The sequence below is a fragment of the Ruminococcus sp. OA3 genome (assembly GCF_022440845.1).
In the GTDB taxonomy this organism is placed as follows: Bacteria; Bacillota; Clostridia; order Lachnospirales; family Lachnospiraceae; genus Ruminococcus_G.
The window spans coordinates 3,803,071-3,859,926 of sequence record NZ_JAKNTO010000001.1 but is presented as its reverse complement, the minus strand read 5'-3'; the positions used below and the strand labels follow the sequence as shown (position 1 = coordinate 3,859,926).

The following is a 56,856-nucleotide window of genomic DNA, read 5'->3' as shown; positions in this document are numbered from 1 at the left end:
GCCGATGGTACTGCACTGGTGACGGTGTGGGAGAGTAGGTGGCTGCCAGACCATAAAAAAGTTAATGAATCCGAGCGAGAGCGAAGGATGAATTTAGTTTTTTGGGTCGTTCGCAAAACGAAGTGAAGCGAACTTCCGAAAAGAGGGCTTATAGCTCAGCTGGTTAGAGCGCACGCCTGATAAGCGTGAGGTCGGTGGTTCGAGTCCACTTAAGCCCATTAAGTGGAAACTTCTCAGTAGAGGAGGAAAGGCCCACTTAAGCCCATTAAGTGGAAACTTCTCAGTAGAGGAGGAAAGGCCCACTTAAGCCCGTTAAGTGGAAACTTCTCGGTAGAGGAGGAAAGGCCCACTTAAGCCCATTAGGTGAAACTTCCTAAAACGGGAAAATCCATTTGAAAAAGCAATAATAAATAAGACCCATGGGGGTGTAGCTCAGTTGGGAGAGCACCTGCCTTGCAAGCAGGGGGTCAAGGGTTCGAATCCCTCCATCTCCATTCGGTATGGAAACATACCGGAATACAATCAAATACGAAGAAGCAGATGGAAGCAAGCTTCCAGCGTCTCTTAGCATCTGATTGTGCAGATGTACCTTGAAAACCGCATATACGAAAATATCTATATTGATAACATCTCTTATCAGCGAAGCTGATAAGCAAGAAACGTTAGAGATAGGAAAAGACATCCGAGGAACCACAGGCAGAGATGCATGTGGTGAATCAAACATTGTAAACGCAATGAAACGAAACGCTCGATGCGAAAGCATCGCAAGTACCGACTGTTCCAAACGCTATTGGAGCAGGAAGGTCAAACAAGAAAGAGCGCAGGGTGGATGCCTTGGCACTAAGAGCCGATGAAAGACGTGATAAGCTGCGAAAAGCTTCGGGGAGGAGCAAATATCCTACGATCCGGAGATCTCTGAATGGGGAAACCTGCATACCCAAACGGTATGTATCCATACGCCAATTCATAACGTATGGAGGGGAACCCGGGGAACTGAAACATCTAAGTACCCGGAGGAAAAGAAAGAAACATCGATTTCCAAAGTAGCGGCGAGCGAAATGGAAGGAGCCTAAACCAGCATGCGTGCATGCTGGGGTTACGGACTGCAGAAAGTGACTTCAATGCTAGTAGAATGGTTTTGGGAAAGCCAGCCAGAGAGGGTGAAAGCCCCGTATACGAAAGCAGGCGAGAGCGAGCAGGATCCAAAGTACCGCGAGACACGAGAAACCTTGCGGGAAGTCGGGGGGACCACCCCCCAAGGCTAAATACTCCTTAGTGACCGATAGCGCATAGTACTGTGAAGGAAAGGTGAAAAGGACCCCGGGAGGGGAGTGAAAGAGAACCTGAAACCCTGTGTTTACAAACTGTGGAACCACTTTACAGGTGGAACCGCGTACTTTTTGTAGAACGGTCCGGCGAGTTACGCTGGCTGGCAAGGTTAAGCACTTCAAGGTGTGGAGCCGAAGGGAAACCAAGTCTTAATAGGGCGATTAAGTCAGTCAGAGTAGACCCGAAACCGGGTGATCTATCCATGTCCAGGTTGAAGTTGCCGTAAAAGGCAATGGAGGACCGAACGCACATCCGTTGAAAAGGGTGGCGATGAGGTGTGGATAGGGGAGAAATTCCAATCGAACCCGGAGATAGCTGGTTCTCCTCGAAATAGCTTTAGGGCTAGCCTCATGAGAGTCTTTTGGAGGTAGAGCACTGAATTTCCTAGGGGGCGTCAAAGCTTACCGAAGAATATCAAACTCCGAATGCCAGTAAGATGATTCATGGGAGTCAGACTATACGAGATAAGTTGGATAGTCAAAAGGGAAAGAGCCCAGACCACCGGCTAAGGTCCCAAAGTGTGTGTTAAGTGGAAAAGGATGTGGGATTTCGAAGACAACTAGGATGTTGGCTCAGAAGCAGCCATACATTCAAAGAGTGCGTAATAGCTCACTAGTCGAGAGGTCCTGCGCCGAAAATGTCCGGGGCTGAAACACAACACCGAAGCCGTGGGATGGTAGCAATACCATCGGTAGAGGAGCATTGAAGACGCGAAGAAGCGGTACCGTAAGGAGCCGTGGAGAGTCTTGAAGAGAGAATGCCGGAATGAGTAGCGAGAGAGAGGTGAGAATCCTCTCGGCCGAATATCCAAGGTTTCCAGAGTAAAGCTGATCTGCTCTGGGTAAGTCGGGGCCTAAGGCGAGGGCGAAAGCCGTAGTCGATGGACAACAGGTTGAGATTCCTGTACTGCAAGGTAACAGAACTGTGGGGACATATGTGGAAAGTGCAACCCTGGAATGGAATCCAGGGGCAAGCGAGGTAGGAGTAAGGCAGGCAAATCCGCCTTACAATCCGAAGGCGTGATGCGGACCGAAATAAAGTAGGGAAGTGCATGAGCCATGTATCAAGAAAAGCCGCTATTGTTTACCGTGTACCCGTACCGTAAACCGACACAGGTGGATGAGGAGAGAATCCTAAGGCCGACGGAAGAAGCATTGTTAAGGAACTCGGCAAAATGACCCCGTAACTTCGGGAGAAGGGGTGCCATCGAAAGATGGCCGCAGAGAATAGGCTCAAGCAACTGTTTAGCAAAAACACAGGTCTATGCAAAACCGAAAGGTGAGGTATATGGGCTGACGCCTGCCCGGTGCTGGAAGGTTAAGAGGAGAGGTTAGCCGCAAGGCGAAGCTTTGAATTTAAGCCCCAGTAAACGGCGGCCGTAACTATAACGGTCCTAAGGTAGCGAAATTCCTTGTCGGGTAAGTTCCGACCCGCACGAAAGGCGTAATGATTTGAGCACTGTCTCGACAATGCATCCGGTGAAATTGAAGTACCAGTGAAGATGCTGGTTACCTGCGCCAGGACGGAAAGACCCCATGGAGCTTTACTCCAGCTTGATACTGGGATTCGGTATTGCATGTACAGGATAGGTGGGAGACGAAGAAACACGAACGCCAGTTTGTGTGGAGTCAATGTTGGGATACCACCCTTGCAGTATTGGATTTCTAACCAACAGCCGTGACCCGGCTGGGGGACAATGTCAGGTGGGGAGTTTGACTGGGGCGGTCGCCTCCGAAAGGGTATCGGAGGCGCTCAAAGGTTCCCTCAGAATGGTTGGAAACCATTCGCAGAGTGCAAAGGCAGAAGGGAGCTTGACTGCGACACCGACGGGTGGAGCAGGTACGAAAGTAGGACTTAGTGATCCGGTGGTTTTAAGTGGGAATGCCATCGCTCAACGGATAAAAGCTACCCTGGGGATAACAGGCTTATCACTCCCAAGAGTTCACATCGACGGAGTGGTTTGGCACCTCGATGTCGGCTCATCGCATCCTGGGGCTGTAGTAGGTCCCAAGGGTTGGGCTGTTCGCCCATTAAAGCGGTACGCGAGCTGGGTTCAGAACGTCGTGAGACAGTTCGGTCCCTATCCGGCGTGGGCGTAGGATATTTGAGAGGAGCTGACCTTAGTACGAGAGGACCGGGTTGGACTGACCACTGGTGTACCGGTTGTTCCGCCAGGAGCATGGCCGGGTAGCCAAGTCGGGAAGGGATAAACGCTGAAGGCATCTAAGCGTGAAGCCCCCCTCAAGATGAGATATCCCATACGTAAAGTAGTAAGACCCCTTGAAGACGACGAGGTAGATAGGGCAGAGGTGGAAGTGCAGCAATGTATGGAGCTGACTGCTACTAATCGGTCGAGGGTTTGACCTGAACACTTAGAGAGTGCAAGACGAAGTCGAAGCAGGAACTTAGTGTGAAGGTCGTTCGATAGAACAAAGCGAGATCGAACTTCCCCTGTATAAGCAGAAGGAAGCAAGAGAAGCGAGATCGGACTTCCCCTGCATAAGCAGAAGGAAGGAAGAGAAGCGAGATCGGATGACCCGAAAGAAGACGGTAGAAGCGTGGATGGATGTAATAGTGTATGCGGTTTTGAAGGTATCTCCTTCTAACATAAAAAAGACCTGCTGAAAAGCAGGATAAAAGATGTTCCTCGATAGCTCAATGGTAGAGCATTCGGCTGTTAACCGAAGGGTTGTTGGTTCGAGCCCAACTCGGGGAGCTTTTTTCGGCTCCATGGTCAAGCGGTTAAGACACCGCCCTTTCACGGCGGTAACAGGGGTTCAAATCCCCTTGGAGTCATTGGTATTGTTTAACACTATGCCGATGTGGCTCAATTGGCAGAGCAGCTGATTTGTAATCAGCAGGTTATCGGTTCGAGTCCGATCATCGGCTTTGTGGACCTTTAGCTCAGTTGGTTAGAGCAACCGGCTCATAACCGGTCGGTCCTGGGTTCGAGTCCCCGAAGGTCCATTTGGTTTTAAAGAGGTCACAACAGAAGAAAAAGAATATGGCCCAGTGGCTCAGTTGGTTAGAGCGTCGCCCTGTCACGGCGAAGGTCGAGGGTTCGAGTCCCTTCTGGGTCGTTATAACTTAATAGTTATATTTATGGGATCTTAGCTCAGCTGGGAGAGCATCTGCCTTACAAGCAGAGGGTCATAGGTTCGAGCCCTATAGGTCCCATTTGTATGTTCAGACATACATGATGTATGCCGCAGTGGCGGAACTGGCAGACGCACAGGACTTAAAATCCTGCGAGGGTTAAACTTCGTACCGGTTCGATTCCGGTCTGCGGCATCATAAAAAGGTTTTAACCGAAAGGTTAAAACCTTTTTAATTTTGCAGGTTATAATAAAATTGGGAATATGGAAAGGATTTGAAATGAATGATTTCATAGAGAAAAAAGTTCATGAGCTGTATTGGGAAAGAAATATAAACTGTGCCCGGACAATGCTGTTATGCCTAAGCGAATTATTTCATATGGAATGTGAGCCTCAGATCCTGCATTCGGCTATTGGTTTACACGGTGCCGGGGGCTACAGGGCTCAGTGCGGGCTGGTAGAAGGAGGCTTGATGTTTATTGGGATTTACAGCAGTAAACGGGGGAAAAGCGAAGATGTGATTGCTGGTGAATGCTATACATATGCGGATAAATTTACTGATAAATGGGGTTCGCTCAGATGCCGTGAACTGCGCCCCGATGGATTCACTCCTGCTGACGAGCCTCATAAGTGCGAAAAGCTAACATGTGAGGCGGTCAGATTTACTTATGAATTTATTCAAAAAATCTCTATGACTTAAATATGACAGCTCCAGATACTGTACTGACAGTACCTGGAGCATTTATCTTTACGTTTAGCTTACCGCGTATCTTTGCAAAATGCTATAAATTGGTTAATTTTAGCTAAAAGCTATTTTTTTATACCGTGCCACAATGGCTGGGATATCTATTTTCTTTTTGCTATGTGCTTTGATTTAAAAGAGCAACTTCTTAAGAACGGTCTGTAAAAGAGAATTTTTAATAAAACAACTGCATCCTGCGGATGAAGGGGCAATAGTTTCTGAATAGTGCCTTATATCGGGCAGGGAACGGATAAAGTAGCGGGAAATTTAACACCTCGTCAACGGACTCCGATTCCACTGTATTATATATCCCTGAAAGTTATCTCAGATAAACAGTATCCATACACCCTGCGCGAATCGTGCTGGAAAGATTATCATGATGGGCAGGGGCATAAGTTATTGTCAGAATTTATAAAGCAAATATTTGCGAACAAACCTAAAGCAATTCAGGTCTTGATATCACATCTTTTGAGAATCTGAATGCCGGTTCCAATGGAAAACAGAGAATATATCAGGATACTCAGTATGAATAACCAAACCCCACCCGCCAGCGTATCAATGTTTTTATTTGAGTTCATACCGATCAACATCAGCGAGTATGGCCAGTAAATACCCTTTCCCATATTATTAATGAGCAATCCCAGAAAACTGCCCACCAGGGCAATTCCAATCGGAAGGGAGAAACTTCGAATCAGCATGGAAAGCAGGAGCTGCAAAGCACCGATTGCTATCCCGGCAAGAGTTCCGCGCAGCAGCCAGAGAATGATTTCCGGAGGGATAAAACCCGGAAGTCCACAGAATTTGCCGCATAAAAAGAACAATATACACAGCCACATCTGAGTGATCAGCGTAGTTTTTAATATGACAGTAAGTTTGGACAGGAATGTGCAGGAGACAGGAACCGGAGCGGTCATGAGTACATTCCAGTTGTTGTTCAGGTGTTCCAGCCGCCATAGATAAGAACAGTATAGCCCGATCAATGGGGCGTAGAAAAAACTGGCGTAAAATAAAGATAACTGCGACCATAGCGAATACCAGCCGCTTTTCAGCAATTCCAGGTTTTGAAGATAATTGAATACACCCATCACGGCCGGAATACATGGAATAAGGAAACAAGCCAGCCAGATGCAGGAGTGTTTTATTTTCAGATTTTCAGCTTTTATACAATGAAAGAGCATTTTAAACATCCTTTCTCAAAAACAGTGTGATGCCTGCCAGGTAAATGATAATTCCAGCGATTAAAAATATAATAAAATCAGTTGTTGGAAATGGAATATCAAAATAAGTAATGATACGTGTCTTGGGATCCCAGTCCATTCCGAGTGGTGTAAACATCCCAAAGTAACCCCACAGTACAAAACGCGACACTGCCCGTGGAAAGTACATGGAGAACAATCCCAGAAACGAACCGCAAAGTCCCACAATCAGAGGCATAAGCTGATTTTCAGACAGCAGTGAAAGAGTTTGCTGTACAATCAGGACCACGGTACCAACAAGTAATGTTGAGATGAAATTAAGTAATATCAGGCCTGGCCGCAGCGGTTCTGTAAAATGAAAAATCTGGCCGCATCCAAGAATCAACAGTATTTCACCCAGTGTAAAAATAAAAAGATATTTAATACCGTATAATAATTTACAATTATAGAATGAAGAGCGGCGCTGGAGCGTAAACAATAATTTTAATGTGGCTCCCTTAATTTCCATATCACACAGGCGGCTGGCGATCACAGCCAACATGACAGGCATAAAAATAGCGTTCATCATCGGAAGCTGATAGAGCAGTGAAGTATAGCCCTGGGCAAGTTGTGAGGGTGTGGCAGTTTTGTTGCCCCACAGACTCCAAAGGAACAGAATCAGGAGAACACCTGCAGGAAATATCAGTACATGGCGATGTCTGGCCTTCTTTTGCTCGGCAGCTATTTGTTGTATGAGGTATGTGCCGTTGGAAGTCATAGACTCACTCTCCTTCCAGTCAGACTTAAGAAAATCTCTTCAAGACTCATCTGATGTTCTTCCAGCCGGAGGACTCCGATACCCTCTGTGACAACACAGCGTACAGCCTGAGTGATACTGCGGTCATCCGTGCGGAACAGGCAGAGCTGGTCTTCTTTCAGCGCAGCGGGAAGTCCCGCATTCTTCAGACATTGCAAGGATGCGTTGTCATCTGTAGTCTGCAGATACATACGACATTGACTGTGTTCATGCAGGGTGATGAGGCTGTCCTGGAATATCAGTTCTCCTTTGTCAATGATCCCAACATGAGTGGCAAGCTGGTCGATCTCTCCAAGGAGATGACTGGATACGAGTATTGTCATTCCGTAGCGTGCGGGCAGCGAGATGATCAACTCCCGCATCTCATGAATACCGGCCGGGTCGAGACCATTTGTAGGCTCGTCAAGAAGCAAAAGCTTGGGACGGCCAAGCAGGGCTGCAGCAAGGGCAAGACGCTGTTTCATTCCGAGCGAATATTGACGCACTTTCTTATGCTGTTGTTTTTCCATTCTCACAACTTTTAATACCTCATCGATATATGTCTCCGGTATGTTTTTTAAAGTACAGATAATTTGCAGGTTTTCGCGTCCAGACAAATGCCCATAGTAGGCGGGGGATTCAATCAGAGAACCTGTGCTCTTTAAAATCTCCAGCCGATTCTGTTTTGTGACCGGTTTGTCAAGGATGGTGATATGGCCCTGGGTGGGCTTTACAAGACCCAGCACCATTTTTAGGGTGGTGGACTTGCCAGCACCGTTTGGTCCGAGAAAACCGTAAATACTGCCTTCAGGAACTTTGAGATCCAACTCTTTTACAACATCTTTATTACCATACCGTTTCGTGAGGGCATCCGTTGTAATTACTGTATTCATATAAACCTCCTCCTTAAGCGTCTGTACACAGACACTGTTTCATGATTTATTAACAGCTTACAGTAATCTCCTTATTTCATCCTGAACTGTGCCTTACTTTTTCCTTAAATATTTTGGAAAGGTAATGCGGGAATCACAAAAATATCTTATAATTCTAAATATCGGACTGGAGTGTTAATATAAGATTTTTATGGAGGATGTTATGGATTTGTATGACTGCAGGATACTGCTGGTAGATGACAATAAGGAATTGTTAAAAATGATAGAAGAGATTCTGGAAAAAGGAGGATATCGGAATATATCTGCCGCTGCGTCCTGTGCACAGGCGCGGCAGATGTTCGAACGGGTACAGCCTGACATGGCCATTCTGGATATTATGCTGCCCGACGGAGATGGATTTACACTGTTTCGGGAATTTCGTGAAAAGAGAAATATGCCGATTCTATTTTTATCTGCTAAAGACGAAGATAATGACAGGCTGTTCGGCCTGGGACTTGGAGCGGATGACTATATTACAAAGCCATTTTTACCGCGTGAGCTGCTGCTCAGAATTGGAGCAATTCTGAAAAGGACATATTTTTATCAGAATGAAATGCATGCCGAACAGGAAGCTTTGCTCCTGGGAAAACGGGAAGTAAATTTTGAAAATGCGACTGTATGTTTTGGTACAGAGACGATTAGCCTGACAGCAAAAGAATTGTTGCTATTGAAGAAGCTGAATGACAACAGAGGGAATATAGTCACATTTGATGCCCTGTGTCAGACGGCCTGGGGAGATCATTACTATGGATATGAGAATACACTGATGGTGCATATCCGTCATCTGAGAGAAAAAATTGAGGAAGATCCGTCTCATCCGAGATGGCTGTTGACTGCCCGGGGTCTCGGATATCGTCTGGCAAAGTAGAAAGGAGATAAGAAAGTGTGAGCAGTTTGGCTAAGATTATCAGAAAATATATATTCACGGCTGTTCTGATTGCTGTCGTGGTGCTGGTGATGAACAGCAGCGTGCTGATCTTTTTAGGCAGTCAGGTATCAAAAGATGATAAGACAGCTGGTTTGACGAGGGATCAGATGGAAGCTGTCACACAAGAGCTGAAGTATGACGACGGGACATATGTAATGTCAGAACAGGGTTACGAAATTCTTGAAAATGCCTCCTTTGTATGGGCAATGCTCATTGACCCAAATGGCCGGGCAGTGTGGAGCTGGCGTCTACCGGAGGAAATACCGGAATATTATACAGTGGCAGATATTTCTGTACTGAGCAAATGGTACCTTAAAGATTATCCTGTAAGAACCTGGAAATATGGCGATGGAATCATGGTATATGGCTGTGATAAAGACAGTATCATGCGCATTAATGGAACGTACTCCCTGCGGTTTCTGGATTCTGTGCCGTACAATGCTGTATGGGTTATCGTGATCAATCTGTCGCTGATTCTGGTACTTGCACTACTGTTTGGATATCGTTTTTTCCGGGCGCTGAAGCCGATAACTGATGGTATCGAAAGCCTCTCAAGGAAAGAAAATATATCGCTGGCAGAGAAAGGAATTGCAGACGGACTTGCCAAAAAGCTGAACCAGACCTCGCGGATCCTGGAAGAGCAGAATAAGCAGCTTGCCAAGAGGGATAATGCGCGTACCAACTGGATTTCAGGAGTCTCACATGACATCCGCACACCGCTCTCACTGATCATGGGATATGCAGATGCTTTGGTGCGGGATCATACAATGGGAGAGGAGCAGAAAAAAAAGGCGGCTTCCATTCAACGTCAGAGTCTGATGATTAAGAAACTGATCGATGATCTGAATCTGACTTCCAAGCTGGAATATGATGCGCAGCCGCTCCGTCTTCAGAGATACTCACCATCTGAACTCCTGAGAGAGATTGTTACTTCCTATTACAATGATGGGTTGTCTGATAATTATTTCATTGAACTGGATGTAAGACGCGAAGTGGAATCTGTAATGCTCAATGGTGATACAGCGCTGCTTAACCGTGGGTTTCAAAATCTGATTGGAAACAGTATTCGGCATAACCCCGGGGGATGCAGTATTCATATCGAGATGAGACTGTGTTCTCAGGGAGTGGAAATACTGTTCAAAGATACCGGTATCGGTATACCGGCAGCCGTAATCAAAACACTTTACACGCAGAAACCAGATCCCGAAAAACATCCGCATGTCATGGGACTCAGAGTGGTGAAACAAATTATCGCGGCGCATAACGGTCTGATGGAGTTTATCAGAAAACCATCCGGTAATTATGATGTCAGTATTATACTTCCGGAGCGGTTATAAAGAAGCAATTAACTGACATAACCAAAACTTCTGAGAAACAGGATCAGCAGGAAGATACTGATGATGCAGCCGGCGGAGGTTGTTGCTATGATTTCACCGGCAAGCTGCCCATTTCCTCCCATAGCCTGTGCCATGGGACCTGATGCCACTGCGGTGGGGGAGGCAAAAACAGCAAGCAGGCCTACAAGTTCAACATCACGGTATCCAAGGAGGATTCCGATTGCGAGCCCTATGACAGGTATGATGAACAGACGCCCGGCAATGACCACACTTAACTTTTTCCTGTGATGCTTCATACTTCTGAATGATAACATGCCGCCCAGGCAGATCAGCGCAAGGGGGGAAGCCATTTCCCCCATCTGGACCAGAGTACTTTCAAAAACTGAGGGTATCTGTATACCGGAGAGGGAGAACAGGATTCCCAGTATTCCGCCGACAACAAGGGGGTTTGTTACAATTCCCTTCAGGGCATGCCTGAAACTGGCTTTTTGTCCCTGAAAAGATTCAAACAGTATCACGGACAGTACATTATATAGCGGGACAACAAATGCAGACAGCGCCGCAATGATGCCGATATCGCGGTTCGGATAGATATTGGTACCGACGGTTATTCCGAAAAGAACGAGATTGCTCCGGTAAATACCCTGTATCATGACAGCGGCGTCTGGTCTGGTCTTAACAAACCTGGGTACTATGATACACAGCAGAAGATAGAAGATAATCACAGCCAGCATCGCGTAAAGAAGAAGCGGCATATCCAGCGAAGAAGTGAAGTCGGATTCATAGATATTGATGAAAAGCATGACAGGAATAAAAATTTTAAAGATCATGTTGTTCAGGGACCGGAAGTTTTCCGTATCCAGGATACCCAGTTTTCGAATGATAAATCCGGTCAGCATATAAAGAAATAGTGGAAACACCACAGTAAATGATAAAATTAAATGGTTCAAAGGTCAGCCCCCTTATATGATTCTGTAGCAAAAAATATTTTATGGTAAATGCCTGCAGGAAATATTATATATGATATGGAAATGAAAAACAATGAGATACGAAAGGAATATTAATACCAGAAGGAGGGCCGGTACAACAGTACCGGCCGTATGAAAAAACTATCTATAATAAATGAAAATTGTTGTTAGGCGAGGACGAACAACTATTCATCGGGGAATAACCGCTGCCCTCTTTTTAGGATAGATTCAGTATACCGGATAAGTGTGTGCAGATTGTGACCAGAAGTTAAAGGATTTATAAAGAGTTGATGAAGAAAGTCTGATCTTCCAGAATGGAAGAATCAGACTTTTTTGGACATTTTAAGTAATTCAGAGCAGCTGATCGTCTTCGGATGGAACGTAACGCGCGATGTCGCTGATATTACAATGCAGGATCCGGCACAGGTCATTGACTGTCTTCATAGATATGTCTTTGTTGTGTTTCAGGCGGTGAAGTGTACTGTGCGAGAGATGATGCTTATTTGTTAAAGTATACCAGTTTTCTTTGGAATTTTTCAAAGTTTCCCAGAAAGGGGAGTAATCTATCATGGGCATCCCACCTGACCTTTCTAAAAATAGCATAGAAGATATACAAATACTTGAATATCTTCGTAATAACGAATATAATCAGTATAGGAATAAATAGTAGGATTAATACTGGATTTGGGGAATCGGTAGAATTATGAATGATAAAGAACAGATGAAATTGTATGGCGTATGGACAGAATGTCTGAAGATTATGAGCAGCGGTGCGATGGCTGAGGAAGTGATGCCGGAAATACTGCGGCTTCTGGCAGAATACTGCGCCTGTAAATGCGCGTCTATCTATGAGATTGATGAAAATGAGACAAATCTGAATCTACTGTGTGGTTGGAAAGATGACATGACAGGAAATATCGCAAGTCCATTAAAGGTCAGACTGGCTGATATACTTGAGAACGCACAGGATGGACTTATTTTTTGCCGTGATAAGAATAATTCCGTGAATTTTATGGGCTGTCTTCTGGAGGCGGATAACAGGCTGATAGGACTTCTGGGGATTGAAAAACCACGTGTGGTGTCGGAGACTTTTTTCTTAAAACATATGTCATATCTTATAGCTGAGTCACTGCACAAGAAAAGGATAATGCAAAAGCTGGAGACGGCGGGGAGCCGGGATGCATTGACGCGGCTTAATAACCGCAGTAAATATGATCAGACGCTTTTAGAGATTGAGCGTAAGCCTCCGGGTAGTCTGGGAACTATTTTTTTGGATATTAACGGGTTGAAACGGGCAAATGATGAACAAGGTCATTACTTTGGCGATCAGCTGCTGATGAGTGTGGGAAGAATTTTGAAAGGTATTTTTAAAGAGAATGCATATCGCATCGGTGGGGATGAATTTGTAGTGATTCTGCCGGATGTGCAAAAAGAAGAGTTCGATGCAATGATCATTATGCTTCAGGAGAAGATAGCTGATGAGAATATCAGTGTCTCGATCGGCTGCTGTTACCGCTCTGGAAATGTAGATGCAAAAGAGCAGCTGAAAAAGGCTGATCATCTGATGTACCAGAATAAATCATTGCATTATGAGAAAATGTAACGAGGGTATCCCTCAAGTCATTCATGACTTTTGGGACACCCTCGTTCTTTACTTGATCCTGTGAATAATATTTTTGTTAATGCGCAGAAGAAATACTGTACACAGGGTTAAAGAAGCCAGTTCCGCAATCGGAAAAGCGAACCATACGGTAGACAGTGTTCCAATTTTTGAAAATAAGTAAGCCACGGGAAGCAGTATCACAATCTGCCGGACGATTGAGATGATCATACTGTATACGCCGTTTCCAAGCGCCTGAAAAACGGAGGAAGTGATAATACAGTATCCGGCAAAAACGAAGCTTAAGCTGATGATGCGGAGCGCAGGTACCCCAATTTCCAACATCTGTGGTGAAGCATTAAACATGCTCAGCAGTGCACCTGGAATAAGCTGGATCGTAATAAGCCCGAACAGCATGATTCCAACAGCATACATGACGCTCAGCTTTATTGTTTTTATCAGGCGCTCACGTTTACCGGCGCCATAGTTATACGCAATAATAGGTACCATACCATTATTCAGCCCGAAAACCGGCATAAACACAAAACTCTGCAGTTTGAAATATGCACCAAATACTGCGACCGCTGTGGACGAGAAGCGAAATAATATTTTATTCATCCCGAAGGTCATTACAGAACTGATCGCCTGCATTATAATGGAAGGAATGCCGACTGCCAGAATTTCTTTCAGGATACGTGCATGCGGGCGAAAGCCGCGGAAAGATATCAAAATGTCGGTGTTCTTTCTTAAATTAAAATATACTGCAAGCAGAAATGCGACAAACTGCCCAAAAACAGTGGCAATTGCAGCCCCTGCAACCCCCATCTTCGGAAAACCAAGGTAACCAAAAATCAAGATAGGATCCAGGATAATGTTAATAATTGCACCGGTTCCCTGAGTGACCATTGTATACATGGTACGTCCGGTTGACTGCAGCAGCCTTTCAAAAGTCATTTGGCCGAAAAGTGCAAAGGACAGAGAACTGCAGATCGTGAGGTATATGGTCCCGCTCTCTAATATTTCAGAGATATCTGTCTGCGAGTGCATGAAGGCAGAAGAACCGAAGATACCGAAGATCAGGAACAACAGAAAACTTATGGCAACCAGAAAGATTCCCTGTACTGCAGTCTGATTTGCTTTTTCCTGATTTTTTTCACCGAGACTTCTTGACAGCAAGGCGTTAATTCCGACACCCAGACCTGCGCCGACTGAAATCATCAGATTCTGTATCGGGAAAGCCATGGATACTGCGGTCAGGGCATTTTCACTGATAAATGAAACAAATATACTGTCAACGACATTGTAAAGAGCCTGTACGATCATCGAAATGATCATCGGCAGTGACATAGAAAGGAGAAGCCGGTTGACCGGCATGGTTCCCATTTTATTTTCGTGTGTTTGTAATTCTTTCATAAATTCCTCCCCGCGCTGCGGTTGTTTAGGTCCGTCCATCAAAGGCTTTGCTTTACAGCGCACTAAAGATAATTATACTGAATGGAATTTATAAGTCAATATGGTATTTAAACGTCAATAGAAATGATTTGTAGGATTACAATACATATGTTACAACTGAATAATTAAAATGCAGGGATCTCTCCTTTGTGTTATATTTTAGTCACCACAACCACAACACAAACAAAGGAGTTCCCTGCTATGGCTAGTATAACACAAGATATGAGATACCGTCTATCCCTGATCCGTTACGCTGAGAAGTATGGCGTTACCAAAGCTGCCGTTAAATATAAAACCAATCGGCAGTATATCTATCGCTGGAAACGTCGCTTTGACGGCTCTATGGAGTCCCTCCGTGAACGCTCCAGACGCCCACACAGCCATCCTAATCAGCATACGCCTCAGGAGATCAAAATGATTACCGATATGCGCAGACGTAATCCTGAGGCTGGTTTAGTCATCTTTTGGGTAAAACTTATGCAGCGCGGTTATTCCCGTTCTATTCCCGGGCTTTACCGTTTCCTTAGAAAACAGGGGATTATGGCTGTTCATCCTCCTAATCCCAAGTACATCCCTAAGCCTTATGAGCAGATGGTCTATCCCGGACAGCGGATTCAGATTGACGTGAAATTTGTCCCTTCTGCCTGCCTCATGAATGAAGCCAAAGACCAACGGTTTTATCAGTACACCGCCATTGATGAGTACTCCAGATGGCGGTTTGTGGAAGCATTTGAAGAACACAGCTCCTATTCCGCTGCCTTGTTCCTTGAGCATCTTATCAAAGCGTTTCCCTGCCCTGTCGAATGTGTCCAGACTGATAATGGTCAGGAATTTACCAAACGCTTCAGCTCTTACGGCGGTTCGGATAAACCTACCATCTTTCAAGTCCGGCTTAAGGAATACGGCATCAGGCACAAGCTGATACGTCCATTTACTCCAAGGCATAATGGCAAAGTGGAGCGAAGCCACAGGAAAGACAATGAGCGTTTCTATGCTGTCCACAGTTTTTACTCTTTTGAAGACTTCAGCAAACAGTTAAAACTCTATAACCGCAGAGATTATAATAACTTTCCTATGCGCCCACTTGGATGGAAAACCCCAAAACAGGTACTGGATAATTATCTGATGTCACTGTAACATATGTTTGACAAACCTACAGTATTTAAACGTCAATAGAAATGATTTCAGAATTATCTTTTAATAATGCCACAATATCTTCAATCTTATAGGAAGTTGGGAACTTGACATATAGCTCGATTTTTAGCTGTGCGTTTCCGACACGTGCAGCGTTTACACTGGATATTTTGATTTTTTTCTGTGTGAAAATTCGATGAAGAAGGGAGGGCAGATCTTCGTCTTCCTCGATGATCAGTACGATCCGCTCAACGATCGGTGTTTGTCCGATTAAAGGAATCTTCCGGTAGCACAGCTGGAGGATCAGGAAAAATGCTGTGCTGACAATACCGATCAGATACATTCCGGCACCGATAGCACTTCCGATCCCAACGGTTGCCCAGATTCCGGCGGCAGTTACCAGCCCGCTGACATTCATTTTACGCGTAAAAATCACACCCGCGCCCAGAAAACCTATGGCTGTTACAACGCCTGCCGCGATACGGGACGGATCAAGAGATATGCTGTTTTGTATAAGTACGTCAAAAAATCCATATTTGGAAACGATCATCATGATGGAAGACGTCATGGCAACAATGGAGTACGTGCGTACGCCGGCCAGTTTTAAGTTGCTTTCCCGTTCCAGACCAATACTGAGACCACATAGCGTAGCGACAAAAATACGAAGCAGATATTCACCCTGTTGTAATAAGAAATCCTGCATAAAAGTCCTCCTGTATGCCATGCAAATGTTTTTAACATAAGTATATAGGATATTAGAAAAATTAACAAGAAAATGTAAAGATTTTACTTGACATATCATGGAAAAAGAGTTATCATTCATATAATTCATATCAAAATAGTAGGAAATAAAAAAGGAGGATTTTATCATGAAGAAAATTTATAAGAATGCATTGGAATTAATCGGGAAGACGCCATTGATGGAAATTGAAAATCTTGCCGCGCAGGAAGGACTGAAAGCACGCGTATTAGTAAAACTGGAGTACCTGAATCCGGCAGGAAGTGTGAAGGACAGAGTTGCAAAAGCCATGATTGAGGATGCAGAGGAAAAGGGGATGCTGAAGAAAGGGTCCGTTATTATCGAACCGACTTCCGGAAATACGGGTATCGGTCTGGCAGCTATAGCAGCAGTGAAAGGTTACCGCACGATTCTGACCATGCCTGAGACGATGAGCGTGGAGCGGAGGAATATTTTAAAGGCATACGGTGCTGAGATCGTGCTTACAGACGGTGCAAGAGGGATGACAGGGGCAATCGAAAAGGCTGAAGAGCTGGCATCATCCATCCCGGAGAGCTTTATACCGGGACAGTTTGTGAATCAGGCAAATCCAAAGGCTCATATGGAAACGACGGGACCGGAGATATGGGAGGACACAGAAGGTGAGATAGATGCATTTGTGGCCGGTGTAGGAACAGGCGGGACGGTAACCGGAATAGGCGGATACTTAAAAGGAAAAAAAGACAATATTGAAATCGTGGCAGTAGAACCGAGCGCGTCTCCGGTGCTCTCAGGCGGGAAGGCAGGACCTCATAAATTGCAGGGGATTGGCGCCGGATTTATTCCTGAGGTACTAAATACAGAGATTTATGACCGTATAATACATGTGGAAAATGAAGAAGCTTTTATCGCTGCAAAAAAACTTGCCAGGGCTGAAGGGATTCTTGTGGGCATATCTTCCGGAGCAGCTCTGCATGCAGCTATGGAGATGGCACAAAGCCAGGAATTTGAAGGAAAGACAATTGTTGTATTGCTGCCAGACAGTGGAGACCGTTACTACTCAACCCCATTATTTACGGAATAGGAGAAAGACTATGAAAACTAAAAGAGCAGACAGAAACCTGAAATTTGAAACTTTACAGCTGCATGTAGGACAGGAGCAGCCTGACCCGGCAACAGATGCCAGGGCCGTTCCAATCTATCAGACTTCATCATTCGTTTTTCATGACTGCGATCATGCAGAAGCGAGGTTTAATCTTTCTGATGCGGGGAATATCTACGGACGCCTTACAAATCCCACGGAGGATGTTTTTGAACGCAGAGTTGCAGCGCTGGAAGGCGGTGCGGCAGCGCTTGCTGTCGCGTCAGGAGCGGCGGCGATCGCCTATACGTTTCAGAACCTCGCACAGAGCGGAGACCATATCGTCGCAGCTAAAAATATTTACGGAGGTACTTACAATTTCCTGGCACACACCTTTACTGAATACGGAGTGACGACAACTTTTGTTGATCCGTTAGAAGAAGGCGCATTTGAAAAAGCAATACAGGAAAATACAAAAGCGCTGTTTATTGAGACTCTTGGAAACCCTAATTCAGAAGTTGTGGATATTGAAGCAATTGCGAAAATTGCACACAGCCACAAGATACCGCTGGTCATTGATAATACATTTGGAACGCCCTATCTGATTCGTCCGATCGAATATGGGGCAGATATTGTTGTGCATTCGGCAACTAAATTTATCGGAGGCCATGGTACGACGATCGGTGGTGTGATCGTAGACAGCGGGAAATTTGACTGGGAAGCTTCCGGAAAGTTTCCGGTGTTGTCAGAACCGAATCCGAGCTATCATGGAGTAAGTTTTACAAAAGCGGCAGGTCCTGCGGCATTTGTTACAAGAATTCGTGCGATTCTGCTGCGGGATACAGGGGCAACATTGTCACCATTCCACGCGTTTTTGTTTTTGCAGGGGCTGGAAACACTTTCTCTGCGTGTAGAACGTCATGTAGAGAACGCGCTGAAAGTGGTCAGCTATCTTAAGAACCATCCGCAGGTGGAGGCCGTACATCACCCGTCAGTATCAGCTGACGATAAGCAGCAGAGTCTTTACAGTAAGTATTTTCCAAACGGCGGAGGCTCGATTTTTACATTTGAAATCAAAGGTGGAAAACAGGAAGCAAAAACCTTTATTGATAACCTGGAGTTGTTTTCGCTGTTGGCCAATGTTGCAGATGCCAAATCACTGGTGATCCATCCGGCGACGACGACACATGCGCAGCTGAATGAGGAAGAACAGAGAGAACAGGGAATTCTTCCGAACACCATCAGGCTTTCCATCGGACTTGAGAATATCGACGATATCATAGAGGATCTGAAAGAAGCTTTTGAGACTGTAAAGGAATGATCATGCTGATCAGGAGGGAGCTATGAAAATATCCACAAAAGGGCGTTATGCACTGCGGCTGATGCTGGATCTTGCCCTTCATCAGGGAGAAGGTCCGGTTCGTATTAAAGATGTGGGTCAGAGGCAGGAAATCTCTACAAAGTATCTTGAACAGATTATTTCCATTCTGGTCCGGGCAGGATATGTAAAAAGTTTACGCGGTGCTCAGGGAGGCTATCAGCTGGTCAGGCGTCCGGAGGAATATTCAGTTGGAGCGATTTTAAGACAGACGGAGGGAAGTCTTTGCCCGGTTGCCTGCCTCGAGGATGAACAGAACCAGTGTCCCAGGCAGGGAGAGTGCGTAACGCTTCGTATATGGAATGAGCTTGATGCCGCTATTAAGAGCGTGGTTGATAAATATACGCTGGCGGATCTGATGGAATGGCAAAATGAAAAGGTATTGGATTACATTATTTAGATAATTGACCAGTGCAGGAAAAACCCGCTTACTATGCCGAGGGCTATGCAGGCGGGTTTTGGTGTAGTTAAATGGCATAAAGAATCAAAAAAAGAAAAAATAAAAAAAATTTATAAAACCTATTGACATTCATAACAAATTATATTAGAATACATTTTGTCGCGCGGGTGTAGTTCAATGGTAGAACACTAGCCTTCCAAGCTAGATACGTGGGTTCGATTCCCATCACCCGCTTAGGCGCGAGTGGCTCAGTTGGTGGAGCGCGACCTTGCCAAGGTCGAGGCCGCGGGTTCGAGTCCCGTCTCGCGCTCTCTATTCCCCAGAAATCTTAACAGGGTTTTTGGGGATTTGTTCATGCCCGGATAGCTCAGTTGGTAGAGCAGAGGACTGAAAATCCTCGTGTCACTGGTTCGATTCCGGTTCCGGGCATTTATGGAAAAACAGACTGCGTTCTTTGAGTGAAATCAGAGAACGCAGTCTTTGTTTTAAAAATGAAATTTACCTTGCCATCTCATATATCTTACGGATATCTTCTATATTAAGCGGTTTGATCACACCGATCGTACGTTGATTCTCAAAGCTGCATTTATAAGCAAGGGTATTGAGCTGTTCTTCGGTCAGTGTAATTCCCATCTCTGAGATAGAGGTAGGCATATTGACGAAGCGATAGAAGTTTTCCATGGCTTCGATTCCCCTGAGAGCTGCTGCTTTCAAGTCGCATTCACATGGAATGTCAAATACATTGGCTGCGAACTGAGCAAAACGTTCTGTGTTATACGGCAGGACATAGCGCGCCCAGCTGCCCCATACAGCGGCAAGACCGGCTCCGTGCGCGATATCGAACATTCCGCCGAGCTCATGCTCCAGCTGATGGGATGCCCAGTCTCCGCCGTCTGTGCCGCAGCCCATCAGGCCGTTGTGGGAAAGGCTTCCTGCCCACATGATTTCGGCTCGGGCATTATAATTTTCAGGTTCCTGGACCAGGATCCGGGCATTCATCATCACTGTTTTCATGAGCGCTTCACACAGTTGGTCCGTCAGTTCCATGGTCTGATTGTTGAAATACCGCTCCATAGTGTGCATCAGGATATCCACGCAGCCGCTGGCAGTCTGGTAGGCTGGCAGTGTGTAAGTGAGTTCCGGGTTCAGCACCGCGAACCGGCAGCGGCAAAGATTGCTTTTGTAACTGCGTTTCAGCCATCCGTCCTCATTGGTCAGTACCGCTGAGTCGCTCATCTCACTTCCGGCGGCAGCGATGGTGAGAACACAGCCAATCGGCAGACATTGATCTGCCACGCGCTTTTTGCTGAAGAAATCCCAGACATCCCCCCCGCATGCAGCTCCGTATCCGATTGCTTTGGCTGAGTCAATAACACTTCCGCCGCCGACGGCAAGGATAAAATCAACCCCCTCCTTTCGGCATAACTCAATGCCTTCGCGGGCTTTTGAGATACGGGGATTCGGAACGACACCGCCGAGAGACACATAGTCTATGGAGGCTTCTTTTAATGAAGTATATATGCGGTCCAGAAGCCCCGATCTGACGGCGCTTTGTCCGCCGTAATGAACAAGGACTTTTTTGCAGTTCTGGTCTTGAATCAGTTTACCGACCTGTGCTTCGGTATTCTTGCCGAAAACGACACGGGTAGGGGTGTAGTATTCAAAGTTTAACATGAATGATTCCTCCCTTTTTGAATTTTCTTTTAATTCTATTAAAGCAGATTTTTTGAGAACCGTAAAGTATAAAAAGAAAATGTGGGGAAATGGAGAATTGTGCGAAATAACGATTGCAAAGTGGACGGGATTCTCGTATAATGATAAAACAGTGTAGTCCGGGAAGGTCGTTCCCGGAGCAGGAAATAATGGACATAAACAACAGCCAAGGAGGAAAGTCATGTATTCAATTCATGAAATAGAAAACGTAGATCCGGAAATAGCAAAAGCAATTGAGGATGAAATTGCCAGACAGAATTCACATATTGAACTGATCGCATCGGAAAACTGGGTGAGCAAAGCCGTTATGGCGGCAATGGGATCACCGCTGACTAACAAGTACGCAGAAGGATATCCGGGAAAACGTTACTATGGTGGATGTGAATGCGTTGATGTTGTTGAGGAGCTGGCAGTTAACCGTGCAAAACAGCTGTTTGGATGTGAATATGTGAATGTGCAGCCGCACTCAGGAGCACAGGCTAATATGGCGGTATTTTTTGCTGCCCTGAAGCCGGGTGATACTGTTATGGGAATGAACCTGGCACATGGCGGACATCTTTCCCATGGAAGCAAGGCGAATATGTCAGGGGCATATTTTAATATTGTACCGTACGGTGTCAATAACGACGGATTTATCGATTATGATGAAGTGCGCAGAATTGCACAGGAATGCAAACCGAAAATGATTGTATGCGGTGCAAGCGCATATGCGAGAACGATTGACTTCAAAAAATTCCGTGAGATTGCAGATGAGGTTGGTGCATATCTGATGGCTGATATTGCACATATCGCAGGACTGGTGGCAACCGGAGAGCATCCGAGTCCGATTCAGTATGCACATGTGACAACGACGACAACACATAAGACACTGCGCGGTCCCCGCGGCGGTATGATCATGTGCAGCAATGCCATTGCAGAGGAGCTTCATTTGAATAAAGCTGTATTCCCTGGAATCCAGGGAGGTCCGCTGATGCACGTGATCGCTGCAAAAGCTGTCTGTTTTAAAGAGGCGCTGCAGCCGGAATATAAAGTATATCAGTCAAATATTGTAAAGAATGCGAAAGCACTTTGCGCGGGTCTTATGAACCGTGGAATTAAGATTGTATCCGGGGGAACGGACAATCATCTGATGCTTGTTGATCTGACAAATACGAATGTAACGGGAAAAGAGATGGAGCATCTGCTGGATGAGGCAAACATCACCTGTAATAAGAATACAATTCCGAATGACCCGCAGTCTGCGAATGTGACTAGCGGTGTTCGTCTGGGAACTGCTGCCGTGACAGCACGCGGTATGAATGCAGATGATATGGATAAAATTGCTGAGGCGATTGCTTTAATGATAGAAAGTGCTGACAACAGCAGTAAAGCAAAGGCCATTGTAGAAGAACTGACAGCGAGATATCCGCTGAATGCATAAAACTATTACGGAAGAAAACGCTCTTATTTTGAGGGCGTTTTTCCATTTGCTGTGAGGGAAAGAGAGACGTATGAAGATTTTGCTGGCTGCTGTTAATGCCAAATATATTCACTCCAATCTGGCGTTATACAGCCTGTACCGTTATACAAAAAAATACCGAAACCATGTGATGATGCTGGAATTCACGATCAACCAGAGGACGGAGGATGTGATGCAGAGCATTTACAGGCAGCATCCGGATGTACTGTGCTTCTCGTGCTATATCTGGAACATTTCAATCATCAGAGAGCTGGCCGCAGAGCTGCACAAAGTATTGCCCGATATGAAGATCTGGCTGGGCGGACCAGAGGTATCGTATGATGCTGTTCGGGAGCTTACCAGGATGCCGTATGCCGCTGGTGTGATGCGCGGCGAGGGGGAGGAGACCTTTTTGCAGCTGGTCAGCCATTATGTGGATGGGACAGCGCCGCTGGATGAAATAGCGGGGATCACGTATCGGAACCAGAAAGGAGATACGGTGGAAAATCCGGGGCGGAGGCTGCTGGACATGGGTGATATTCCCTTTCCATATGATAAACTGTCAGAATTTGCTCACAGGATCATCTATTATGAAACGAGCCGGGGCTGTCCGTTTTCCTGCAGTTACTGTCTTTCATCCGTCGATAAAAAACTGCGGTTCCGTCCTTTCAGTCTCGTGAGGGAGGAACTGGCTTTTTTTCTGGAAAACCGTGTGAAACAGGTGAAGCTTGTGGATCGAACATTTAACTGCAGGAAGGATCATGCCAGGGCGATCTGGCGGTATCTGCTGGAAAATGACAATGGCGTGACAAACTTTCATTTCGAGATTGCGGCAGATCTTCTTGAGGAGGAAGACTTTGAAATTTTATCAGGGATGCGTCCGGGTCTGATACAGCTGGAGATCGGAGTACAGTCAACGAATCCGGACACACTGCGGGAAATCAAAAGAACGATGGATTTCGAAAAAGTGTGTACCGCTGTGAAGACCGTACAGAAGTTTCACAATATACATCAGCATCTGGACCTGATTGCGGGGCTTCCGTATGAAGGTTACGGCAGCTTTCGCAAATCATTCAATGATGTATTTGCCCTGCATCCGGAACAGCTGCAGCTTGGCTTTCTGAAGGTTCTGAAAGGTTCATATATGTGGGAACAGGCCGGTATGTATGGGTGTGTATGGAGAGAGCATGAGCCGTATGAGGTATTATTTACCGATTGGATTTCGTATGAGGAACTGTTAGAGTTAAAACGGGTGGAAGAAATGGTAGAGGTGTATTATAACAGCGGTCAGTTTGCATATACCATGGATTTTCTGGCTAGGCAGCTGGGTACGCCGATCGACTGTTTTGAAGCACTGGGGCGATTCTATGAAGAACACGGCTATCTGGGAATTTCTCATTCCCGCGCCCGGCGCTATGAGATACTGCTGGAGTTTATTCAGGAAGTCTGTCCGGGTGAGATCCCCCGATATAAGAACCTGCTTACGTTCGATTACTATCTCAGAGAGAATGCGAAAAGCCGTCCGGTATGGTCACCCAAGCCTTCTGTCAGTCAGATGGAGATGAAAAATGTTTATGGAAATCTGTATGACGGCATACTTTCTCATTACCGCGGGTTTGATCACAGGCAGATTCAAAGAATGACACATGTGGAAGCGTTTGACTGTGGGATTGTACTGTTCGACTATGAGCGGCGTAATCCTATGACGAACGATGCCAGCTGGCACCTCATAAGGAGTAAAGTGACTGATGACAAAGAGGACAAAAGAGATATTAAGGCTTCTGGATGAGACATATTCCAGGGAATATAAGTGTTATCTGGATCATGAGAGTCCGGAACAGCTGCTGATCGCGACCATGCTGAGTGCGCAGTGTACGGATGCAAGAGTTAATATTGTGACGAAAGATTTATTTGTAAAATATCCCGATATGGAGGCGTTTGCCACTGCAGAGCTTCAGGAGCTGGAACAGGATATTAAATCCACCGGGTTTTATCATAATAAGGCAAAGAACCTGATCGGCTGTGCAAAAAAACTTGTGGCGGAATACGGCGGGAAAGTGCCGGAGAGTCTGGAAGCACTGATATCACTTCCCGGCGTGGGGCGGAAAACGGCAAATGTGATCCGGGGGAACATTTTTCACGAGCGCAGCATCGTCGTGGATACCCATGTGAAGAGGATTTCACGCAGGCTTGGACTGACTGAAGAAAATGACCCGGAAAAGATAGAGTATGATTTGATGAGAGTGCTTCCAAAGGATCACTGGATCCTGTATAATATTCAGATCATCACGTTTGGGCGGCAGATTTGTTTTGCACGCAGCCCGAAATGCGGGGAATGTTTTTTGACAAAGTACTGCAGGGAATATGAGGGAGTGAAAAAATGAAAACGTGTGTTGTATTGGATCTCGAGACTACGGGGCTGCACCCTAAAACGGACCGTATCCTGGAGATCGGAGCACTGAAAATTGTAGACGGGCGTACAGTGGATTCTTATCATGTGCTGATCAACCCCCAGATGCAGATACCATATGAGATACAGGAGCTGACAGGTATCACACAGGCGATGACAGAAGAGGGAGAAAAGTCTGAGACGGCACTTGGTAATTTCCTGGATTTCTGCGGAGAGCTTCCTCTTCTTGGGCATAATATTATGTTTGATTATAGTTTTGTCAAACACAAAGCGGTCAATCTTGGATTTAAGTTTGAAAAGGAAGCGGTGGACACGCTGAAAATCGCGAGAAAGGCGCTGCCGGACCTGCCTAGCCGCAGCCTTGCAGCACTCTGCAGGTATTATCGTATAGATCAGGGCAATGCACACCGGGCACTTGATGATACAAGGAGTACCTGGCAGCTCTATCAATATCTGGAGCGGGATTTTCTGGAAAGCCAACCCGAGATTTTTAAGCCGCAGAAATTGATGTACACGGTAAAAAAGCAGAGGCCAATCACGTTTTCACAAAAAGTTTACTTGAATGATTTGCTCAGATATCATAGAATAGAGACGGATGTAAAAATTGAGAGTCTTACCAAAAGTGAGGCATCCAGAATGATTGATAAAATAATATTAAATCATGGAAGAGTAAAGAGGTAATAGATCATGAGAAATCCTAAAACGAAACGAATTATTGCTGCTGTTATCGCAATTATGCTGGTGCTGGCCATGGTAGTCCCGATGGCACTGGAGTTTCTGCTGTAGAAGGGTAGAGGGTGGATGCGGAAAAATAGAGTAGCAACGAATATCGCGATATTTATAATCTGCCTGTTTTTCAGTATGGTTTGTGTGAGACAGGTATTTGCCGATGCAGAAACCTCCCCGGTGATACTGGAGGGGGTTTTTATTGACGGCGTCGATGTGTCGGGGATGACACGCGAGGAAGCTGTTCTGGCGGTTGCAGACCATATGGAGGAGATCAAAGGATATCATATACAGATGCATATCGGTGATCACATTGTAAGTGCAACAGCCGGTGAACTTGGTCTCTACTGGAAGAATGAAGAGGTTGTGGATAAGGCACTTGCCTTTGGACAGGCAGGCAACATAGTACGCCAGTATAAGGCAAAACAGGACCTTCAGCAGGAAACTGTTCGATTTGTGCTGGAGTATGGTGTGAAAGCGGATACGGCAAAAGCGGTGCTGAACGAGAAATGTGTGCCGCTGGACTGCGAACCGCAGAATGCATCCATGACGAGAACGGAGGACGGATTTCAGATCGTAAAAGAGACGCAGGGTGTGAAGATCAAAGTCGATGAGTCGGTCGAGGTACTGTCGGAATATCTCTCAGAACTCTGGAGAGCCGGTCTTGGAGTGGTCGAGCTGCCGGCGGAGATTACCGAACCGGAACATAAATCGTCAGAACTTGAACAGGTTCAGGATATTCTCGGAACTGCGAGCACAGACTATTCATCGAGCAGTGCTGCCAGAGCGCAGAACATAGCGACAGGAACCAGTTTCCTCAACGGATCAGTACTGTATCCGGGAGAGACCTTCTCAGTGGAGAGTGCCCTGATACCGTTTGATGCCGAAAATGGATATGAGCCGGCACCTTCCTATGAGAACGGGGATGTGGTGGACAGTTACGGCGGTGGCATCTGCCAGGTTTCCACGACACTTTATATGGCTCTGCTGAGGGCTGAGATCGAGATAACGGAGCGATATAATCATTCCATGATTGTCAAATATGTAAAACCTTCGATGGATGCTGCGATTGCAGAAGGATCAAAGGATCTCCAGTTTGTCAATAATCTGGATGCGCCAATTTATATTGAAGGTTATACAGACGGCGGCGAGGTGGGTTTCGTAGTCTATGGGAAAGAATACCGGCCGGAGAACCGTAAAGTGACGTATGAAAGCGAGACACTCGAGACGGTAGAACCAACGGTAGAACTGACGGCGTCTCAGGATCCGCTTGGTACGATCAGGCAGACTTCCTCCTCGCATACGGGTTATACGGCCTGCCTCTGGAAGATTGTGACGGTGGACGGCGTGGAGGAGAGTCGGGAACAGGTGAACGGCAGTACATATAATATGACACCGACGAGATATACTGTAGGAGTCAGTACAAGCGACAGCACAGCTGCATCTGAAATCCAGGCAGCCGTAGATTCGAATGATCTCGATAAAGTGTATTCGGTGATCAACAAATACAGTTGATGATATATAAATGCAGGACAGAGAGGAAACAGACAGAGAATGAAAATTGGGAAATTGCCGGAGAGTGTTCTGGTGCGTTCGATTTTAAAACAGGTGAAACACAGGAGAGATGAGGTTCTGGTCGGACCGGGCGTGGGGCAGGACTGCGCTGCGCTGCAGCTGCAGGAGGGAGAAGTGTTCGTGATGTCCACAGATCCCATTACAGGGACCACCAAAGACCTGGGAAGCCACAGCATTCATATCACAGCGAATGATCTGGCAGCTTCCGGTGCAGAGCCGGTCGGTGTCATGCTGACAGCCATGCTGCCGGATACCGTGGAGGAACCGGAGATACGCAAACTGATGCAGGATATTGAGAAGACATGTGAACTGCTTGGTATGGAGGTACTTGGAGGGCATACAGAGATCACCAATGTCGTTCTGCAGCCGCTGATATCCGTTACCGGAGTGGGAAAGATCAGGCGTGAGGATCTGCTCTCCACCATGAAGATGAAACCATATCAGGATATTGTGATCAGCAAATGGATCGGCCTGGAGGCGACCACAATCCTTGCAAAAGAGAAGGATGAAGAACTAAGGCGCGTATTTTCCGAGGATTTTATCAGTACCGCAAAAGGATTTGACGCCTACCTGTCTGTGGTAGAGGATGCCAGGATCGCAAAAACATGCGGAGTTTCCGCTATGCATGATATCACAGAAGGCGGCGTATTCGGAGCGCTCTGGGAAATGGCAGAGGGAGCTGGGGTCGGTCTCGAAGTCGATCTGAAAAAAATTCCGATAAGGCAGGAGACCGTGGAAATCTGTGAATTTTTTGGCGTGAATCCATATTTAATCATGTCAAGCGGTTCCATGATGATAGCAGCGGATGACGGTTTTTCGGTTGTGCAGGAATTAAAGAAAGCCGGGATAGAGGCTACGGTGATTGGACGCACAACAGCCGGAAATGACAGAATTTTGCGAAACGGTGATGATGTCCGGTATCTGGACCGTCCGCAGACAGATGAGCTGTACAAGGTACTCGGATAGAAGAGGATAATCATAAGATGGCATTGAACATTGTATTGTATGAGCCGGAGATACCGGCGAACACGGGAAATATCGGCAGAACGTGTGTAGCTTCCGGTACCAGACTGCATCTGATCGAGCCGCTTGGCTTTATGCTGAATGAAAAACAGATCCGGCGTGCGGGGATGGATTACTGGAAAGACCTGGATGTGTCACGTTATATCAATTATGAGGATTTTCTGAACAGAAATCCAGGTGCCAGGATATACATGGCATCAACAAAGGCTCCGCGTATCTATACCGATGTACAGTACGAAGAGGACTGTTATATTATGTTCGGAAAGGAAAGCGCAGGGATTCCGGAGGAGATTCTGCTGGAAAATCAGGATACCGCGGTACGGATACCGATGATGAACGGAATACGTTCCCTGAATCTCGGGAATTCAGTGGCCATCGTTTTGTATGAGGCCCTCCGCCAGCAAAAGTTTGTGCATATGCAGATGGAAGGCCATCTGACTAAATATGACTGGAAATAAAAGAAGTGCCACAGCGGCACTTCTTATTTTTTTGCTTTATCGAGAGTAAAGATAAACTCTGTCCCCACACCTTCGGTGCTGATCACATTAATATTCTGATTATGAGCATTGATAATTTCTTTCACAATGGAAAGCCCCAGGCCCGTTCCCTTCCGGTCTTTACCTCGCGAGGAGTCCGTCTTATAGAATCGGTCCCATATCTTTGCGATGCTGTTCTTCGGTATCCCCGTCCCATGGTCTTTGACGGATACAAAGACCTTTCCGTGTTTTTCTGTAGTCTCTACCGTGATCACAGAATTAGAAGGGCTGAATTTGACGGCATTGTCGATCAGATTGTAGAGAACCTGCTGTATTTTTCCCATATCGGCACTGACCAGCAGCTGTTCTGCGGCAAGCAGAAGCTGAAAGGTGATTTTCTTTTTCATACAGGTTCCGCCGAAGGTGGCGGCCGTATCGCGGATGACAGAGTTAATATCAAAGCTGGTGATGTCCAGAAGATAACCGCTGGCATCGTAGTCATTCAGGGTAATTAAACCCTTGGTAAGTTTGTTCAGACGCTCCGTTTCCATAAGGACGATGTTCAGATATTTTGCCTGCATTTCCGGAGGAATCGTGCCGTCCAGCATGGCTTCAATATATCCTTTGATAGATGTAAGCGGGGAACGGAAATCATGGGATACGTTTGCCACAAACTGCCGCTGGTATTCTCCGGCACGGTCCAGCTCATCCGACATATAATTCAGCGTTGCTGCAAGATATCCCATCTCATCGTCAGCGCTGACCGGTATGTTATATTTCAGATTCCCGGATGCATATTCATTTGCCCCCTGCGTGATCTGCTTGAGCGGTCCATAGACGATAAAGCTGAAGACCAGCAAAATCATAAGAGTGAGCATGAAAATAACCAGGAATACAACGTAAACGCTTTTCAGTATTTCATCGCGGTGTGTATAGATATCTGTCATCTGTACATGGATGGCAATATAACCTTTCGTGGACATGTTCAGCGTGACCGGAACCATGACACTCAGCATCCGGTCAGAAAAACAATTATAAAATTTTCCGATGCTGTAATAGCCTGTGCCGAGAGACAGAGGGTCAAAATGATCAATCTGCTCCGGGGAATCAGGATTCAGGGACTCGGCTGTATTGATAAGAATACGGCCTTCCGGGTCCAGCATCCAGATCTGCGTGTTCTGGTACTCGGACAGTGTACACAGATTAAAGTAGGTATCCTCAAGGGATGCCTGCTGTGAGTAGTAGTAGTCAGCGTGATTGGACGCGATGTTTACCGCCTCCTTGTACAGATAATCGCCGGTCTGACGGGTCAGGTCCTGTTCGATCAGGGCGGAGCCCATCAGGGAGATCACGAAGATGCTCAGGATGCCAAGAATCACATAACCAAACAGGAACTTAACATAAAGCGCATTTTTCATGAAGATTTAACCTCGAATTTGTAACCGATTCCCCAGACGGTACTGATGGACCATGACTTATGGTCTTTGATTTTTTCGCGGAGACGTTTGATATGTACGTCTACCGTACGTGTGTCACCGATATATTCATAACCCCAGATGTGATCAAGGAGCTGTTCTCTTGTAAACACCTGGTTGGGAGAGGAAGCCAGGAAGTATAAAAGTTCCAGTTCCTTCGGGGGCATATCGATGCTTTCTCCATGGTAAAGTACGGAGTAATTTGTCAGATTGATCACCAGATCGGGATATTCAACATATTTACCGCTGGATTTTTCCTGAGAAGATTTGGCAGCTGGCTCAAAACGCCTCAGTACAGCCTTGACACGGGCTACAAGTTCCTTGGAATCAAAGGGTTTGATCATATAATCATCTGCACCCAGCTCAAGTCCAAGCACCTTATCAAAAATCTCGCCTTTTGCGGAGAGCATGATGATCGGAACATTGGATTTGTAGCGGATTTCTCTGCATACCTGATAGCCGTCCATGCCGGGGAGCATCAGGTCCAGCAGGACAAGATTTGGCTTGAAAGTGTCAAACGCCTCAAGCGCCTCCTCTCCATCGTTGACAATCATGTTGTCGAAGCATTCCTTGGTGAGATAGAGAGAGATCAGTTCTGCAATGTTGTTGTCGTCATCTACGATTAGGATTTTCTGTTTTGCTACCATAGTTATGACCTCCTGGCTGTTATTTAAACTCAACGATAGTTACGCCGGCATCTCCCTCACCGAACTCCCCAAGCCGAAACGAGGAGATATGTTTCTGGCGCTTCAGATAATTGTGAACTCCTTTGCGAAGTGCGCCGGTCCCCTTGCCGTGGACAATACGGACACTTGGCACATGTGCGATATAGGCATCATCCAGATATTTATCCAGTTCGGCGATGGCTTCATCCACGGTCTTGCCGAGCAGGTTGATCTCGGTGCTGACACTGGCAGATTTCTGCATCTTTACCTTTCCGGATCCGCTCCGTTTCATGCCTGGGGCCCGGATGACTTCCTCATCCATGAGTTTCAGGTCTGAAATGTTTGTTTTAGTTCTCATAATACCCGCCTGTACGAACAGATTGCCTTTTGCGTCCGGCAGGGTACTTACGGTTCCTTTCAGACTAAGGCTCATGATTTTTACCGTGTCACCGAGGTGCAGGTCAGACGGTTTCAGAGTGGAAATATGAGCAGGGTCCGTCTGCATGGCCATTTTCTTTTCTGCTTTTTTCATCTTCTCACGCAGCTGCTGGCGTTCTTTTTCCATCCTCTGTATGGAAGGACTGTCTTTCTCGAATTTCTGAAATTGCTTGATCGTCTGATCAGCGTATTCTTTCGCCTCACGGAGCACTGCGTGAGCTTCCTCGTTGGCATCGCGGATCATTTTTTCTCTGCGCTGTGATAGTTTTTCATTTTTTTCTTCCAGCTGTAATTTTAGCTGAGCGATCTCTTCTTTGTATTTCTGAAGTTCAATTCTCTCTTTTTCAACCGTTTTCCGGGTTTCTTCCAGATTGGAGATCACATCCTCGAAGGAGGTGTCTTCTTTACTGATCCGCTGCCTTGCGTCCTGGATGATAAAATCCGGGAGACCGAGCTTACCGGAAATTGCGAAAGCATTACTCTTACCTGGAATACCGATCAGCAGCCGGTATGTCGGCCGCAGAGTTTCCACATCAAATTCGCAGCAGGCGTTTTCAACACCCGGAGTAGAAAGCGCGTAGACTTTCAATTCACTGTAATGTGTCGTTGCCATTGTGCGGATGCCTTTTCCGTGAAGATAAGACAGGATGGAGATAGCCAGAGCAGCACCTTCCGTCGGATCCGTACCTGCGCCAAGCTCATCAAACAGCACCAGGGATCTGTCATCCGCATGTGCAAGAAATGAGACTACATTGGTCATATGTGAGGAGAAAGTACTCAGGGACTGCTCGATGCTCTGCTCATCACCGATATCCGCGTAGACTTCCGTAAATACAGATAGTTCTGAACGGGAAAGTGCGGGAATGTGAAGGCCCGCCTGACCCATCAGAGTCAGCAGCCCGGCAGTCTTTAAGGAAACCGTCTTACCACCCGTGTTGGGACCTGTTACGATCAGAAGGTCAAAATCTTCCCCGAGCCGGATATCGATCGGAACAACCTGGCGGGAGTCGATCAGTGGATGGCGTCCCTGACGAATGTGGATCTTCCCGGTTGTGTTAAATAACGGTTCGTTGGCATTCTGTTCCATTGCCAGGGAAGCACGGGCAAAAATGAAGTCGAGTTCGACCATGTTTTCAAGATTGTACCGCAGTGTTTCCTGATGTTCTGCCGCAAGTGCACTCAGGGTTGCCAGAATGACATCAATCTCGGCGGCTTCTTTTAACTCCAGTTCACGCAGCTCATTGTTCAGTTTTACGATTGCCATCGGTTCCACAAACAGTGTGGAGCCGCTTGATGACTGGTCATGGATCATTCCAGGGACCTGTCCTTTATATTCTGCTTTCACAGGGATACAGTAACGCCCGTTACGCATTGTGACAACCGCATCCTGCAGGTAGGTGCGTGAGCTTCCGTTTACGATGGCATTCAGCTGAGTGTGGATTTTATCATTGGTAAATTTCATGGACCGGCGGATTTGTCTCAGGGCCGGGGAAGCATCGTCACTGATCTCTTCCTCTGACAGAATGCAGTGCCTGATCTCTGTCGAGAGCCCCGTCAGCGGTTCCAGTGCGTCAAACATGGAGGTCAGAGAATCAGCCGGTGTGTCAGCCTGTTCCGGGCGTCCGTATGATTTGACACGGGCACAGTTCTCGAGCATGGCGCAGATTGCCAGCAGCTCAGGGATACTGAGTGAACTGCCGATCTCCAGACGCTTCAGAGAAGCACGGAGGTCTTTGGCATTTCCGAAAGAGGTGCTGCCCTTCTTAAACAGACGGCTCAGAGCATCGTGCGTCTGCTGCTGCAGGCTTCTGATCTCTGAAAGGTCAGTGGAAGGCAGCAATGATTCACAGCGTACTTTTCCCATCGGTGAGGAGGCATAAGAGGCCAGTTTCTGTATGATTTTGTAATATTCTAAAGTCTGTAATGCTTTGCTGTTCATGTTATAAATCCTTACTGTTTAATATTATGATGTTATGGTCAAAAGGTATTTTGACGCCATGATACCCATGAATTATTCCGCACAATGTGCTGCCGCAATTCTAAAACACTCGAAATCGGTCCTGGCGGGCTGCTTTCTCATGTTTTGCGGGTCTCAAAGTCATGCTATCGTTTTATTAGCGGCGGTCAGAAACATAATAAAAGCACAATCTATATTATATGGTTCTGCCCTTTTCGAACATTATACCAGAAATGTATTTAAAAAAATACTCTCATATAATAAATATTTCTGCAGGCCGCCGGCGGAATGTGTCAAGAACCAATAAGTTTCTCTTATATTCATAAATTGTTCATATGTTTTTGATAATATAATCATAATATAATTCGGACAAAATGGTCTGAAATCAATTGGTTTTACAGCAGACAGGAGTTTTAAGAGATGAGTGATTATAGCTTTATTAAAGAGGTTATAAAAGAAAAGCCAATTAATAAGAAGGCACTCTTTGTGAAACTGGTGATTCTACTGGCTGGAGCGGTCATTTTCGGAGTGGTCGCGGCGTATGTATTTGCAAATGCGCTTCCGTCATTTCAGGAAAAGGTAGAGAACAGGCAGAAATCAAAAGTAAATATAGAGGATGAAAACCCCCCTGAAAATGCAGTTGAAAACCAGGAAACCCAGGAAGAAAGCCAGGAGACCCAGGTCGTGGAAGTGCCAGCAGAGCTTGGACTCTCAGACTATAAAAAGTTTTATCAGGACATGGTGGAAGTGTCTGAGACTGCCTCCAAATCCATGGTAACGGTGATCGGTATCACGGACAATATGGACTGGTTCAATAATACTTATGAAAACCAGCGTCAGATTTCCGGACTCATCATTGCAAGAACCAGCCAGGAAATTTATATTTTGACAGAGTACCGGGGAGTTGAAAAAGTTGACCGGATTCAGGTGACATTCTGCGATGATACCACGGTGGATGCCCGTTTCCAGAAGACGGATCCGAATACCGGGCTGACAGTCTTAAAAATCCCGCTTGGTGAAATCGGAGAGACCACGCTGGAACAGCTGGTCACTGCACCACTTGGAAGCTCTTATACAACAGCACAGGGGAATCCGGTTATGGCTCTTGGCAGCCCGATGGGATACAGTGATTCGATCGCATTCGGGGTTGTGACATCTGTTTCAAATAAGGTTTCTACGCTGGATACGGAATATACGATCCTGACGACAGACATTCTTGGAAGTAAAGACGGGAGCGGAATCCTGCTGGACCTGGAAGGACAGATTGTCGGCGTTATTCTTCAGGGATACTCCAATGATGGCAATACTGTGACTGCGATCGGCATTTCAGAAATCAAAACACTCATGGAAACGCTGTCAAATAACGGGGAACTTCCGTATATCGGAATCAAAGGCCAGGATGTCACAGCGGATATTTCAGAAAAAACGGGGATCCCGAAGGGCGTCTACGTCAATGAGGTACAGACAGATTCTCCGGCGATGCTTGCGGGGATCATGAGCGGAGATGTTATCATCAAAGTGAAGAGCAGCGAAGTGGAGACCATGTCGGAATATACGAAGGCACTTGAGAAATGCAAGGCGGGACAGGTGGTCACAGTGACAGCGATGCGCAAGGGTGCAGAAGGTTATGCAGAGATTGTATTTGACGTAACCGTCGGAGCATTATAAAATAGAACAGTGTGAAAGTAAAAAGTCTGGTTTTTCTGTCATGCAGAAGAACCATTCTTTTATTACCCGGCAGATTCCTCCGGAATCTCCCGGATAATAAAATGTACTTCTTGCAAAGATGCGCAGCTCGCGGAAAGGAAATATTGCTTTGCAGTCCGCCTGCCCGGGGAGATTGCGCACAGCGCATCTATTTTTTAAGAAAGGTTGGATAACAGTATGAAATATATCAAAGAACTTCGAGAGGGAGACAGGATTGCCGGAGTCTATCTCTGTAAACAAAAACAGTCGGCGGTTACGAAAAACGGAAAGGCATATGAGAATGTGATCCTGCAGGACAAGACGGGAACGGTAGATGCAAAAATCTGGGACCCGAATTCACAGGGGATCGATGACTTCGACGCGCTGGATTATATCGATCTGATGGGGGATGTGACGAGTTTTGCGGGGGCGCTGCAGGTGAGTATCAAGCGCAGCCGAAAGGCGGATGAAGGTTCTTTTGATCCCGGGGACTATCTGCCGGTCAGCGTCAGGGACCGCGATTCCATGTATCAGGAAGTGCTGGCACTCGTACAGTCGGTGGAAAATCCCTGGCTTTCTGCCTTATTGAAGTATTACTTTGAGCAGGACGAGACCTTTGTCAGGGCATTTAAGTTCAGCTCAGCCGCCAAGAGCGTTCACCACGGTTTTGTAGGCGGGCTCCTAGAACATACGCTGAGCGTCGCAGGCCTGTGCGAGTATTATGTGAAAATGTATCCGTACCTGAACAGAGACCTTCTGATCACCTCCGCGCTATGTCATGATATCGGAAAGACAAAAGAGCTGTCGGCGTTCCCTGTCAATGACTATACAGATGACGGGCAGCTGCTCGGTCATATCATGATCGGGGCAGAAATGCTGCATGATGCGATCCGCACGATCGAAGGATTCCCGGTGAAGCTGGAGACAGAGCTGAAGCACTGCATCCTGGCACACCACGGGGAACTGGAATACGGTTCTCCCAAGAAACCGGCCCTCGCGGAAGCGATAGCCCTGAATCTGGCGGACAACACAGACGCCAGACTGGAAACATTGAGAGAGGTATTTGATGCAGCGGGAGACAATGCCGACTGGCTGGGATATAACCGCCTGTTTGAATCTAATATCAGAAGAACGACGGGCTGATGAGCGGAGTGATCGTATGAATTTGAAAAAGAATGACATTGTGCAGATAACAATCGAAGACATGGGACATAACGGTGAAGGGATCGGAAAAATCGGCGGATATCCCCTCTTTATCAAGGATGCTGTGATCGGAGATGAGATCTCAGCGATTGTGACGAAAGCTGGGAAAAGTTACGGATACGGGCGGGTGAAGGACATCCTGAAGTCTTCCCCGCACCGCGTGGAACCCTTATGCCCGCACGCAGGTCCGTGCGGCGGCTGCCAGATTCAGACACTCGAGTATCCCAGGCAGCTGGAATATAAGGAGAACACCATCCGCAACCATTTAAAACGAATCGGAGGTTTCGAGAACCCTCCGATGGAGCCCATCATCGGCATGGACCAGCCGTTTTACTATCGGAATAAGGCACAGTTTCCGGTTGGAAAAGACAGAGACGGGCGGATTATCACCGGTTTTTATGCGGGCCGGACGCACCGCATCATCGACAATCGAAGATGTTACCTGGGCCTGCCGGTAAATGAAGACATTCTGAACCGCGTGATCTCTTATATGGAGGAATGCGGCGTGGAGCCGTACGATGAGGAGACAGGTACCGGAATCGTGCGCCACGTGTTAATACGCAGCGGATTTTCCAGCGGGGAAGTCATGGTCTGCCTGGTGGTCAATGCAAAATCCCTGCCATCGGGTGAAAAACTGGTGGAGCGACTGAGGACAATCCCGGGCATGGCAAGTATTACAATTTCCATCAACCGGACGAAGACGAATGTCATCATGGGCGAGGATATCAGACTTCTCTGGGGAAAGACGTACATCACGGACAGCATCGGTGACATCCAGTATCGGATATCACCGCTTTCCTTTTATCAGGTCAATCCTGTTCAGACCAGGAAACTGTATGAGCTTGCGCTGGAGTATGCAGGTCTGACGGGAAATGAGACAGTGTGGGATCTCTACTGCGGTATCGGCACGATCTCTCTGTTCCTGGCCAGAAATGCCGGCCGTGTATGCGGTGTTGAGATCATTCCGCAGGCTATCGAGGATGCGAAACAAAACGCCGCGCTAAATGGCATTGAAAACGCTGAGTTTTTCGTCGGAAAGGCGGAGGAAGTGCTGCCTCAGAAATATCGGGACGAACAGATCAAAGCCGATGTGATCGTCGTCGATCCGCCGCGCAAGGGCTGTGATGAGAAGCTGCTCGAGACGATGGTGCAGATGCAGCCGGAGCGGATCGTGTATGTGAGCTGTGATTCTGCGACGCTGGCGCGGGACTTGAAGTATCTCTGCGGGAATGGGTATGAGCTGGTACGGGTCAGGGGAGTTGATCAGTTTTGTCAGACGGTGCATGTTGAAACCGTCAGTCTTCTCGTAAAGAAAGCCTGATTATTCATGCGTTTGGAGGCTTTTTTGCCGAGGTAAACACGAAATGATTTTAATAAAATGATTTGTAAAGTGGAAATCGATCACATACAAAAATAAACTAATTGCCTCAATACACAATATCTTCCAATGAAATTGGCAACGCTATTACAAAATACTAATTTCAAGAGGTGATATCAAAATGAATCAATCAATCTACCTTGCCGGAGGCTGTTTCTGGGGTGTGGAAAAATATGTATCACTAATTCCAGGTGTTGTTTCAACGGAGGTCGGCTATGCGAACGGCAAAACAGACAATCCAACGTATGAGCAGGTATGCCGGGAGCATACAGGCCATGCAGAGACTGTCAAAGTAATCTATGATTCAGGGAAAATTAGCTTAAGACAGCTGCTCAGAAGATTTTTTGAGATTATCGACCCGACATCACGCAACAGACAGGGAAACGATATCGGTGAGCAGTACCGAACCGGCATTTACTATACAGAATCAAGTGATAAAAAAGAAATTCTTCCGGCGCTCGATGAGCTGCAGGGGCAGTATGACAGCCCGATTGTGGTGGAGGCAATACCCCTTGAAAGTTATTATCCTGCGGAAGAGTATCACCAGAATTATCTGGACAGGAATCCCGGCGGTTACTGTCATATTCCTGCAGGTGCTTTCAATCAGGCGAAAAGACCCGTAGACATAGAAGCGGAGGAAAGCCTGAGACGACGCCTGACGGACCTGCAGTACCGGGTGACCCGCGAAAATGCAACGGAACCTCCCTTTGACAACGAATATAACGATGAATACAGGGATGGAATATATGTGGATATCATCTCCGGGGAGCCGTTATTTGTTTCAAATGATAAGTTTGCGTCGGGATGTGGATGGCCAAGCTTTTCAAAACCTATAGACCGGACCGCGGTGAAAGAATTGGACGATACCAGCCTTGGAATGTATAGAACGGAAGTTCGCAGCATCGGAAGTGATTCGCATCTGGGACATGTGTTTGACGACGGTCCCACTGACAGAGGCGGCCTTCGGTATTGTATCAACAGCGCTTCCTTGCGTTTTATACCAGAAGAGCAGATGGAAGAGGAAGGGTATGGAGAATATCTGGGATTATTTGATTAGCTGCGATTATAATAGAATATTATACGTAGGTGCTTGCTGTACGTGGAGATTCACAGGATTGTAAAAGATTTGGAGCATAGATAAAGGAGAGGCAGTGTGCAGTGATGCATGCTGCCTCTCCTGTGTTTTTGTAATAACAGTCAACTATGCGGACACAACGATTCCCATAACATTTGACATTTTAGAAAGGACTGGCTGAAACGTTATCTAAATCATCCGTTCCACCGCCTCAGCAAACCGATGCACATCCTCCGGTGCATCAAGACTGTACAGCAGGCCATAGGGAATGCTGTAGTCCCAATCGACAGGGATGGAAACAAGGCCGGGGTGAACGTCCTGCCAGCATTCAATGGTGAGCAGGACATTCCCCGTCTCTGCACAGCGGTTAAAGACGGACAGATCATAAAATTGAGGGGTATCTTCGATATGGATTTGGGGATGATGCTTTTCCAGGTCATTGCGGAGAAAATCATTGACACCGGAATCGCCGCGCGCCACCATCATCAGTGTTTCCCCGTACAAATCGTTCAATATAATTCTTTTTTTGCCGGCGAGGGGATGCTCCCGGGACACGGCGATCATTTTTTTATATCTGCCGAGCGCGAGGAAATTGCAGCGGCGCAGCCATTCTCTGGAATCACATACGCCGATGAGAAAGTCAAATTTCTTCCCCAGCTGTTCAATCTCGGTAAGAATTCCCTCATGATCATCCTCAAAGTTTACAAGGTGCAGTTTGTATTCCGGAAAATCCCGATTCACACGATACCACAGATCCATAAAAGGCTTTGCCGGATTCAAAAGCGAGGTGCCCACGCAAAAAGTAGTGTCCCGCGCATGCAGGGTAGCCCTGGCATCCGCGATGGATTTTCGGGAATACTCAATCATGAATTTGGCGTCCCGATAGATGAGGGTGCCGGCGTCTGTCAGGTGGACGCCGGCTGGTGTTCGTTCCAGCAGTTTCATATCCAGATGATTTTCCAGAGCGTTCATTTGTTTCATAACGGCGGTGGGTGAAATATACAGGCGCTCAGCTGCCTTTGTAAAGCTTCCGCAGTCAGCGACTGCAATAAGCGTATCCAGCATATGGTTATACATAAAGTGCCCTCCATTGTATGAACCTGAAGTTTATACAATCATAACATATCGGAGATTCCATATCAAGGAGACAGGAAGTACAATACAGATAAAAAAAGGAGGTAAGAACTATGACGGAATTGATTGCGTTTTTCTCAAGGGGAGATGAAAATTATGTGAATGGGGAGATAAGGAACCTCAGGGTAGGAAACACGGAGGTTGCGGCTGGTATCATTCAAAAGCTGACCGGTGCGGATTTATTTAAAATAGAACCGAAACTGGCATATGCAAAGAGTTATAACGAGTGCATCTCCCAGGCACAGGCAGACCAGAGACGGGACGCACGGCCGGAACTTGTAGCATATCCGGAACGTATGGAACCATATGATGTGATCTATCTTGGTTTCCCGAATTACTGGGGGACCATGCCGATGGCGGTGTTTACTTTTCTGGAACGTTATGACTTTACCGGAAAAATAATCAGGCCTTTCTGCACCCATGAGGGAAGCGGTATGGGCAGCAGTGTGAAAGATATCAAAAAGCTGTGTCCCACAGCGAAAGTAGAGACAGGGCTGGCAATCCGTGGAGGCAACGTACAACACTCGGAGAAAGATATCAGAGACTGGTTATGAACAGGAGGAAAATAGAATGAAGCAGCAGGAAATGAGCGTATTTCCCATGGGGGAAACAAATGACGCTTATGCACAGTATTTTGTTGGTCAGAGTTACCTGAACATGCTGTCGGCAGAACAGGTGGCTGTCGGAAATGTGACCTTTGAACCCGGCTGCCGTAACAACTGGCATATTCACCATGCCGACAGGAACGGCGGACAGATTTTGCTGGTGACAGCGGGCAGAGGATATTATCAGGAGTGGGGAGAAGTGGCCAGGGAGCTGCATCCCGGCGATGTTGTTCATATACGAACAGGCGTAAAGCATTGGCATGGAGCGGCGCCGAACGCCTGGTTCCAGCACCTGGCCATAGAGGTGCCTGGTGAGAATTGCAGGAATGAATGGTGTGAGCCTGTCAGTGATGATGAATACAGAAAATTGAGATAGAAAAATTTCAAACAGGAGGTTAGATGAAATGGAGAAAGTAACTGCAGGGAGAGACCAGCTTGGTGAGTTTGCACCCGAATTTGCGGAGTTAAATGACGATGTGCTGTTCGGGCAGGTGTGGTCGAGAGAGGATAAACTGTCTGCGAGAGACCGTTGCATTGTCACAGTCACGGCTTTTATGGCGAGCGGTATTTTAGACAGTTCGCTGAAGTTCCATCTGACAAATGCCAGGAACCACGGTGTTACCCGGGAGGAGATCGCGGAGATTCTTACCCATGCCGCATTCTATGCGGGATGGCCGAAGGCATGGGCGGCGTTTCATATGGCGAAAGAGGTGTGGGGTTAATTTATATTCGCACCGGGGAAAGGACGGTTTTTATATGGAATACACGAAACTGGGAAATTCTGATATTGAGGTATCGCGTCTGTGCGTTGGATGTATGAGTTTTGGAGATCCTGCCAGCAAAATGCACGCATGGACATTGAATCCGCAGGAAAGTGAGAAGATTGTCAGGCATGCACTGACACTTGGGATCAATTTTTTTGATACTGCCAACTGCTATTCGGCGGGAACAAGTGAAGAATATCTTGGCAGGGCTATTAAAAATAACGCGGCCAGAGATAAAGTGGTTCTTGCTACAAAAGTTTATTTTAATGATGGAAAACTTTCGGGGGAGGCAATCCCCAGGGAGGTGGAAGGCTCGCTGAAACGCCTGGGAACAGACTATATTGACCTGTTGATCATCCATCGTTTCGACTATGACACACCGATCGAGGAGACAATGGAAGCTCTCGATCAGGTTGTACGATCGGGAAAGGTGCGTGCCATTGGCGCCTCTGCCATGTATGGGTATCAGTTTATGAACATGCAGCATACTGCAGAAAAGAACGGCTGGACAAAATTTGTCTCCATGCAGAATCATTACAATCTTCTTTACCGTGAGGATGAGCGTGAGCTGATTCCGGTCTGTGATGAGCAGAATGTTGCAAGAACACCGTACAGTCCGCTGGCTGCCGGAAGGCTGTCCCGATCCACGTGGTCCGCGGATACCATGAGGAGCAGGACGGATGTGACTGCAAAAGGCAAATATGATAAGACTCAGGAAAGTGATATGGAGATTGTGAAACGGGTATCTGAAATTGCTGTAAATAGAGGAGTCACGATGACACAGATCGCGCTGGCATGGCAGTTTGCGAAAGGAGCCACGGCGCCGATCATCGGGGCAACTAAGGCAGAATATTTTGATGATGCGGCCTGCAGTGTTGATAGGAAGCTGTCACAGCAGGAAATAGAATATCTTGAAGAGGCCTATATACCACACAGGATTGTAGGAGCGCTGTGAGTAGAGAACTGCAGAGGGAAAAAGGAATGCTCCAGGCCGGCTGGCGCAACCACAGCCTCAGCCTTCCATCACCAAAAAAATAATATGCTCGTTATTTAATACAAGTACTTGACAAATTTGTCAAGTACTTGTATTATTATAGTCAGGTACATTACTTTTAGCGGCTGAAGATTGGAGGAGCATAAACATGAACGAACAGAATAAAAGACTTTTGAATCTGCTGATGAGGCTTGAGGGACTATTACACAGGCATATGGCAATCGGGAGACAGAGAACCTTTATGAATCCGCACAGGGGACAGGGACGGGTATTATCTATATTGAAGTTAAAACCGGAAATTACTCAGAAAGAATTAACCTACCTGTTGGATATGAGTAAGCAGGCACTGGGTGAACTTTTGAAAAAGCTTGAGAATTGCGGGTACATTACACGGACGCCTTCCCCGGAGGATGGAAGAGTTATGCTCATCAGGCTGACAGAAAAGGGGAAAGCTGAATCTGATGAGATGGTGGTTGACAACGATGACACGGAAGATTTATTCCAATGCCTGACCGATGAAGAGCAGAAGAATCTGATTATTTACCTCGAACGCCTGATTCAGGCATGGCAGAATGACGATGCCGCGGACAGAAGACATATGGGACGGCACCGGACTGCGGCTCACAGAAACTCACAATATTCAGCCGATGAGAGAGCGGAATTTGGATTGAAACATTTTCACGGTTCAGATCCTGACGGGGGTGATTTTTATGACAGGTGAGAAAAGCAGACAGGATCAGGGAAGAAAGACGAGTATATTCATGGCAGTCGGTAATATGTGCCTGTTTATCGGATACTTTATCATCGGTACGGCAGGTAACAGTATTTCTGTCATATCTGAGGGGGTAGACAATCTCATTGATGCCTGCAGTTCCTTGCTCCTGCTCCTGGGATTTAAGATTTCCGGAAGAGGAAAAGACAGCAGACATCCCAATGGACATGGCCGGATAGAGTATATCATCGGATTGCTGATCTCTGAAATGATATTATTCGCAGCTGTGATCTTAGCAAAAGAATCCGTCAAAAGACTGGTTCATCCGGAGCCGGTTGGAGCACTGCTGCCAATCCTGCTGGCGGCGGTTATTGGGGCCGGCGTAAAGCTTGTGCTGGTGTATTATATAAAAAAACAGAACAGAGAATTAAAATCACCGGCACTGGATGCATATCAGAAAAATGAACTGGCAGATTTAAAGGGGATTATCCTGGTTGCTGTATCCCCGATCTTACAGCATTTTACTGCATTGCCGATCGATGGAATTGCCGGAATGGTCATTGCCGTCATGATAGCCGCAGATGGCGTCAAATCGTTTATGAAGAATGTAAGCCTGCTTTTGGGAGAGGGACTTGACAAAGAGGAGACGGAAGAAATCAAACAGCTTCTCAGCTGTTACGGGGATGCGGTAAAACTTGAATCATTTGAATTTCATGACTATGGTCCTGAGGAGAAGGAGGGAATCATGGTGCTGTCCATCTGTCCGGGTATACTGCATGGAGATCTGCAGCGGATCATCGGTGACTGCAAAGAGCAGATAAAAAACAGGCTGAATATTCATGTCACTGTTTATGTTAATTTGAATAATGCAAGGGTAACAGACAAGACTTATGCGGTGCAGCCACATTTGGGAGGGGTCAGACAGTATCTGAGATTGTTGACTGTGAATATGGGCAGAGGAAAACGGCAGTATGGGATCAGATGATCAGATTATTACAGTCGGGGAATGAAAAAGGCATGGACAGTGAGGTATCATTGAAGTCCATGCCTTTTGCGTGTTTATTTACATTGGGTTAGCCTTCTTATTGCCGGATTTTGCCTTGCCCTGGATCTCCGGGACCGGTGGGGCATCGTTTTTGGGGATATGTGTCTTATGATTGCTCTCTGTACCATGAGGCTCTTTGGGATCCGGACGTCTCATTCCTGCTTTCGCCATAGCTGTTTCACCTCCCGTATCTTTTATCAGGTGAGGCGGATTCACAGGCCTGTAAGAAAAAATTGATATGGTCTTTCTCTTTCCGGGGATTACTGCCCAGCCTTCCCAACCGATCACACATTCCGAGGAGTGCCACTTCCCTTACACTGGTGTGCCACTTCATTCCCTCGATATCGGCGAATTTAAGACCGCTGATAACAAACAAGATCTGCATATGGTATCTCACCAGTCCGCAGACCTCGTCGATCAATGTATGGTCTTCCACAAACTGTGAGAGAAAATCCCGCGCCAGTTTTGCACCTGCCTTATCATGATCATGTGCCGTGATCTTTCCTTTTTTGCTTTGAGTTGTTACAGCTTTCCCGATATCATGGAGAAGAGCTGCCCACATAAATGCCGTGGGGTTTTTACTCTGAGCTTTTACCTTGGCGGCTTCATCTACAACAAGCAGTATATGATTCCAAACATTTCCCTCCGGATGGTATTTGGGGGACTGCACAGTATTTTTCAGCTGGTGCAGCATATCAAACGGATACTGACGAAAGAGTGGATCATCATAAATTTTCTGAAGATAAGCGGATGGCCTCTCATCCTGCATTAAATGGAATTCAATTGCTGAATAGAGCTTATACAAGTTTTCCTGCTTTTCAGACATGTGTGTTCACCTCCATGTCAGTATTCCACCAGGGAGAATCTTTATTCTATATATCTGTGTACGTGAGGATGGATGATATTACAGTTTTCATAGATTGTTTGAACAAAATATAGTAAACTAATAAAAAAGGATTTTAACATGGCAGGGAGGTTATCTTATGGACAGAGGTGCTGCTGTATATATTTTGCGATTGATTTTGCAGAGAATAATCGGTATCCTTTTGTTTTTTGCAGGTTCGTCGTGGATCTGTGACAGGCGCACCGGTATTTATTTTTCCCTGTATCTTATCATTGGCATTCTGTCAGGAAGTATCATGTATAAAGTCAATCCGGAAACGATCAGAGAAAGAGGGAAGATCCGCACGGACTCTCCGGTCTGGGATAAAATACTCCTGACCGTGTATTGGCTTCTGGCATATTTTATCATTTATTTGATTGCCGGATTAGAGTACGAAAAAATATCTTCGATCGATGTCAGATACTGCATTGGCATATTATTCTATATCGCTGCGACGGTTATTACCCTGCAGGCTATGGTCATGAATACTTATTTGGAATCTACAGCGAGAATACAGCGTGATCGAAATCAGAAGGTTGTCCAGAGCGGAGTTTATCGTATCATCCGCCATCCGACCTACCTGGCGATTTTAATTTTTTGTATTGCGGTTTCGCTGATATTTCCGTCGTTGTTTGTGGCCATAACAGCGGCTGTGATAGCTGTCATCACTGTAATCCGGACTTATCTGGAGGACTCCATGCTGGTGAAAGGATTAGATGGATATAGAGATTATGCGAACAGAGTGAGATATCGCCTTATTCCGTTTGTCTGGTAACAGGGAAAGAACCGGACCGGTTAAAAATAAAACCAGGGAAGGATAAACAGTATGACCAGAGTCAGATTTTACGACCATGCCGAAGAGGAGCTGCTGAGATTCGCAGTCATCATCGCAAAGACAGAAGGCAGGTGGTTTTTTTATCTGGAAAATAATACGGAGGTTCAGGGACCAATATAATGGAATTTAATGAAAAATTACAGCAGCTGCGAAAACAAAAAAATCTGACACAGGAAGAGCTTGCAGAACAACTCTTTGTTTCACGTACGGCGATTTCAAAGTGGGAGTCAGGGAGAGGATATCCGAGTATTGAATCTCTGAAAGCTGTTTCCGGATTTTTTGATGTGTCAGTTGACGATCTGCTGTCTGGCGAAGAACTGGTCTCACTTGCCGAGACAGATAAGAAAGAGAAGATGGGAAACACGTGTGACCTGGTGTTCGGGATACTGGATGTTATGTCGGCACTGATGTTTATCATTCCATTCTTTGGACAGGCGGAAAACGGTATGATACGTATGGTATCGCTGCTCAGACTTACGGAGATGCCGGATTATATGAAAACAACCTATACGGTGATCGTGGTTCTGGTGGCTGCGTTCGGTATCGCGGAGCTTGCGCTGCAGAATGTCCGGCATCGGATATGGATAAAGGGTAAAAGGAGTGTCTCACTGTCTCTTGGCATATTTGGAACGATGGGATTCATTGCAAGCCGCCAGCCGTATGCGGCATCATACTTTCTCTGCATGCTTGTTTTAAAAGGAATTCTCACTCGCAGACAGCGATGATACGAAGCGTATCGCGGATGTGACTGCACAATACTTTGTTTTGTATTATCTTCATGCTAGGTTATTGGTGGACTTGAAATCCAAATAACGGAAGAATGGAGATTAGAAAAAATGAAACAGAAAATTCGAGGTTACTTTATTACTGCGGGGATATTATTGTTATCGTTCTTCGCATTGATGTTGCTGCTGCTCACCGTTGATGTTCAGCCATCGGGTCCCATGCAGTCATATGTGGGACTTGCCACGGTGAATGAATTTGTTTTTAAACTGCTGGGGGTAAATCTGCTATGGTACAGTATCACAGACTGGCTGGGCATTGCTGCCATTTGTGTCGCGTTTGGTTTTGCCGTATTGGGCGTGTTTCAAATGATAAAAAGAAGAAGCTTCAGAGGCGTGGATAAAGATATTCTTGTTTTAGGGGGCTTCTATATTGCCGTGATCGCAGTATACCTCTTATTTGAGATCTGCATTGTTAACTACAGGCCGATTACTCTGGGTGAGGGGCCGGAGGCATCATTTCCCTCCTCTCATACCATGATTATACTGTGTATCATGACTACAGCAATTATACAGTTTCGAAAAAGGATACGGGGCAAGGCAGCCAGAACAGCAGCGGAGTCAATGTCCGTGATTATCATCATTGTCACTGTCATCGGACGATTTATTTCGGGGGTTCACTGGTTTACGGATATTATAGGTGGCATGCTGCTGGGGTTTTCACTGAATATGTTTTATCTGGGGATTATAAAATGGATCGAGTTTAAGAACAAAAAACATAATTAAACATATTCTGAATATAGACATCTATATTTCAGAGCATGAATCGGATGCCTGGCACCGGAATCAGCAGGAAAAGGGATATTGCTTGATTATTACGGTGCCAGCGCTTATAATGACAATTAATTCCTGTAATCGATATTAAAAAACCAATATTGACACCGGTGTAAACATCATGAGATATAGGGAAAGGGGATTTATGAAAAATATAGTTAGCAATGAAATATTAAAGACAGCGCGGAAACTGGGTCTCAATTACCAGGAGCAGAAATTATTTGATGTGGCGATCGGAGAGAGACTGCCAAGCCGTGATGTGATAAATTCAATTGTCGATGAGCTGAGAGATATATCATTTCCCGGATTTTTCAGTAAAGAAAATATGGGGTATGTGACAAAAGAAAATTTTGCAGGCAATAAACTTTCACTGATTTACGATAAACTGTTTCGCCAGATCAAGGTAGCGTTATCCTATGGAAACCGTGAAAAGCCGTACGAGGAAATAAAAAAAGAAGCGGAAGACAAGTGTCTCGCATTCATCCGAAAAATGGCAGAAATCCAGGAAATGCTGATTCAGGATGTGGAAGCAGGATTTAATGGTGATCCGGCAGCAAAGAGCCGGGAAGAGATCATATTCTCCTATCCGGGTCTGTATGCGATTTTTGTATATCGTTATGCGCATGTGCTCTATGAGCTGGAGGTACCTTTTGTACCGAGGATCATGACGGAATATGCTCACAGCCAGACCGGAATTGATATCAATCCGGGGGCACGGATCGGAAAAAGTTTTTTCATAGATCATGGTACGGGTATCGTAATCGGAGAGACGACGTCGATCGGGGACAACGTGAAGATATACCAGGGAGTTACACTGGGAGCTCTGTCAACCAGAAAGGGGCAGCAGCTGTCCGGTGTAAAGCGCCATCCGACCATTGAGGATAATGTTGTCATCTATGCGAACACGACGGTGCTGGGAGGTGAAACCGTAGTGGGAGCGAACTCTGTGATTGCCGGAAATACGTTTATCACAGCGTCCATTCCGCCGGATACGAAGGTTGCATCGACGATGCCTGAACTGGAAATAAAACACAGTAAAAAGATGTGACAGAAGACATAATTACGGAGCGCAATAAAAACCGGTAATCTGCAGGGATATTTCCAGGCGATTACCGGTTTTTAGCACGGGCATCATTCTCTGATGGGTCTGATTGAAACACAGTTATGGATATTTATGAAAAAGCGCATCCCGGAGAATCTGAAATATGCAGTGCTGTGGCTGCTGTGGCAGCGGTCGTTTATGACCGCGCCGGGCTGTGTGAAAAACAGGAGGTCTGCGATACAATGGCGACTGAGGAGTCTGGAAGAATCCTGATATCGCTGCGAGAAGTGCCTGTGCCGGATGAGGCGAATCCGGTAAAAGTCAACGGGAACTGTTAGACAGTTCTCCTCATGCAGTCAGGACAAATGGCCCGGATTAAATACCGGTGCATCTGTTCGCGCTGTGATAAACTTTCTGTGTGCTTTGAATACCTGTTCCTGGCAGCTTTTCAAAACAGAGGGGAATTCAGACCATTCATCTAAATGAGCATTCTGCGTCAGTTTGGTTTCCAGAAGATAAGCCTGAATTACGAGGTTGTAATAAAGTTGGGTGTCCACCTGATCTGAAAGGCACGTTTCTGTAAGAAGAGTTGTGATATGTTTGTATTTTTTCCAGAGATGTCTTGTTGCCATAGTTCGCCTGTAGGGAAACAGCAGACAGTTTACAGTGTATGCCACAGCGGCTCCTGCAAGTATGTAACCCAGGCGGATGATAAACACGCTGCCGACAGCAGGAAAACCGACAGCGTTCAGAAATACAGCGCCGCCTAAGGCACCGACAGTCGAGCACGCGAAAGTTTCTGTGTAATCATCAAAATAAAATGATACATATCCGGATAACATCATGACAGCAGTCCTTCCGGCAGGTGATGGAACCAGAGAATAGATCAGAACAGAAACCAGTCCTCCAATCACTGTGGCAGCGATACGTTTTTTCATTTTCACAGAGACATCATCTGCATAGGGGAGTGACACAGATGCCAGGGTAAATAACAGCCATCTTCCGTGAGGCAGGGACAACAGATGCACAAGCAGTGTGGCACTGGATAACAGGAATGCCGTACGGAGGGCATAGACGGCACGTACCGGACTGAGATCGATCGCTGCCTGTATACGAATTTTGAAGGAGGTGGCTGTTTTGCGGTATCGAACTTTGTTCTGCGGATCTGACATGTGCAGCAGCCTGTCGCGGGTATCATCGACAGCATGGTAGAACAGTCCGGCGGTCGTTTCATCGCAGGCGGCCAGAAAATCTGAGTATTTGCAGGAAGGAAGTTCGGTGATTTCCTGCTGCAGAAAACGACGAAACAATTCCAGATAGTCAGCGATCGTGAGGAGGATTGCTCTGGTCTGAACGGGCGAAGTGTCTGGAAGTTCTTTCATGAGAATCAGCAGATGTTCCAGCCCCCGTCCGGCATCGATCATTGAAAAACTGGCATCTGAGATGCAGAGAACCTTTTTTCTGCGATCGTATACGGCCTGACTCAAACGGCTTAGTTTTTTATGTATGTCAGCGGGATCCGGTATTTTGCCGGTTTCTTTCAGACGGAAAGAAATATACTGGACAATACAGTCGATCATTTCACTCAGCATATCTTTTGCTGTCTCAGCTACACGTTTTCGTCCCATAAACCATTGATACAGAATAATAGACAAGGCGCCGGCAAGCATGCCCAGCAACCGCTTTGGAAGGTGCTGCGGGCTTACCGGGGAGATGAATATAAGAAATAAATAGGATAAAATATATGGAAAATACATGTGGCTTGAGTACTCAAAGGTAAATGAATAAAGTATCATGAGCAGGGTGATAAAATTGATCATAAATGCCAATGGGGCTGTCAGTACGGTCACCAGACAGGCTGCGAGTGCCATCCAGACCATTACAAGTGCCTGAACGACCAGATGACGGAGTGGTGTGGCAGTCAGGTCACGGATCATGGAGGCAGACATCATGATCGCAAAGATGACCCCCACGATAGAATTCTCTGCGCCGAAAATAAATTGAAAAATGTTTACATAAGATATTACGAATATAAAATTTAAGGTATTGGAACGAAAATTACGTTTGATTTTATCCGGTATTTTGATTCTATTATTGCTCATAAGGCTCACGGCTCCTTAAAAAATATTAATAAGTATTGTATTGTAAGAAAAGATAATATATAATCAGAAAATAGTTTAAAAAACAGATAGTCATATTTGGGTTACTAATTTATAAAGATATCACTTTTAATTTCGCTTGTCAATAAGGAGAACAGAGCATGAAAACAGAAAAAATCTCGGAAAAATTCGTCCGGAACCTGTTGGAGGTAATGCCGAACTGGCATTCCAAGCTGGTAAGGCCGTTTAGAGAGACGCTGAATAAAGAGATGAGTCTCGAGACATATTACTGTCTGGAAACTTTGAAAACGTGCGGGCTGTCGACTATGACGGAGCTGGCACAGCACATGAAGGTACCGAAACAGCAGATGACAAAACTGATCGATAAGCTTTGCAGTCATGGGTTTGCAGAGCGCATGCCGAATCCGGATGACAGGAGGGTGATCTGGATACGTCTGACTCCGAAAGCAATGGCATATCTGGATGAGTATTATCTCAAAAACAGAGTATTTCTTCAGACTCTGGAAGAACAGCTGACGGAAGAACAGCTTCGAAAACTGAATGATGCGGTTGAAGTTCTGGGGGAAATACTGCCGGTACTGAAATAGAAAAAGACCCGCTTTTGCGGATCTCCATCAATCATTCAAGACTGTTTTTATAGTTTGTTCCCCAGGCGACCATGGAGTCGAGGATTGGTTTCAGGCTGTATCCGGTTTTTGTGAGTGTGTATTCTACTTTTGGGGGAACCTCAGGATACACTTTCCGGGTGAGCAGACCGCTTGCCTCCATGCTGCGAAGATGGCTGGTCAGAACTTTCTGTGTGATCCCTGTTACGGAGCGCATCAGTTCATTAAAGCGTTTTGTTCCTGTCATAAGATCGCGGATGATAAGTACTTTCCACTTATCACCGATCAGCTGTAACGTCATTTCCACCGGACAGTCCGGGATTTTTTTTGTCGGATTCATGCGTCCACCTCCTCGGGGTGTACATGGACACCCTGGTATTTTAAAGAGTGTATGGATAAAAATATAGGTTACTTACATTATAACCCAGTCTGTAAAAAAAACAAGAAGTTACCGGAAAGTGTTATGGTTTCCGAAAGATACTATAGCACTTTTTGGTGCGTAATTTACAGTGGTTAACGGTTGGTATATAGTAAGAACAACAGCAGAGAAACGGGGTGCATGGGTTATGACAGACATAGAGCTTTTAAAGGGGCAGCTTGAGCGGGCAGACGCTATTGTTATCGGCGGTGGAGCTGGTCTTTCCGCTTCCGCCGGTTTTACATATTCGGGTGAGCGCTTCGAGCGGTATTTTAAGGACTTTGCAGGTAAATATCATTTTAAGGACATGTATTCCGGAGGATTTTATCCGTATGATACACTGGAAGAATACTGGGCGTACTGGAGCCGTTATATTTATATCAATCGTTATCAGGAGGCGCCAGAACCGGTGTATGACAGGCTGCTGGAACTGGTAAAAGATAAAGACTATTTTGTTCTGACCACCAATGTGGATCATCAGTTTCAGAAAGCCGGGTTTGAAAAAAAGAGGTTGTTCTATACACAGGGTGACTATGGTCTCTGGCAGTGTTCCGGACCATGCCATCAAAAAACTTATGACAATGAAGACACCGTGCATCAGATGGTGGCACAGCAAAAAGATATGAGGATACCTTCCAGGCTTATCCCTTACTGTCCTGTATGCGGCAAACCGATGAATATGAATCTGAGGGCGGACAGTACATTTGTGGAAGATGAAGGATGGCATGACGCCGGGGAACGGTATAACCGTTTTTTGGAAGCCCACAAAAACCTCAGGGTACTGTTCTGGGAGCTGGGCAGCGGTTATAACACTCCGGGTATTATAAAATACAGTTTCTGGCAAATGGTTTATCAGTGGAAAACAGCCGCATATGTCTGCATCAATCAGGGAGAGGCATTTGTCCCCGGGGATATAAAGGAGAAATCTGTCTGTATCAATGATGACATTGGAAGAGTGCTGTTCAGTCTTTGAGTACGCATGAGGAGCAAAAATAAAATTGGGATGAGGTGGACATATGACACAGGATGGCATGAGGATTTATCTGATTGAAGAGCTGATGAAAGAGATGCCTGAGTATCGGAATCTGAAGATTCCGGACAATACGGAGGGGCAGAAACGGCTGCTTTGTTCCCTGATGAATATAAGACCGCCGGTTCCCGCGGCACCGGGCTTTCTGAAGGTGCAGGACGCGTATCTGTCCAGGGAAATTGAGCAGGGTGGGATTGTAGACGGCAGTCTGTTTCAGCCTGTCCGTTTGAACAGCCGTATGTATCTCTGGAAGGGGGACATTACGCGCTTAAGAACTGATGCGATCGTAAATGCGGCAAACAGTGCTATGCTTGGCTGCTTTTTGCCAGGTCATACCTGCATTGACAACGTGATCCATACGTTTGCAGGGGTGCAGCTGCGGCTGAAATGCCATGAGATCATGAAAGCACAGGGACATGAGGAACCTGTCGGAGCGGCAAAGATCACACCGGGATATAATCTTCCGTGCCGTTACGTTCTGCACACGGTGGGACCTGCAATTTCCGGACCGCTTAGTGAGCAGGACTGTGAGCAGCTTGCGGGGTGCTATTATTCCTGCCTCGAACTGGCTGCTCAGAATAATATAAAATCGATTGCATTCTGCTGTATTTCAACGGGGGTGTTTCAGTTTCCGCAGGATGAGGCAGCCAGAATAGCGGTGAATACCGTAGCCGGTTTTCTGGAACAGAACGATTCTGTCAGACAGGTGATATTCAATGTGTTTACGGATAAAGATTACATGCTATATCGGGAACTATTGGAGAGACAGGAGTGATGAAATATTTTCCGATCCGTGCTATACTGAGACAAGATGAAAAAAGGCGGTGTGGATAATGAATGACAGGTTGTCGGACAGAGTGGCAGATGACATTTTGACCATGATCACAATAGAAAAAAGGTTTTTGCCAGGAGAAAAACTTCCGAATGAAAACAAGATGTCGGAGGAACTGGGAATCAGCAGAACGACTCTGAGAGAGGCGATCCGGATCCTCGCGGCAAATGGAGTTGTGGAGATATTAAGAGGCAGGGGGACCTATGTAAGGAATGATTTAGTGCTGGATAAAAAATGCGGGCTTTCCACGCTGGGCGGTATAAAAACGGATATCCGGGATCTGTACGAGATGCGGCTGATCGTTGAGCCGGAAGCTGCTTTTCTGGCGGCGCAGAGGGCGGGCGAGGAAGAGATCAGGCATATTGCTCTTCTGGGGAAGGAGATAGAGCGGGCTGTTTCGGAGAACAGAGACCGCACGGAGGTTGAACGCGGATTCCATAAGGCGATTGCCAAAGCGACACATAATGAATTTATGAACAAACTCATGCCGGTTATCTATCAGGCAATCGATCAGGGGGTCAGGCTCTCCGTACAGAATCAAAAGGTTGTCAGTGACACCCTTCAGGACCACAGGCTGATTACGGAATTTTTACTTGCCGGAAATTCGGAAGGAGCCAGGTATGCGATGAAAATCCACCTTCTGCATGCAATGCAGGAATTAGAAATAAAGTGAGGGAAAAACAGGTTCGTGTGATACACGGACCTCTTTTTGAATTTCAGACAACATACAACTTAATTGACAGTATACAACTATGGGAATATAATACAAGAAACCAAACATAATGGAGGAAGACGTATGCAGCAAAGTTATCAGGTAATAGACCGAAACGGGTGGAAACGTGATATGCACTGCCGTATTTTTGAAAACAGCGTGGAACCTCAGTACTGTATCAGTTTTGAACTGGACATTACAGAGTTTCTGCGGGGGTGCCGGGCACTGGAGTATTCATTTACACTTGCCATGATCTATGCAGTGACCGAATGTGCGAGTGAAACGGAAGAATTTCGTTATCGCTTCCTGGATGGGAAGGTTGTACTGTATAACCGGATCCACACATCGTTTACGTATCTGGAAAAAGATGAAGAACTGTTTAAAGTTGTCAATGTCCCCATGCAGGACAGCATGGAGGCATATATAGAGGCGGCGCGAAAAGCTGCGGAGGCACAAAAAGAGTATTTTACCGGTCCATTGGGAAACGATGTCTATTCTTTTTCTCCGCTTCCCTGGATTTTCTATACTCATATTTCACATACCAATGCCGGGCGTCAGGGAAACGCAGTACCGCTGTTTGACTGGGGCAAATACCTTCAGCGGGATGAGAAAACCATACTGCCCTTTTCCGTTCAGGTCCACCATTCATTTGTGGACGGAGTTCATGTTGGTAAGTTTGCAGAAAGGCTTCAGAATTATCTGGATACTTATTTTCTTTTGTATTATAATGAAAAGAATAATCGACGGTAAGATACAGGAGGAAATCGATGGATAACCAGGAAAACAGGCATCAGCGGAGGGTCCGTTATAAAGGTACACATCCCCGGACATATCAGGAGAAATATAAAGAACTTCAGCCGGAGAAATACCCGGAGACTGTGGAACACGTGATACAAAAAGGCAGCACCCCGGTCGGCATGCACATTTCCATATGTGTCAATGAAATATTAAAGTTTCTTCAGATCAAGCCGGGACAGACCGGGTTGGATGTGACATTGGGATATGGCGGGCATACGCTGGAAATGCTGAAATGCCTGCAGTCAAACGGCCACATTTATGCCCTGGATGTGGATGCTGTTGAATCGGCCAGGACCAGGGAGCGGCTTGCGGACCTGGGGTACGGGGATGATATCCTGACGATCAGGCATTTGAACTTTGCGGATATTGATCAGGTGGCGTCTGAAGCGGGACCTTTTGACTTTGTGCTGGCAGATCTGGGGGTATCGTCCATGCAGATTGATAATCCGGACAGGGGATTTTCCTATAAACAGGAAGGTCCGCTGGATCTGAGACTGGATTCGCAGCGGGGAATATCGGCTGCAGAGCGTTTGAAAAATATTTCGAGGGAAGAGCTGCAGGGAATGCTGATCGAAAATGCAGATGAACCGTATGCCGAAGAAATTTCAAGAGCTGTGGTCTCGGCCAGGAAAAAGGGCATGGATATTTCCACAACGACACAGCTGAGACAGATCATTGAACATACGCTTGGCTCTCTTAAGGCTGACGACAGGAAAGAGACCGCGAAAAAATCATGTCAGAGGACATTTCAGGCGCTTCGCATTGATGTCAACAGTGAATATGAAGTGTTATATGAATTTCTCGAAAAGCTGCCGTATGCTCTGGCGAAGGGCGGGCGTGTGGCCATACTGACCTTCCATTCGGGGGAAGACCGGATTGTGAAAAAATCTTTCAAACAGATGCAGCGTGCGGGAATCTACAGCGAAGTTGCAGATGAGGTGATCCGTCCGTCCGCGGAGGAATGCCTTCGGAACCCCCGTGCGCGTTCGACAAAGATGAGGTGGGCGATCAAAGCGTAAGTAAAAATGCAGGGGGAGGAAACTGCGGTGACGCCACAACTGAAAAATATCATGGCGATGTCAGCATTTGGAACACTTGCCATTTTTGTCCGCAATATAGCGCTCAGTTCGATGGAGACGGCTTTCTGGCGTGGCGTCATAGCTCTGGCGGTATTGTGGCTGATCAGAAAATTTTTTTACAGGAGGACGTCCGTTGTCGTCACGGCAAGTAAAAGAGGCCTCCTGTTTCTCTCCGGTATGGCAGCAGGGATTAACTGGGCGCTGCTTTTTATGGCATATGAACATACCAGTGTGGCGGTTGCCACACTCGCCTATTATTTTGCTCCGGTAATCGTTATTGTCCTGGCACCGATTCTGTTTAAAGAGAAAATGACACTGTTTCAGCTGGCATGTTTTGCAATGGCGACGCTGGGACTTGTTTTGGTGATCGGTGCCGGTGGTTTAGGGTCAGATGGGGATTTCCCCGGGATTCTCTTTGGACTTGGAGCAGCGGCATTCTATGCGAGTGTGGTATTGATAAATAAAACAGTAAAGGACGTCGGCGGTCTGGACCGCACCTTTATTCAGTTTGAGGGAGCTGTTGCGCTGCTGCTTGTCATTTTGCTGTTTCAGGGGGGATTTCATATTCAAAACACATCCAGCACAAGCATCGTAAACCTGCTGATTGTTGGTATACTGCACACAGGACTTTGTTACTGGCTGTATTTTTCTTCTATTAAAGACATGCCGGGACAGCAGACCGCGATCCTGAGTTATATTGATCCTTTCGTTGCGATACTTGTGTCTGTATTTATCTTCAGAGAAGCTATAAGGCCTGCGCAGGCGGTTGGGGCTGTGTTGATTTTGGGCTTTACATGTCTCCATGAGATCGGGAAAGGGCGGCAGGGAGTTAGAATACGCGAGAAACGTGTATGAAATCTGTGTCTTTTATAATGCTGAAACATGACATATGGTGTCAGCTTTAAAGTGTTATGATCTGAGAAGACGCTGATTTCTGACAGAAGAGGAGGTAAATAACATGCTGGAAATACCGGAGAGTTTAATGATTGCAAAACAACTGAATGATACCGTGATGGGGAAAAAGATCATAGAAGTTGAGAGTGAACATACAAAACATGGTTTTGCATGGTACACGAAGACACCGCAGGAATACCGACATATAATGGAAGGAAAAACGGTGGGGGAAGCCTGTGGAATCGGCAGCATGGTGGAGATGATGCTGGATGAATACCGGTTTGTGGCGGGGGATGGAACCAATTTCAGATTCTATCCGGCAGGAGTAAAACTGCCCGAGAAGTATCAGATGCGGATTACCTTTGAAGATGGCAGCTCACTGCTTTGTACGGTACAGATGTATGGGACCATGTCATTGTTTCAGCCGGAGACGTATGACAATTTTTATTATCACACAGCGAAAGAAAAACCGATGCCGTGTACTGATGCGTTTGA

Annotated in this window: 55 protein-coding genes, 12 tRNA genes and 2 rRNA genes (2 of these 69 cut by a window edge); 53 read left to right on the top strand and 16 right to left on the bottom strand. The window is 46.3% G+C overall.

The features are described 5' to 3' along the window. The 12 genes from rrf to MCG98_RS17705 all read left to right on the top strand — a co-directional run. Positions 1-51, top strand: a 5S ribosomal RNA gene (rrf, locus tag MCG98_RS17760) (it extends 67 nt beyond the left edge of the window). 93 nt (positions 52-144) lie between these two features. Next, positions 145-218 (top strand) — tRNA-Ile (locus tag MCG98_RS17755). Between the two features lie 203 nt (positions 219-421). Then, positions 422-494 (top strand) — tRNA-Ala (locus tag MCG98_RS17750). Positions 495-802: 308 nt separating this feature from the next. After that, positions 803-3,696, top strand: a 23S ribosomal RNA gene (locus MCG98_RS17745). Between the two features lie 277 nt (positions 3,697-3,973). Then, a tRNA-Asn gene (locus MCG98_RS17740) sits at positions 3,974-4,045 on the top strand. Between the two features lie 8 nt (positions 4,046-4,053). Then, positions 4,054-4,125 (top strand) — tRNA-Glu (locus tag MCG98_RS17735). 20 nt (positions 4,126-4,145) lie between these two features. Further along, positions 4,146-4,218, top strand: a tRNA-Thr gene (locus tag MCG98_RS17730). 4 nt (positions 4,219-4,222) lie between these two features. After that, positions 4,223-4,296: transfer RNA gene (locus tag MCG98_RS17725), tRNA-Ile, on the top strand. 39 nt (positions 4,297-4,335) lie between these two features. Further along, positions 4,336-4,409: transfer RNA gene (locus MCG98_RS17720), tRNA-Asp, on the top strand. Between the two features lie 24 nt (positions 4,410-4,433). Next, positions 4,434-4,506 (top strand) — tRNA-Val (locus MCG98_RS17715). 28 nt (positions 4,507-4,534) lie between these two features. Next, a tRNA-Leu gene (locus MCG98_RS17710) sits at positions 4,535-4,620 on the top strand. An 84-nt stretch (positions 4,621-4,704) separates the two neighbouring features. Next, a complete protein-coding gene (locus MCG98_RS17705) occupies positions 4,705-5,124 on the top strand; it encodes a C-GCAxxG-C-C family protein (protein WP_240303193.1) in 420 nt (139 codons plus the stop codon). Between the two features lie 488 nt (positions 5,125-5,612). Here MCG98_RS17705 and MCG98_RS17700 read toward each other — a convergent pair whose 3' ends face one another. Genes MCG98_RS17700 through MCG98_RS17690 form a run of 3 tightly spaced genes read right to left on the bottom strand, consistent with a single transcriptional unit; the run spans position 5,613 to position 8,030 of the window. Further along, a complete protein-coding gene (locus tag MCG98_RS17700) occupies positions 5,613-6,344 on the bottom strand; it encodes an ABC transporter permease (RefSeq protein ID WP_240303192.1) in 732 nt (243 codons plus the stop codon). 1 nt (position 6,345) lies between these two features. After that, the gene (locus MCG98_RS17695; RefSeq protein ID WP_240303191.1) at positions 6,346-7,119 is read right to left on the bottom strand and encodes an ABC transporter permease; all 774 of its coding nucleotides are present in this window, start codon (positions 7,117-7,119) and stop codon (positions 6,346-6,348) included. Then, complete coding sequence (locus tag MCG98_RS17690; RefSeq protein WP_240303189.1) at positions 7,116-8,030, bottom strand: ATP-binding cassette domain-containing protein; 915 nt, start codon at positions 8,028-8,030, stop codon at positions 7,116-7,118. Before MCG98_RS17690 ends, MCG98_RS17695 begins: the two co-directional genes overlap by 4 nt. Before the next feature lie 202 nt (positions 8,031-8,232). On the opposite strand from MCG98_RS17690, the gene MCG98_RS17685 reads away from it, so the two are divergent. After that, positions 8,233-8,937 (top strand): response regulator transcription factor, encoded by a 705-nt coding sequence (locus MCG98_RS17685; protein WP_240303187.1) that lies wholly within the window; start codon positions 8,233-8,235, stop codon positions 8,935-8,937. Between the two features lie 17 nt (positions 8,938-8,954). Further along, on the top strand, positions 8,955-10,334 hold the full coding sequence (locus MCG98_RS17680; protein ID WP_240303186.1) for a HAMP domain-containing sensor histidine kinase: 1,380 nt from the start codon (positions 8,955-8,957) through the stop codon (positions 10,332-10,334). 8 nt (positions 10,335-10,342) lie between these two features. On the opposite strand, the gene MCG98_RS17675 is transcribed toward MCG98_RS17680, so the two are convergent. Then, positions 10,343-11,284, bottom strand: coding sequence for an AEC family transporter (locus tag MCG98_RS17675; RefSeq protein ID WP_240303185.1), 942 nt, complete (start codon positions 11,282-11,284; stop codon positions 10,343-10,345). A gap of 369 nt (positions 11,285-11,653) precedes the next feature. Beyond that, a complete protein-coding gene (locus MCG98_RS17670; protein WP_240303184.1) occupies positions 11,654-11,872 on the bottom strand; it encodes a helix-turn-helix domain-containing protein in 219 nt (72 codons plus the stop codon). Between the two features lie 133 nt (positions 11,873-12,005). Between MCG98_RS17670 and MCG98_RS17665 the strand changes: the two genes are divergently transcribed. Further along, on the top strand, positions 12,006-12,905 hold the full coding sequence (locus tag MCG98_RS17665) for a GGDEF domain-containing protein (RefSeq protein ID WP_240303183.1): 900 nt from the start codon (positions 12,006-12,008) through the stop codon (positions 12,903-12,905). A 48-nt stretch (positions 12,906-12,953) separates the two neighbouring features. On the opposite strand, the gene MCG98_RS17660 is transcribed toward MCG98_RS17665, so the two are convergent. Then, positions 12,954-14,315 carry an MATE family efflux transporter gene (locus MCG98_RS17660; RefSeq protein WP_240303182.1) on the bottom strand — a complete coding sequence of 454 codons (1,362 nt, stop codon included), beginning with the start codon at positions 14,313-14,315 and terminating at the stop codon, positions 12,954-12,956. Positions 14,316-14,555: 240 nt separating this feature from the next. On the opposite strand from MCG98_RS17660, the gene MCG98_RS17655 reads away from it, so the two are divergent. Further along, positions 14,556-15,491 carry a DDE-type integrase/transposase/recombinase gene (locus MCG98_RS17655; RefSeq protein WP_240303181.1) on the top strand — a complete coding sequence of 312 codons (936 nt, stop codon included), beginning with the start codon at positions 14,556-14,558 and terminating at the stop codon, positions 15,489-15,491. Between the two features lie 25 nt (positions 15,492-15,516). Here MCG98_RS17655 and MCG98_RS17650 read toward each other — a convergent pair whose 3' ends face one another. After that, positions 15,517-16,191: an MgtC/SapB family protein gene (locus tag MCG98_RS17650; protein ID WP_240303180.1), complete on the bottom strand. Its 675-nt coding sequence runs from the start codon at positions 16,189-16,191 to the stop codon at positions 15,517-15,519. Positions 16,192-16,357: 166 nt separating this feature from the next. On the opposite strand from MCG98_RS17650, the gene cysK reads away from it, so the two are divergent. The 6 genes from cysK (at position 16,358) to MCG98_RS17620 (ending at position 19,494) form a co-directional block, all read left to right on the top strand. Beyond that, positions 16,358-17,290: a cysteine synthase A gene (gene cysK, locus MCG98_RS17645; RefSeq protein WP_240303178.1), complete on the top strand. Its 933-nt coding sequence runs from the start codon at positions 16,358-16,360 to the stop codon at positions 17,288-17,290. Positions 17,291-17,300: 10 nt separating this feature from the next. Continuing rightward, entirely contained in the window at positions 17,301-18,608 is a 1,308-nt protein-coding gene (locus MCG98_RS17640) for an O-acetylhomoserine aminocarboxypropyltransferase/cysteine synthase family protein (protein ID WP_240303177.1), read from the top strand. A gap of 22 nt (positions 18,609-18,630) precedes the next feature. Then, complete coding sequence (locus tag MCG98_RS17635) at positions 18,631-19,065, top strand: Rrf2 family transcriptional regulator (RefSeq protein ID WP_240303176.1); 435 nt, start codon at positions 18,631-18,633, stop codon at positions 19,063-19,065. A gap of 163 nt (positions 19,066-19,228) precedes the next feature. Beyond that, positions 19,229-19,299, top strand: a tRNA-Gly gene (locus tag MCG98_RS17630). 3 nt (positions 19,300-19,302) lie between these two features. Next, positions 19,303-19,375 (top strand) — tRNA-Gly (locus tag MCG98_RS17625). 46 nt (positions 19,376-19,421) lie between these two features. Then, positions 19,422-19,494, top strand: a tRNA-Phe gene (locus MCG98_RS17620). Between the two features lie 69 nt (positions 19,495-19,563). Here MCG98_RS17620 and MCG98_RS17615 read toward each other — a convergent pair. Further along, the gene (locus MCG98_RS17615) at positions 19,564-20,739 is read right to left on the bottom strand and encodes an iron-containing alcohol dehydrogenase (protein WP_240303174.1); all 1,176 of its coding nucleotides are present in this window, start codon (positions 20,737-20,739) and stop codon (positions 19,564-19,566) included. A 220-nt stretch (positions 20,740-20,959) separates the two neighbouring features. On the opposite strand from MCG98_RS17615, the gene glyA reads away from it, so the two are divergent. From glyA to MCG98_RS17580, 7 genes are all read left to right on the top strand, one after another. Further along, on the top strand, positions 20,960-22,198 hold the full coding sequence (glyA, locus tag MCG98_RS17610; RefSeq protein WP_240303173.1) for a serine hydroxymethyltransferase: 1,239 nt from the start codon (positions 20,960-20,962) through the stop codon (positions 22,196-22,198). Positions 22,199-22,268: 70 nt separating this feature from the next. Further along, the gene (locus MCG98_RS17605; protein ID WP_240303172.1) at positions 22,269-24,005 is read left to right on the top strand and encodes a B12-binding domain-containing radical SAM protein; all 1,737 of its coding nucleotides are present in this window, start codon (positions 22,269-22,271) and stop codon (positions 24,003-24,005) included. Beyond that, entirely contained in the window at positions 23,965-24,600 is a 636-nt protein-coding gene (gene nth / locus MCG98_RS17600) for an endonuclease III (protein WP_240303171.1), read from the top strand. The genes MCG98_RS17605 and nth overlap by 41 nt, the downstream gene beginning before the upstream one ends. Then, positions 24,597-25,307, top strand: coding sequence for a 3'-5' exonuclease (locus MCG98_RS17595; RefSeq protein ID WP_240303169.1), 711 nt, complete (start codon positions 24,597-24,599; stop codon positions 25,305-25,307). Before nth ends, MCG98_RS17595 begins: the two co-directional genes overlap by 4 nt. Before the next feature lie 120 nt (positions 25,308-25,427). Further along, complete coding sequence (locus tag MCG98_RS17590) at positions 25,428-26,867, top strand: VanW family protein (protein WP_240303168.1); 1,440 nt, start codon at positions 25,428-25,430, stop codon at positions 26,865-26,867. Between the two features lie 39 nt (positions 26,868-26,906). Next, complete coding sequence (locus tag MCG98_RS17585; RefSeq protein ID WP_240303167.1) at positions 26,907-27,893, top strand: AIR synthase family protein; 987 nt, start codon at positions 26,907-26,909, stop codon at positions 27,891-27,893. Positions 27,894-27,910: 17 nt separating this feature from the next. After that, positions 27,911-28,408, top strand: a complete 498-nt coding sequence (locus MCG98_RS17580; RefSeq protein ID WP_240303166.1) for a tRNA (cytidine(34)-2'-O)-methyltransferase — start codon at positions 27,911-27,913, stop codon at positions 28,406-28,408. A gap of 23 nt (positions 28,409-28,431) precedes the next feature. Here MCG98_RS17580 and MCG98_RS17575 read toward each other — a convergent pair whose 3' ends face one another. Genes MCG98_RS17575 through MCG98_RS17565 form a run of 3 tightly spaced genes read right to left on the bottom strand, consistent with a single transcriptional unit; the run spans position 28,432 to position 32,943 of the window. Continuing rightward, positions 28,432-29,844 (bottom strand): HAMP domain-containing sensor histidine kinase, encoded by a 1,413-nt coding sequence (locus MCG98_RS17575; RefSeq protein ID WP_240303165.1) that lies wholly within the window; start codon positions 29,842-29,844, stop codon positions 28,432-28,434. Then, positions 29,841-30,548, bottom strand: a complete 708-nt coding sequence (locus MCG98_RS17570; RefSeq protein ID WP_240303164.1) for a response regulator transcription factor — start codon at positions 30,546-30,548, stop codon at positions 29,841-29,843. The genes MCG98_RS17575 and MCG98_RS17570 overlap by 4 nt, the downstream gene beginning before the upstream one ends. A 19-nt stretch (positions 30,549-30,567) precedes the next feature. Further along, positions 30,568-32,943, bottom strand: coding sequence for an endonuclease MutS2 (locus MCG98_RS17565; protein ID WP_240303163.1), 2,376 nt, complete (start codon positions 32,941-32,943; stop codon positions 30,568-30,570). 438 nt (positions 32,944-33,381) lie between these two features. On the opposite strand from MCG98_RS17565, the gene MCG98_RS17560 reads away from it, so the two are divergent. The 4 genes from MCG98_RS17560 (at position 33,382) to msrA (ending at position 38,285) form a co-directional block, all read left to right on the top strand. After that, a complete protein-coding gene (locus MCG98_RS17560) occupies positions 33,382-34,629 on the top strand; it encodes a S1C family serine protease (RefSeq protein WP_240303162.1) in 1,248 nt (415 codons plus the stop codon). A 216-nt stretch (positions 34,630-34,845) separates the two neighbouring features. Next, positions 34,846-35,790: an HD domain-containing protein gene (locus MCG98_RS17555; RefSeq protein ID WP_240303161.1), complete on the top strand. Its 945-nt coding sequence runs from the start codon at positions 34,846-34,848 to the stop codon at positions 35,788-35,790. A gap of 16 nt (positions 35,791-35,806) precedes the next feature. Then, positions 35,807-37,171 carry a 23S rRNA (uracil(1939)-C(5))-methyltransferase RlmD gene (gene rlmD / locus MCG98_RS17550; RefSeq protein WP_240303159.1) on the top strand — a complete coding sequence of 455 codons (1,365 nt, stop codon included), beginning with the start codon at positions 35,807-35,809 and terminating at the stop codon, positions 37,169-37,171. Between the two features lie 178 nt (positions 37,172-37,349). After that, positions 37,350-38,285: a peptide-methionine (S)-S-oxide reductase MsrA gene (gene msrA, locus MCG98_RS17545; RefSeq protein ID WP_240303158.1), complete on the top strand. Its 936-nt coding sequence runs from the start codon at positions 37,350-37,352 to the stop codon at positions 38,283-38,285. Positions 38,286-38,492: 207 nt separating this feature from the next. Here msrA and MCG98_RS17540 read toward each other — a convergent pair whose 3' ends face one another. Beyond that, positions 38,493-39,380, bottom strand: coding sequence for a LysR family transcriptional regulator (locus tag MCG98_RS17540; RefSeq protein WP_240303157.1), 888 nt, complete (start codon positions 39,378-39,380; stop codon positions 38,493-38,495). Between the two features lie 110 nt (positions 39,381-39,490). On the opposite strand from MCG98_RS17540, the gene MCG98_RS17535 reads away from it, so the two are divergent. The 6 genes from MCG98_RS17535 (at position 39,491) to MCG98_RS17510 (ending at position 43,497) form a co-directional block, all read left to right on the top strand. Further along, positions 39,491-39,991: a flavodoxin gene (locus MCG98_RS17535; protein WP_240303156.1), complete on the top strand. Its 501-nt coding sequence runs from the start codon at positions 39,491-39,493 to the stop codon at positions 39,989-39,991. Between the two features lie 16 nt (positions 39,992-40,007). Then, positions 40,008-40,418, top strand: coding sequence for a cupin domain-containing protein (locus tag MCG98_RS17530; protein WP_240303154.1), 411 nt, complete (start codon positions 40,008-40,010; stop codon positions 40,416-40,418). Positions 40,419-40,446: 28 nt separating this feature from the next. Then, positions 40,447-40,764 carry a carboxymuconolactone decarboxylase family protein gene (locus MCG98_RS17525; RefSeq protein ID WP_240303153.1) on the top strand — a complete coding sequence of 106 codons (318 nt, stop codon included), beginning with the start codon at positions 40,447-40,449 and terminating at the stop codon, positions 40,762-40,764. A 34-nt stretch (positions 40,765-40,798) separates the two neighbouring features. After that, the gene (locus tag MCG98_RS17520; RefSeq protein ID WP_240303152.1) at positions 40,799-41,761 is read left to right on the top strand and encodes an aldo/keto reductase; all 963 of its coding nucleotides are present in this window, start codon (positions 40,799-40,801) and stop codon (positions 41,759-41,761) included. Between the two features lie 187 nt (positions 41,762-41,948). Further along, positions 41,949-42,521, top strand: coding sequence for a MarR family transcriptional regulator (locus MCG98_RS17515; RefSeq protein WP_240303150.1), 573 nt, complete (start codon positions 41,949-41,951; stop codon positions 42,519-42,521). Next, positions 42,511-43,497, top strand: coding sequence for a cation diffusion facilitator family transporter (locus MCG98_RS17510; RefSeq protein ID WP_240303149.1), 987 nt, complete (start codon positions 42,511-42,513; stop codon positions 43,495-43,497). Before MCG98_RS17515 ends, MCG98_RS17510 begins: the two co-directional genes overlap by 11 nt. 78 nt (positions 43,498-43,575) lie before the next feature. Here the strand turns inward: MCG98_RS17510 and MCG98_RS17505 are convergent, their stop codons facing one another. Together MCG98_RS17505 and MCG98_RS17500 are read right to left on the bottom strand one after the other, a co-directional pair. Continuing rightward, on the bottom strand, positions 43,576-43,728 hold the full coding sequence (locus MCG98_RS17505) for a hypothetical protein (protein ID WP_240303148.1): 153 nt from the start codon (positions 43,726-43,728) through the stop codon (positions 43,576-43,578). 7 nt (positions 43,729-43,735) lie between these two features. Then, positions 43,736-44,383, bottom strand: a complete 648-nt coding sequence (locus MCG98_RS17500; protein WP_240303146.1) for an HDIG domain-containing metalloprotein — start codon at positions 44,381-44,383, stop codon at positions 43,736-43,738. A gap of 157 nt (positions 44,384-44,540) precedes the next feature. Here MCG98_RS17500 and MCG98_RS17495 point away from each other — a divergent pair, with 157 nt between their 5' ends. From MCG98_RS17495 to MCG98_RS17475, 6 genes are all read left to right on the top strand, one after another. Next, positions 44,541-45,215, top strand: coding sequence for an isoprenylcysteine carboxylmethyltransferase family protein (locus MCG98_RS17495; protein WP_240303145.1), 675 nt, complete (start codon positions 44,541-44,543; stop codon positions 45,213-45,215). Between the two features lie 51 nt (positions 45,216-45,266). Beyond that, a complete protein-coding gene (locus MCG98_RS18895) occupies positions 45,267-45,395 on the top strand; it encodes a hypothetical protein (RefSeq protein ID WP_275891346.1) in 129 nt (42 codons plus the stop codon). Further along, on the top strand, positions 45,395-46,000 hold the full coding sequence (locus MCG98_RS17490; protein ID WP_240303144.1) for a helix-turn-helix transcriptional regulator: 606 nt from the start codon (positions 45,395-45,397) through the stop codon (positions 45,998-46,000). Before MCG98_RS18895 ends, MCG98_RS17490 begins: the two co-directional genes overlap by 1 nt. A 111-nt stretch (positions 46,001-46,111) precedes the next feature. Beyond that, positions 46,112-46,783 carry a phosphatase PAP2 family protein gene (locus MCG98_RS17485; protein ID WP_240303142.1) on the top strand — a complete coding sequence of 224 codons (672 nt, stop codon included), beginning with the start codon at positions 46,112-46,114 and terminating at the stop codon, positions 46,781-46,783. A 193-nt stretch (positions 46,784-46,976) separates the two neighbouring features. Continuing rightward, positions 46,977-47,879 carry a serine O-acetyltransferase EpsC gene (epsC, locus tag MCG98_RS17480; protein ID WP_240303141.1) on the top strand — a complete coding sequence of 301 codons (903 nt, stop codon included), beginning with the start codon at positions 46,977-46,979 and terminating at the stop codon, positions 47,877-47,879. Between the two features lie 116 nt (positions 47,880-47,995). Continuing rightward, positions 47,996-48,211, top strand: a complete 216-nt coding sequence (locus MCG98_RS17475) for a hypothetical protein (protein ID WP_240303140.1) — start codon at positions 47,996-47,998, stop codon at positions 48,209-48,211. 18 nt (positions 48,212-48,229) lie between these two features. On the opposite strand, the gene MCG98_RS17470 is transcribed toward MCG98_RS17475, so the two are convergent. Then, the gene (locus tag MCG98_RS17470; RefSeq protein WP_240303139.1) at positions 48,230-49,975 is read right to left on the bottom strand and encodes an FUSC family protein; all 1,746 of its coding nucleotides are present in this window, start codon (positions 49,973-49,975) and stop codon (positions 48,230-48,232) included. A gap of 158 nt (positions 49,976-50,133) precedes the next feature. Here MCG98_RS17470 and MCG98_RS17465 point away from each other — a divergent pair, with 158 nt between their 5' ends. Then, a complete protein-coding gene (locus tag MCG98_RS17465; RefSeq protein WP_240303137.1) occupies positions 50,134-50,580 on the top strand; it encodes a MarR family transcriptional regulator in 447 nt (148 codons plus the stop codon). A 31-nt stretch (positions 50,581-50,611) separates the two neighbouring features. Here MCG98_RS17465 and MCG98_RS17460 read toward each other — a convergent pair whose 3' ends face one another. Next, positions 50,612-50,938 (bottom strand): helix-turn-helix domain-containing protein, encoded by a 327-nt coding sequence (locus tag MCG98_RS17460; protein ID WP_240303136.1) that lies wholly within the window; start codon positions 50,936-50,938, stop codon positions 50,612-50,614. A gap of 226 nt (positions 50,939-51,164) precedes the next feature. Between MCG98_RS17460 and MCG98_RS17455 the strand changes: the two genes are divergently transcribed. The 7 genes from MCG98_RS17455 to MCG98_RS17425 form a co-directional block, all read left to right on the top strand. Further along, positions 51,165-51,989, top strand: coding sequence for a Sir2 silent information regulator family NAD-dependent deacetylase (locus MCG98_RS17455; RefSeq protein WP_240303135.1), 825 nt, complete (start codon positions 51,165-51,167; stop codon positions 51,987-51,989). A gap of 43 nt (positions 51,990-52,032) precedes the next feature. After that, entirely contained in the window at positions 52,033-52,821 is a 789-nt protein-coding gene (locus MCG98_RS17450; protein WP_240303134.1) for a protein-ADP-ribose hydrolase, read from the top strand. A 58-nt stretch (positions 52,822-52,879) separates the two neighbouring features. After that, entirely contained in the window at positions 52,880-53,551 is a 672-nt protein-coding gene (locus tag MCG98_RS17445; protein ID WP_240303133.1) for a FadR/GntR family transcriptional regulator, read from the top strand. A 123-nt stretch (positions 53,552-53,674) separates the two neighbouring features. Continuing rightward, entirely contained in the window at positions 53,675-54,340 is a 666-nt protein-coding gene (locus MCG98_RS17440; RefSeq protein WP_240303132.1) for a CatA-like O-acetyltransferase, read from the top strand. Positions 54,341-54,357: 17 nt separating this feature from the next. Next, positions 54,358-55,407, top strand: coding sequence for a 16S rRNA (cytosine(1402)-N(4))-methyltransferase RsmH (gene rsmH / locus MCG98_RS17435; protein WP_240303131.1), 1,050 nt, complete (start codon positions 54,358-54,360; stop codon positions 55,405-55,407). A gap of 27 nt (positions 55,408-55,434) precedes the next feature. Continuing rightward, positions 55,435-56,322 carry a DMT family transporter gene (locus MCG98_RS17430; RefSeq protein ID WP_240303130.1) on the top strand — a complete coding sequence of 296 codons (888 nt, stop codon included), beginning with the start codon at positions 55,435-55,437 and terminating at the stop codon, positions 56,320-56,322. 103 nt (positions 56,323-56,425) lie between these two features. Continuing rightward, positions 56,426-56,856: the 5' portion of an endonuclease VIII gene (locus MCG98_RS17425; protein ID WP_240303129.1), read on the top strand. It continues 397 nt past the right edge of the window; the window shows 431 of its 828 coding nt (coding positions 1-431); the start codon lies at positions 56,426-56,428; the stop codon falls past the right edge of the window.

What these genes read in the sequence shown, in the direction of transcription:
- MCG98_RS17705 (WP_240303193.1), top strand. Translation starts at nt 4,705, where the DNA reads ATGAATGATTTCATAGAGAAAAAAGTTCATGAGCTGTATTGGGAAAGA.
- MCG98_RS17700 (WP_240303192.1), bottom strand. Translation starts at nt 6,344, where the DNA reads ATGCTCTTTCATTGTATAAAAGCTGAAAATCTGAAAATAAAACACTCC.
- MCG98_RS17695 (WP_240303191.1), bottom strand. Translation starts at nt 7,119, where the DNA reads ATGACTTCCAACGGCACATACCTCATACAACAAATAGCTGCCGAGCAA.
- MCG98_RS17690 (WP_240303189.1), bottom strand. Translation starts at nt 8,030, where the DNA reads ATGAATACAGTAATTACAACGGATGCCCTCACGAAACGGTATGGTAAT.
- MCG98_RS17685 (WP_240303187.1), top strand. Translation starts at nt 8,233, where the DNA reads ATGGATTTGTATGACTGCAGGATACTGCTGGTAGATGACAATAAGGAA.
- MCG98_RS17670 (WP_240303184.1), bottom strand. Translation starts at nt 11,872, where the DNA reads ATGATAGATTACTCCCCTTTCTGGGAAACTTTGAAAAATTCCAAAGAA.
- MCG98_RS17665 (WP_240303183.1), top strand. Translation starts at nt 12,006, where the DNA reads ATGAATGATAAAGAACAGATGAAATTGTATGGCGTATGGACAGAATGT.
- MCG98_RS17660 (WP_240303182.1), bottom strand. Translation starts at nt 14,315, where the DNA reads ATGAAAGAATTACAAACACACGAAAATAAAATGGGAACCATGCCGGTC.
- MCG98_RS17655 (WP_240303181.1), top strand. Translation starts at nt 14,556, where the DNA reads ATGGCTAGTATAACACAAGATATGAGATACCGTCTATCCCTGATCCGT.
- MCG98_RS17650 (WP_240303180.1), bottom strand. Translation starts at nt 16,191, where the DNA reads ATGCAGGATTTCTTATTACAACAGGGTGAATATCTGCTTCGTATTTTT.
- cysK (WP_240303178.1), top strand. Translation starts at nt 16,358, where the DNA reads ATGAAGAAAATTTATAAGAATGCATTGGAATTAATCGGGAAGACGCCA.
- MCG98_RS17640 (WP_240303177.1), top strand. Translation starts at nt 17,301, where the DNA reads ATGAAAACTAAAAGAGCAGACAGAAACCTGAAATTTGAAACTTTACAG.
- MCG98_RS17635 (WP_240303176.1), top strand. Translation starts at nt 18,631, where the DNA reads ATGAAAATATCCACAAAAGGGCGTTATGCACTGCGGCTGATGCTGGAT.
- MCG98_RS17615 (WP_240303174.1), bottom strand. Translation starts at nt 20,739, where the DNA reads ATGTTAAACTTTGAATACTACACCCCTACCCGTGTCGTTTTCGGCAAG.
- glyA (WP_240303173.1), top strand. Translation starts at nt 20,960, where the DNA reads ATGTATTCAATTCATGAAATAGAAAACGTAGATCCGGAAATAGCAAAA.
- MCG98_RS17605 (WP_240303172.1), top strand. Translation starts at nt 22,269, where the DNA reads ATGAAGATTTTGCTGGCTGCTGTTAATGCCAAATATATTCACTCCAAT.
- nth (WP_240303171.1), top strand. Translation starts at nt 23,965, where the DNA reads ATGACAAAGAGGACAAAAGAGATATTAAGGCTTCTGGATGAGACATAT.
- MCG98_RS17595 (WP_240303169.1), top strand. Translation starts at nt 24,597, where the DNA reads ATGAAAACGTGTGTTGTATTGGATCTCGAGACTACGGGGCTGCACCCT.
- MCG98_RS17590 (WP_240303168.1), top strand. Translation starts at nt 25,428, where the DNA reads ATGCGGAAAAATAGAGTAGCAACGAATATCGCGATATTTATAATCTGC.
- MCG98_RS17585 (WP_240303167.1), top strand. Translation starts at nt 26,907, where the DNA reads ATGAAAATTGGGAAATTGCCGGAGAGTGTTCTGGTGCGTTCGATTTTA.
- MCG98_RS17580 (WP_240303166.1), top strand. Translation starts at nt 27,911, where the DNA reads ATGGCATTGAACATTGTATTGTATGAGCCGGAGATACCGGCGAACACG.
- MCG98_RS17575 (WP_240303165.1), bottom strand. Translation starts at nt 29,844, where the DNA reads ATGAAAAATGCGCTTTATGTTAAGTTCCTGTTTGGTTATGTGATTCTT.
- MCG98_RS17570 (WP_240303164.1), bottom strand. Translation starts at nt 30,548, where the DNA reads ATGGTAGCAAAACAGAAAATCCTAATCGTAGATGACGACAACAACATT.
- MCG98_RS17565 (WP_240303163.1), bottom strand. Translation starts at nt 32,943, where the DNA reads ATGAACAGCAAAGCATTACAGACTTTAGAATATTACAAAATCATACAG.
- MCG98_RS17560 (WP_240303162.1), top strand. Translation starts at nt 33,382, where the DNA reads ATGAGTGATTATAGCTTTATTAAAGAGGTTATAAAAGAAAAGCCAATT.
- MCG98_RS17555 (WP_240303161.1), top strand. Translation starts at nt 34,846, where the DNA reads ATGAAATATATCAAAGAACTTCGAGAGGGAGACAGGATTGCCGGAGTC.
- rlmD (WP_240303159.1), top strand. Translation starts at nt 35,807, where the DNA reads ATGAATTTGAAAAAGAATGACATTGTGCAGATAACAATCGAAGACATG.
- msrA (WP_240303158.1), top strand. Translation starts at nt 37,350, where the DNA reads ATGAATCAATCAATCTACCTTGCCGGAGGCTGTTTCTGGGGTGTGGAA.
- MCG98_RS17540 (WP_240303157.1), bottom strand. Translation starts at nt 39,380, where the DNA reads ATGTATAACCATATGCTGGATACGCTTATTGCAGTCGCTGACTGCGGA.
- MCG98_RS17535 (WP_240303156.1), top strand. Translation starts at nt 39,491, where the DNA reads ATGACGGAATTGATTGCGTTTTTCTCAAGGGGAGATGAAAATTATGTG.
- MCG98_RS17530 (WP_240303154.1), top strand. Translation starts at nt 40,008, where the DNA reads ATGAAGCAGCAGGAAATGAGCGTATTTCCCATGGGGGAAACAAATGAC.
- MCG98_RS17525 (WP_240303153.1), top strand. Translation starts at nt 40,447, where the DNA reads ATGGAGAAAGTAACTGCAGGGAGAGACCAGCTTGGTGAGTTTGCACCC.
- MCG98_RS17520 (WP_240303152.1), top strand. Translation starts at nt 40,799, where the DNA reads ATGGAATACACGAAACTGGGAAATTCTGATATTGAGGTATCGCGTCTG.
- MCG98_RS17515 (WP_240303150.1), top strand. Translation starts at nt 41,949, where the DNA reads ATGAACGAACAGAATAAAAGACTTTTGAATCTGCTGATGAGGCTTGAG.
- MCG98_RS17510 (WP_240303149.1), top strand. Translation starts at nt 42,511, where the DNA reads ATGACAGGTGAGAAAAGCAGACAGGATCAGGGAAGAAAGACGAGTATA.
- MCG98_RS17505 (WP_240303148.1), bottom strand. Translation starts at nt 43,728, where the DNA reads ATGGCGAAAGCAGGAATGAGACGTCCGGATCCCAAAGAGCCTCATGGT.
- MCG98_RS17500 (WP_240303146.1), bottom strand. Translation starts at nt 44,383, where the DNA reads ATGTCTGAAAAGCAGGAAAACTTGTATAAGCTCTATTCAGCAATTGAA.
- MCG98_RS17495 (WP_240303145.1), top strand. Translation starts at nt 44,541, where the DNA reads ATGGACAGAGGTGCTGCTGTATATATTTTGCGATTGATTTTGCAGAGA.
- MCG98_RS18895 (WP_275891346.1), top strand. Translation starts at nt 45,267, where the DNA reads ATGACCAGAGTCAGATTTTACGACCATGCCGAAGAGGAGCTGCTGAGA.
- MCG98_RS17490 (WP_240303144.1), top strand. Translation starts at nt 45,395, where the DNA reads ATGGAATTTAATGAAAAATTACAGCAGCTGCGAAAACAAAAAAATCTG.
- MCG98_RS17485 (WP_240303142.1), top strand. Translation starts at nt 46,112, where the DNA reads ATGAAACAGAAAATTCGAGGTTACTTTATTACTGCGGGGATATTATTG.
- epsC (WP_240303141.1), top strand. Translation starts at nt 46,977, where the DNA reads ATGAAAAATATAGTTAGCAATGAAATATTAAAGACAGCGCGGAAACTG.
- MCG98_RS17475 (WP_240303140.1), top strand. Translation starts at nt 47,996, where the DNA reads ATGGATATTTATGAAAAAGCGCATCCCGGAGAATCTGAAATATGCAGT.
- MCG98_RS17470 (WP_240303139.1), bottom strand. Translation starts at nt 49,975, where the DNA reads ATGAGCAATAATAGAATCAAAATACCGGATAAAATCAAACGTAATTTT.
- MCG98_RS17465 (WP_240303137.1), top strand. Translation starts at nt 50,134, where the DNA reads ATGAAAACAGAAAAAATCTCGGAAAAATTCGTCCGGAACCTGTTGGAG.
- MCG98_RS17460 (WP_240303136.1), bottom strand. Translation starts at nt 50,938, where the DNA reads ATGAATCCGACAAAAAAAATCCCGGACTGTCCGGTGGAAATGACGTTA.
- MCG98_RS17455 (WP_240303135.1), top strand. Translation starts at nt 51,165, where the DNA reads ATGACAGACATAGAGCTTTTAAAGGGGCAGCTTGAGCGGGCAGACGCT.
- MCG98_RS17450 (WP_240303134.1), top strand. Translation starts at nt 52,033, where the DNA reads ATGACACAGGATGGCATGAGGATTTATCTGATTGAAGAGCTGATGAAA.
- MCG98_RS17445 (WP_240303133.1), top strand. Translation starts at nt 52,880, where the DNA reads ATGAATGACAGGTTGTCGGACAGAGTGGCAGATGACATTTTGACCATG.
- MCG98_RS17440 (WP_240303132.1), top strand. Translation starts at nt 53,675, where the DNA reads ATGCAGCAAAGTTATCAGGTAATAGACCGAAACGGGTGGAAACGTGAT.
- rsmH (WP_240303131.1), top strand. Translation starts at nt 54,358, where the DNA reads ATGGATAACCAGGAAAACAGGCATCAGCGGAGGGTCCGTTATAAAGGT.